Annotated in this window: 29 protein-coding genes; 15 read left to right on the forward strand and 14 right to left on the reverse strand. The window is 69.3% G+C overall.

Annotated elements, in window-relative coordinates; genetic code table 11:
- Positions 1-91: 91 nt before the first annotated feature.
- The 4 genes from nudC to ACWF9G_RS31380 form a co-directional block, all read right to left on the reverse strand.
- Entirely contained in the window at positions 92-985 is an 894-nt protein-coding gene (gene nudC / locus ACWF9G_RS31365; protein WP_379308546.1) for an NAD(+) diphosphatase, read from the reverse strand.
- A 75-nt stretch (positions 986-1,060) separates the two neighbouring features.
- Positions 1,061-2,116 carry a potassium channel family protein gene (locus ACWF9G_RS31370; protein WP_379308542.1) on the reverse strand — a complete coding sequence of 352 codons (1,056 nt, stop codon included), beginning with the start codon at positions 2,114-2,116 and terminating at the stop codon, positions 1,061-1,063.
- Positions 2,117-2,201: 85 nt separating this feature from the next.
- Positions 2,202-5,906, reverse strand: a complete 3,705-nt coding sequence (locus ACWF9G_RS31375; protein ID WP_452519729.1) for an ATP-dependent helicase — start codon at positions 5,904-5,906, stop codon at positions 2,202-2,204.
- The gene (locus tag ACWF9G_RS31380; RefSeq protein WP_452519761.1) at positions 5,903-9,622 is read right to left on the reverse strand and encodes an ATP-dependent helicase; all 3,720 of its coding nucleotides are present in this window, start codon (positions 9,620-9,622) and stop codon (positions 5,903-5,905) included. The genes ACWF9G_RS31375 and ACWF9G_RS31380 overlap by 4 nt, the downstream gene beginning before the upstream one ends.
- A 115-nt stretch (positions 9,623-9,737) precedes the next feature.
- Between ACWF9G_RS31380 and ACWF9G_RS31385 the strand changes: the two genes are divergently transcribed.
- From ACWF9G_RS31385 to ACWF9G_RS31400, 4 genes are all read left to right on the forward strand, one after another.
- Positions 9,738-10,529 carry an alpha/beta fold hydrolase gene (locus ACWF9G_RS31385; protein WP_379308540.1) on the forward strand — a complete coding sequence of 264 codons (792 nt, stop codon included), beginning with the start codon at positions 9,738-9,740 and terminating at the stop codon, positions 10,527-10,529.
- Between the two features lie 3 nt (positions 10,530-10,532).
- Complete coding sequence (locus ACWF9G_RS31390; RefSeq protein ID WP_452519730.1) at positions 10,533-10,823, forward strand: MGMT family protein; 291 nt, start codon at positions 10,533-10,535, stop codon at positions 10,821-10,823.
- A 136-nt stretch (positions 10,824-10,959) separates the two neighbouring features.
- Positions 10,960-12,702, forward strand: a complete 1,743-nt coding sequence (locus tag ACWF9G_RS31395) for an NTP transferase domain-containing protein (RefSeq protein ID WP_452519732.1) — start codon at positions 10,960-10,962, stop codon at positions 12,700-12,702.
- A 26-nt stretch (positions 12,703-12,728) separates the two neighbouring features.
- The gene (locus ACWF9G_RS31400; protein ID WP_452519735.1) at positions 12,729-13,076 is read left to right on the forward strand and encodes a hypothetical protein; all 348 of its coding nucleotides are present in this window, start codon (positions 12,729-12,731) and stop codon (positions 13,074-13,076) included.
- A gap of 50 nt (positions 13,077-13,126) precedes the next feature.
- Here the strand turns inward: ACWF9G_RS31400 and ACWF9G_RS31405 are convergent, their stop codons facing one another.
- From ACWF9G_RS31405 to ACWF9G_RS31420, 4 genes are read right to left on the reverse strand one after another with little or no spacing between them, the layout of a single operon-like run.
- Positions 13,127-15,187, reverse strand: a complete 2,061-nt coding sequence (locus ACWF9G_RS31405) for a dipeptide ABC transporter ATP-binding protein (protein WP_452519736.1) — start codon at positions 15,185-15,187, stop codon at positions 13,127-13,129.
- Positions 15,184-16,047: an ABC transporter permease gene (locus ACWF9G_RS31410; protein WP_452519737.1), complete on the reverse strand. Its 864-nt coding sequence runs from the start codon at positions 16,045-16,047 to the stop codon at positions 15,184-15,186. The genes ACWF9G_RS31405 and ACWF9G_RS31410 overlap by 4 nt, the downstream gene beginning before the upstream one ends.
- Positions 16,044-17,003 carry an ABC transporter permease gene (locus tag ACWF9G_RS31415; RefSeq protein ID WP_452519738.1) on the reverse strand — a complete coding sequence of 320 codons (960 nt, stop codon included), beginning with the start codon at positions 17,001-17,003 and terminating at the stop codon, positions 16,044-16,046. Before ACWF9G_RS31415 ends, ACWF9G_RS31410 begins: the two co-directional genes overlap by 4 nt.
- On the reverse strand, positions 17,000-18,577 hold the full coding sequence (locus tag ACWF9G_RS31420; RefSeq protein WP_452519740.1) for an ABC transporter substrate-binding protein: 1,578 nt from the start codon (positions 18,575-18,577) through the stop codon (positions 17,000-17,002). Before ACWF9G_RS31420 ends, ACWF9G_RS31415 begins: the two co-directional genes overlap by 4 nt.
- Positions 18,578-18,849: 272 nt before the next feature.
- Here ACWF9G_RS31420 and ACWF9G_RS31425 point away from each other — a divergent pair, with 272 nt between their 5' ends.
- The 5 genes from ACWF9G_RS31425 to ACWF9G_RS31445 all read left to right on the forward strand — a co-directional run bounded on the left by ACWF9G_RS31425 (position 18,850) and on the right by ACWF9G_RS31445 (position 25,539).
- On the forward strand, positions 18,850-21,285 hold the full coding sequence (locus tag ACWF9G_RS31425) for an arylsulfatase (protein WP_452519741.1): 2,436 nt from the start codon (positions 18,850-18,852) through the stop codon (positions 21,283-21,285).
- Between the two features lie 151 nt (positions 21,286-21,436).
- Entirely contained in the window at positions 21,437-23,176 is a 1,740-nt protein-coding gene (gene mtnA / locus ACWF9G_RS31430) for an S-methyl-5-thioribose-1-phosphate isomerase (RefSeq protein WP_452519743.1), read from the forward strand.
- A 2-nt stretch (positions 23,177-23,178) separates the two neighbouring features.
- Positions 23,179-23,754 (forward strand): 1,2-dihydroxy-3-keto-5-methylthiopentene dioxygenase, encoded by a 576-nt coding sequence (locus ACWF9G_RS31435; RefSeq protein WP_452519744.1) that lies wholly within the window; start codon positions 23,179-23,181, stop codon positions 23,752-23,754.
- On the forward strand, positions 23,751-24,482 hold the full coding sequence (gene mtnC, locus ACWF9G_RS31440) for an acireductone synthase (RefSeq protein WP_452519746.1): 732 nt from the start codon (positions 23,751-23,753) through the stop codon (positions 24,480-24,482). Before ACWF9G_RS31435 ends, mtnC begins: the two co-directional genes overlap by 4 nt.
- A complete protein-coding gene (locus tag ACWF9G_RS31445; RefSeq protein WP_452519748.1) occupies positions 24,442-25,539 on the forward strand; it encodes a hypothetical protein in 1,098 nt (365 codons plus the stop codon). The genes mtnC and ACWF9G_RS31445 overlap by 41 nt, the downstream gene beginning before the upstream one ends.
- Before the next feature lie 37 nt (positions 25,540-25,576).
- Here ACWF9G_RS31445 and ACWF9G_RS31450 read toward each other — a convergent pair whose 3' ends face one another.
- A complete protein-coding gene (locus ACWF9G_RS31450) occupies positions 25,577-26,476 on the reverse strand; it encodes a hypothetical protein (RefSeq protein ID WP_452519749.1) in 900 nt (299 codons plus the stop codon).
- Positions 26,477-26,697: 221 nt separating this feature from the next.
- Here ACWF9G_RS31450 and ACWF9G_RS31455 point away from each other — a divergent pair, with 221 nt between their 5' ends.
- The gene (locus ACWF9G_RS31455) at positions 26,698-27,531 is read left to right on the forward strand and encodes an alpha/beta fold hydrolase (protein ID WP_379308526.1); all 834 of its coding nucleotides are present in this window, start codon (positions 26,698-26,700) and stop codon (positions 27,529-27,531) included.
- Here ACWF9G_RS31455 and ACWF9G_RS31460 read toward each other — a convergent pair.
- A complete protein-coding gene (locus tag ACWF9G_RS31460) occupies positions 27,528-28,271 on the reverse strand; it encodes a helix-turn-helix transcriptional regulator (RefSeq protein ID WP_379308525.1) in 744 nt (247 codons plus the stop codon). The genes ACWF9G_RS31455 and ACWF9G_RS31460 overlap by 4 nt on opposite strands.
- A 601-nt stretch (positions 28,272-28,872) precedes the next feature.
- Here ACWF9G_RS31460 and ACWF9G_RS31465 point away from each other — a divergent pair.
- The 5 genes from ACWF9G_RS31465 to ACWF9G_RS31485 all read left to right on the forward strand — a co-directional run bounded on the left by ACWF9G_RS31465 (position 28,873) and on the right by ACWF9G_RS31485 (position 37,077).
- Positions 28,873-32,583: a nitrate reductase subunit alpha gene (locus ACWF9G_RS31465; RefSeq protein WP_452519751.1), complete on the forward strand. Its 3,711-nt coding sequence runs from the start codon at positions 28,873-28,875 to the stop codon at positions 32,581-32,583.
- Positions 32,584-32,654: 71 nt separating this feature from the next.
- Positions 32,655-34,349, forward strand: a complete 1,695-nt coding sequence (gene narH, locus ACWF9G_RS31470) for a nitrate reductase subunit beta (protein WP_379308544.1) — start codon at positions 32,655-32,657, stop codon at positions 34,347-34,349.
- On the forward strand, positions 34,346-35,026 hold the full coding sequence (gene narJ / locus ACWF9G_RS31475; protein ID WP_379082109.1) for a nitrate reductase molybdenum cofactor assembly chaperone: 681 nt from the start codon (positions 34,346-34,348) through the stop codon (positions 35,024-35,026). The genes narH and narJ overlap by 4 nt, the downstream gene beginning before the upstream one ends.
- Positions 35,023-35,778 (forward strand): respiratory nitrate reductase subunit gamma, encoded by a 756-nt coding sequence (narI, locus tag ACWF9G_RS31480; RefSeq protein WP_452519753.1) that lies wholly within the window; start codon positions 35,023-35,025, stop codon positions 35,776-35,778. The genes narJ and narI overlap by 4 nt, the downstream gene beginning before the upstream one ends.
- 126 nt (positions 35,779-35,904) lie before the next feature.
- Entirely contained in the window at positions 35,905-37,077 is a 1,173-nt protein-coding gene (locus ACWF9G_RS31485; RefSeq protein ID WP_452519755.1) for an NADH:flavin oxidoreductase, read from the forward strand.
- A 13-nt stretch (positions 37,078-37,090) separates the two neighbouring features.
- On the opposite strand, the gene ACWF9G_RS31490 is transcribed toward ACWF9G_RS31485, so the two are convergent.
- From ACWF9G_RS31490 to ACWF9G_RS31505, 4 genes are all read right to left on the reverse strand, one after another.
- The gene (locus ACWF9G_RS31490; protein ID WP_379308521.1) at positions 37,091-37,438 is read right to left on the reverse strand and encodes a hypothetical protein; all 348 of its coding nucleotides are present in this window, start codon (positions 37,436-37,438) and stop codon (positions 37,091-37,093) included.
- Between the two features lie 90 nt (positions 37,439-37,528).
- Positions 37,529-39,268, reverse strand: a complete 1,740-nt coding sequence (locus ACWF9G_RS31495; protein ID WP_452519757.1) for an N-acyl-D-amino-acid deacylase family protein — start codon at positions 39,266-39,268, stop codon at positions 37,529-37,531.
- An 11-nt stretch (positions 39,269-39,279) separates the two neighbouring features.
- The gene (locus ACWF9G_RS31500) at positions 39,280-40,926 is read right to left on the reverse strand and encodes a class I adenylate-forming enzyme family protein (RefSeq protein WP_452519758.1); all 1,647 of its coding nucleotides are present in this window, start codon (positions 40,924-40,926) and stop codon (positions 39,280-39,282) included.
- Positions 40,927-40,937: 11 nt separating this feature from the next.
- Positions 40,938-41,626 (reverse strand): zinc-binding dehydrogenase (locus tag ACWF9G_RS31505; protein ID WP_452519760.1); only part of this gene is annotated, 689 nt, incomplete at its 5' end.

Here is a 41,626-nt window from a genome sequence, read left to right on the forward strand (position 1 = left end):
GGTGCCGGTGCGTAGGCGACGAAGGAGCAAGCACCGGTACCTGACCGGCGGGACACAAGGGGCCGCGAACTCGAGCGCGCCAGCGCTCCAACTATTCCGCCCAGGATTCGATGATCGTGCGTGCGATCGAGATCGAACCGGGCACCAGCAGCCGCGCGCCGGTGTCCTTCGCCGACCAGTCCCCGATCTGGAGTGCGGCTCGGACTTCGTCGCGGGTGAACCAGTGCGCCTCGGCGATCTCGCCGTCGGAGAACACCAGCTCCTGCTCCGGATCGCCGACCGCGGCGAAGCCGACCATGAGCGAGCGCGGGAACGGCCACGGCTGGCTGCCGAGGTAGGTGACCTCGCGCACGTCGACGCCCACTTCCTCGCGGACCTCACGCTCGACGCAGTGCTCGAGCGACTCGCCCGCTTCCACGAACCCCGCCAGCAGCGAGAACATCGTCGCGGGCCAGGTGTGCTGGCGGGCAAGCAGCACGCGGTCGGCGCCGTCGTGCACCAGGCAGATGATGGCGGGGTCGATGCGCGGGAACTCCTCGACACCGTCCGCGGTGAGCCGGGACCAGCCCGCCCGCGCCAGCGTGGTCGTAGTGCCGTCGCCGCCGTGGAATCCGGCGTGATCGTGCCAGTTCAGCAGTGCGTAGGCCGTGGCGAGCAGGTCGGCGGTGAAGTCGTCGACAGCGCCGAGCGCTCGCAGATCCTTCAGCGTTCCGTCGAGTTCGGGCTCGCGCACGGCCCACAGGTGGCTGCCCTCGACGACGCCGAGGAAGACCGCGCCGGGACCCGGCTGTTCGGCGATCGTGACGGCCGCGTCGAGGACGACACCGGCGCTCTCGACCCGCACCCGCCCGCGCGCGTCGACACGCAGGACCTTCGCTTTACCCCAGCCTTCGCGCAGGGCATCGGGATCGAGCCGGACGTGCTCGGCTCGATCGATGGTGGAACGCGACAGCAGCGGAACGTCTTTCAGTCGGAACGGCACAATGCCGAGCATAGTGGGCGCAGCCCGGCGCAGCCGTCCGAAGACCTGCGCATGGCCGGAGCTACGCCTGGCCGCCGACTACTTCCCGGCGCGCCGGATGTAGAGCAGCTTGTCGCCCGCGTCGAGCGCGTCCACCTCGGGTTCACCCACCCGGATCAGGTCGCCGCCGCGCACCACGCCGAGCACGATGTCGCTGAGGTGCCGCGGCGATCCGCCGATCTCACCCGGTTCGACCTCACGTTCGGCGACCGCGAACCCCTGTTCGGGCGTCAGCAGATCCTCCATCATCTCCACGACGGTGGGCGTCGTGGTGGCGATGCCGAGCAGCCTGCCCGCGGTCTCCGAGGACACGACCACCGAGTCGGCGCCGGACTGGCGCACCAGGTGGGTGTTCTCGGCCTCGCGGATGGCGACGACGATCTTGGCCGTCTTGTTCAGTTCGCGGGCGGTGAGCGTCACCAGCGTGGCCGTGTCGTCGCGATTGGTCGCGACGATGACGGAGGCGGCCCGCTGCACACCGGTCAGCCGCAGTACATCGGATTTGGTGGCCGAGCCGTGCACGGTGACCAGGCCCGCGTTCGCGGCTTGTTCGAGTGCCACGGCGTCGGTGTCGACCACCACGATCTCCGACTGCTGCACCCCGTCGCCGAGCATGGCGTCGATCGCGGTGCGTCCCTTGGTGCCGTAGCCGACGACGACGGTGTGATTGCGCACGGTGTGCCTCCATCGCTGAATCTTGAACGCCTGCCGCGACCGTTCGGTGAGCACGCTGAGGGTGGTGCCGACCAGCACGATCAGGAACAGGATGCGCAGGGGGGTGATGACGATCGTGTTGATCAGTCGCGCCGACGGAGAGAACGGGGAGATGTCGCCGTAGCCGGTCGTCGACAGCGAGACGGTGGCGTAGTACAGCGCGTCGAGGAACGACAGCTCGCCGCCTGCGTTGTCGTTGTAGCCGTCGCGGCCGACATACACCACGATCGCCGCGGTGAACAGCAGGGCGATCGCGAACAGGACGCGGCGGGTGAGCGACCACCACGGACTGGTCTGTGCCGCGGGGATCCGCAACAAACCGACCAGCGCGTAGTCCGGGCTGCTGCTGAGCCCGATCGGGCCGACCTTGTCCCCTAACATCGCCCCCTCCTTTCGCTCGGCCCGGCACCGATTTCGTCAGGCTCCGGCACAAACCGGGAGCCTACTGTGTTCCCGCGCGCCGGGCTCATTCGACATCCGGGGCCGGAGCGGCGTCGCGGATGAGCTGCTCGAGCTCCTGCGGTCCCGCGAGGTCGGCGGGGGCGATGGTGCGGCCGGAACGGACGTAATGGAATGCCGCGCCGACTCGTTGGAGCATCTGGTCCTCGGTGGCGCCGGTGCGGGCGGCCATCAGCCGCGCCCAGGCGAGGCGGTAGACCGCCAGCTGCACGGCGACGGCGGCTTCGTCGGCGGGACCGGGTTCGGCGCCGGTCTTCCAGTCGACCACCAGCCAGCGACCGCCGGGTTCGGCGAACACGGCGTCCATCCGGCCGCGAATGACGGTGCCCGCGATGCTGGTCTCGAACGGCACCTCGACGTCGATCGGGTTGCGGTGCGCCCACGGCGACCGGCGAAACGCGGCCTGCATGGCGGCGAGTTCCTGGTCGGCGCGGCCCAGTTCGGTCGTGCTGTCGGCGGCTCCGGGCAGTTCGTCGAGGCCGAGCAGCTGCTCGGTGCCGAACCAGGACTGCACCCAGGCGTGAAAGGCGGTGCCGCGCCGGGCCATCGGGTTCGGCGGATAGGGCAGCGGGCGGCGCAGGCGGGCCGCCAGCCGGGTGGGGTCGGCACGCAGTTCGACGAGCGCGGTGGCCGGCAGCTGGCCGGGCAGCTCCACCTGTTGTTCGGCGAGTTCGGCGGCGGTGAATTCGGCGAGCAGGGCGTCGACGTCGGTGGCCCAGCCCTCCGGATCGTCCTCGTCGTCCGTCTCGGGATCGGCTGGGCCCGAACGCAACTGTTCGAGCGCCTCGCGGACGAGCGCGGCGCCCTGTTCGATCGGGTCGCGGCGGCCGCCGAGTGGGTCGCGCGGCCACTGGGCGGTGGGCGGATTGTCGGCGAACGGGTTGACGGCGTCGGGCGGCGGCTGGTCGTCCCAGCGGGCGATGGTGGCGACGCCGAAGGCCGCGCTGCCGGTGTCCTCGTTGGCCTGTTTCAGTTCGAGCAGGAAATCCGACGGACCCTTTTGCGCGGTGCCGGTCTCGGGCCAGTAGTAGGCCGAAACCAGCAGTACCCGTTCGGTTCTGGTCAGCGCCACGTAGAACAGCCGTCGTTCCTCGTCGAGCCGGCGACTCTTGAGCGCCTCCTTGTGCCCGGCGATGGCGTGCTCGAGTTCGGCGCGATCCCCCACCCGGCTCAGGTCGAGAACGGGCACGCCCTCGGACGCGTCGGGCTGGGCGCGGTCGCCGCGCAGGGAGGTGGGCAGTTCGGTGAGCGCGCCGAGCCAGGTGCTCAGCGCGGTCGTCGACGGGAACACCGACGCGCTCACGTGCGGCACGGCGACGACCTCCCATTCCAAGCCCTTGGCAGCGTGCACGGTGAGCACCTGCACACGATCGCGCGCGACCTCCACTTCACCAGGCTCCAAACCGTTTTCGACCGACTCGGCGGCGGTGAAGAACGCCAGCAGGCCACTCAGCGACGCCCGCGAGTCGGCCGCGTAGCCGGCCACCACCTCGGCGAAGGCATCGAGGTGCTCACGACCGGCACCACCACCGGCGATGGCACGTCTGGCCTGGGTTTCCACGCCGACGCCGATGGTGCGTTCGACATCGGCGACGAGCTCGACCAGCGGCTGACCGCTGCGTTCACGCAAGGCGGCCAGCTCTTCGCCCAGCGCGAGGATGCGTGCGAATCCAGCGTCCGAATACTGGTCCGGCGCACCGGGATCGGCGATGGCGTCGGCCAGTCCTGCCTGCTCGGTGGGTTCCGGTGCGACCTCACGCAGTGCCGTCGCCAGCCCGGCCGCGTCGGTGATGGCGCTGGACGCGTCGCCGGACAGGCTGCCGATCGACAGCATCCGCGCACGCCGGGCCAGCGCGGCCAGGTCGGCGACGCCGAGCCGCCAGCGCGCACCGGTGAGAATCCGGATCGCGGCGCTTCCGGTGCCTGGTTCGGCGATCAACCGGAGGGTGGCGACGATATCGGCGACCTCCGGTGTCGCCAGTAGTCCACCGAGGCCGACAATTTCGACCGGTAGCCCTTGTTCGCGCAGGGCTTCCGCGATCGGAGCCGCGTCCGCATTGCGCCGGATCAGCACCGCCGAGGTCGGTGGCGGCTGCTCGGCTACCCGCGCCGCCGCCCATTCCCGCGCGATCCGCTCGGCGATCCAGTCACGCTCCTGGGCAACGGTTTCGGTGAGCGCCAGCTCCACAATCCCCGGATGCGCCTCCGGTTTGGCCCGCAACGCGTCGACCGTCGCCCCACCCGCGGCCTTGGCCCGCAGTCGCAGCGGATCGGCAACCAGGTTCGCCAGTGCGAGTGCCTCCGGCGGGTTCCGCCAACTGGTCAGCAGCGGCAGGATCGGTGCGGGGAGACCCGGTGCCGTGGGGAAATCGGTCGCAAAGCGAGGGAGGTTGGCTGCCGAGGCACCACGCCAGCCGTAGATCGACTGCATCGGGTCACCAACCGCTGTCACGGCGAGGGTGTCACCACCCGACGCAGCTTCCGCCGGTTCGCTCGTGCCTGCAACGAATTGCCCAGCGCCTGGTCTGGCCTTGCGGCCAGGTGGCTGCTCATCCGAGACCGCGCCGGCCCCGCGCCCCACCATGCCGCCTTCGGGTGCGCTGCTGAGGTCACCGTCGACAGCACCGTGGGCGCGCCCGCCATCCCGGTCGTCGCCGCGAACTCCGGTGAGCTGGCCGGATTCCGCCGAGTCCAGGTGATCCGCTGGGCCCCACAACATGTCGGCGTCCGGCGTCTGGGCGGTAGACGCACGTCCACGCACGCGCACCGGGCGAGGGCGGTCTTGTCGCACGGCCTCGGCGTTGCCGAACAGGGCCGACAGCAGCACTCGCTGGGCGTGGCCGGTGTCCTGGTATTCGTCGAGCAGGACCAGTTTGAATCTCGCGCGTTCGGCAGCGGCGACCTCCGGGTGGTCGACCGCCAGTTGCGCTGCCAGGGACATCTGCGAACCGAAATCGAGTGCGCCACGGCGATTCAGGGCTTCGGCGAGTTGGCGGACCAGGGGCAGCAGCTCCACCCGCTCCCGTTGCGCATCCACGACGGCGGTCAGCGCCTTGCTCGGCCCGCCGCGCTGTCGCGGCCCGGCGGGCAGCGTGTAGACCAGCTTTTCCAGCTCGGCGTGTGCCTCGGCCAGCTGTTCCGGTTCCACCAGATGCTCGGCGAGCTGCCCGGACAGCGCGAGGACCGCCTCGGTCACCGATACCGGTGTGCGGTCGGTGTCGAGGTCACCGTCCCAGGACCGCACCACCTCGTGCGCGAGCTGCCACAGCTGGGTCTGGGTGAGCAGCGCTGCCGATGGCTCCACCGGCAGCAGCAGGCCGTGCGCGGTGAGCAGTCTGCCCGCGTACGAGTGATAGGTGCTGATCTCGGGTTCGGCGCCGGAGATCAGCGTCCGCAGCGCACCGGTCGGGTCGATCTCGCGGACCAGCGGCGCGCCTGCCAGCCGCGCGAGGCGGGTGCGGATGCGGGAAGTCAGCTGCTGGGCGGCTTTCCGGGTGAAGGTGAGGCCGAGTACCTCGTCGGGCGCCACCAGCTGATTGGCCACCATCCACACCACGCGCGCGGCCATCGTCTCGGTCTTGCCCGCGCCCGCGCCCGCCACGACCAGCGTCGGTCCCGGCGGCGCGGCGATGACGGCCGCCTGTTCGGCGGTCGGTGGCGGCAGGCCGAGCGCGTCGGCCAGCCGTTGCGGGGTGACGCGCACACCGCTCACTCGTCGGTCACCTGCCGTCCGGTGTCCTGCACCGGGCAACTGCCCGCGACGGGACAGTGCCTGCACCCGTCGTTGCGCACGGCCAGGTATCCGGGCCCGCGCGTGGCGCCGGCGGCGTCGTGGATCGTGTCGCGCCAGGTCTCGAGACCTTCGGTGTCCAGTGCGGTCTGAGCGCGTTCGGTGGCGCCGGTCTTGTTGTGCGGCTTGGCGACATAGACCAGCCGCGCGCCACCGGGATCGGCGACCGGCGACCCGTCGGACTCCTCCTCGTTCAGCGCGCCGTGGGCGGCCGCCACCTGGTAGGTGGCCAGCTGGGCATGATCGGCGACGGCCTTCGCGCTGACCGGTGTCTTGCCGGTCTTCACGTCGACGATCACGAACCGGCCCTGCGCATCCCGTTCCAGCCGGTCGATGCGGCCGCGGATCCGCACGGCGCGTTCGTCGTCCGCCCGCGCGGGCAGCACGCAGTCCACCGGCACCTCCACACCGGCCTGGGTGAGCTCGCCGCGGGTGGTGCGCACCCAGGCGAGGAAGGTCTCCAGCATCGCCTCGGTGCGGCGCAGTTCCTGCCGGGAATGCCAGCCGGTGGCCGGGTCGACCGTCTTCCACGCCTGGTCGAGCGCGGCGCGGACCTGCGCCTCCGGCACCTCACCGGCCAGCGCCTGCACCAGCGTGTGCACGAGGTTGCCCTTGACGGCGTGCGGGTTGTCGCCGTCGGTGCCGCCGTGGCGTTCCAGCGCCCAGCGCAGCGGGCAGGTGCGCAGTAGTTCGACCGTCGACGGGGACAGCCCGATCGGGGAATCGTCGTCGTCCCACAGTTCCCGGTCGGAACTGAGGTCGGCGGTGCCGTACCAGTCGCCCGGGTCGGTGCCGGGGACACCGGCGTCGGCGAGCCGGGCCAGCTGATGGGCGGCCCGGTCGCGCCGGTCGGGTGCGGTGGTGGGATCGCAGACCACGCCGCGCAATTCGGCGACGAGCGCGTGCATCACCAGCGCGCGACCGGGATCGGCGACGGGCAGTGCGCCGGGTTCGCCGGTGTCGTCGTCGCCGAGCAGTTCGGTGAGGAACCGCGACGGCACGAGATCCTGGTCCCCTGCGGCGGATTCGACGGCGGTGACCAGCAGCGATCGCCGCGCCCTGCTGCACGCGACGAGCAGCAGCCTGCGTTCCTCGGCGAGGATCGGCGCGGCCCGGCTCGTCGTCGCACCGGGATCCACCCCGGCGACCAGGTCGACGAGGTCCTCGGTGTGCAGCAGGGTGCCCCTGGCGCGCGGATTGGGCCAGATACCCTCCTGCACAGCGGCGACCGCCACCACATCCCATTCCCGCCCGGCCGCGGCGTGCGCGCTGAGCAGCGATACCGCCTCACCCTCGGCGGTCAGCGGCCTGCCCTGCTGCGGAATCTGCTGGTGCAGCAGGTATTCGACGAAACCCTCGATACTGGCCTTGGGCAACCGGTCGACGTAAGCCGCTGCGGCGTCGAACAATTCGACAGCCGCGTCGAGATCGCGATCGGCCTGCATGCCCGCGGCGCCACCCCGGCGGGACTGGCGGAACCAGCGCCGTTCCAGCCGCGAGCTGGTCCACAGGGTCCACAGCACGTCTTCGAGGCCCTGCCCCCTGGCCTGGGTCTCCCTGGCCTTGCGCACGGCGCGCAGCACGCGTTGCAGCGGCGCGGCCTCCACCTCGGTGAGTCCGTCGAGCAGCCGCTCCTCGCCGATGCCGACGATCAGGTCGCGCAGCACTTCGGCCGAGGACTGGTCGATCAGCGGTACCGCGGGCGGTTCCGGTTCCGGCCGTGGCGGACCCATCTCGACCGGCGGTGCGGCGGGCAGGGTTTCGGCGTCGAGGATGTCGATGTCGTCGGGAAGGCGTTCGGCGACGTCCCAGTCGGGTTCGGGGTCGGGACGCAGCGGATCCTCGGGGTCGGGTTCCGGCGGCAGCCATTCGTCATCGATCGGGTTCGGTTCCGGCTCAGGCATTTCCGGCGGCGGTGGCGGCGCCTCGCCCCACAGCAGGAACTGGTCGGCGGCGTCGGCGTACGGGTCGGCGGCGGCCAGCGCCCCGGTGCGTTCCAGATCGAGGACGGTGCGCCGGACACCGCGACGCAACCGGCGCAGTGCGATCTGATCGGCGCCACCGAGCGGTCCGGCGAGCAGATCCATCGCGTCTTCCGGCGAGAACATGGCATCGATCGCGCGGCGCGACCCCGGCCGCGACGGATCACCCGCCAGCAGTACCCGCAGTGCCAGCACCATCCACGCCGCACCGCGCCTGCGCGCGAGCGGCTCGGCCACCGCAGGCCTGCGCACCGGCACACCCGCCGCCAGCAGCGCACGCCGCAGTGGTGCGAGCGACAGCGGCACCGACCGCACGATCACCGCCATCGACGACCACGGAATCCCGTCGGTCAGGTGCGCCCGCCGCAGATGGTCGGCGATGAGCGCGGCCTCCTTGGCCGCTGTCGACAGCACGCGAACCCGCACGCTCGACTCGTCGACCTCGGTCGCACCGCTCTGGTCCTCGAGATCCGGACCGCCGTGCGCGAACAGCTCCGGTATCTCACCACTGATCGCCGAATCCGGCTCCGCGCCTTCGAAGTCGGCAGGCGTCGCGGGTTCCGCCGGTCGCGACTCCTGCCCTGGCAGCACCCGATGACGCGCGCTGCCCGGCAACCGCGCCGCGATCCGGGCGGTCGCGAGGCGGATCGGCGCACCACTGCGATGGTTGTTCCGCAAGATGATTCGCCGCTGCGGCAGCGTGTCGATATCGACCAGGAAGCGCGAATCGGCACCGCGGAAGGTGAACACACTCTGATCCGGGTCACCCGTGATCACCGTGCTCGCACTACCACTGCCGATGGCGCGCACCAGGGTCGCGGCCTGCGGGTCGAGATGCTGGGCGTCGTCGACGAGCAGAGAGCGGGTCCGGTCACGTTCGGCGGCCAGCAGGTTCCGGTCACCGGCCAGCGCGTCGAGCGCCGCCCCGACCAGCTCGGCCGCGTCGAGGGCGGGCGCTGTCGCCTCCGGCGCCGCGACACCGACCGACCACCGCAGCATCGACGCCTCTTCATAGCGCTGGAAGAACCGGCCCGCCGCCACCCAGGCGTCGTTGTCGTGTTCGCGCCCCAGCGCCATCAGGTCTTCGGGGCCGAGCCCGCGTTCGGTGGCCCGCAACATCAGGTCGCGGAGTTGCTCGGCGAATCCGCCCAGCGCCAGCGCGGGTTGCAGCCGCGGCGGCCACAGACCGCGCGCGCCCGCCTCGATGTCGGCGAGGTCGCCGCGCAGCATCTCGCGCAACACCGCGTCCTGTTCGGCGCCGGTGAGCAGCCGGGGCGGCGGATTGCCGTGCAGGTCGGCGTGGCGGCGCAGCACCGAGAACGCGTAGGAGTGCAGCGTCCGCACCATCGGTTCCCTGCTCGCGCCGGGAATGCCGCCCGCGTGCGGGCCGAGCTGGGCGGTGATCGCGTCGCGCAGCGCGGCGGCGGCCTGCTTGGTGTGGGTCAGGACCAGGATCGATGCGGGGTCGGCGCCGTCGGTGATCCGCGCGGTCACCAGGTCGACGAGCAGGGCGGTCTTCCCGGTGCCCGGCCCGCCGAGGACCTGCCACGGCAGCCAGCCCGGACGTGGCGGCGCCGGCTGGGCCTGCTCGGCGAACAGCGCGCGAACAGGGGCGCCCCAAGCCCGCGGCCGGGGCGCCCGCGTCGTCCGGCGCACTAGTCGCACCGAGCTATCCGATCGCACCACGTCGGCTATTGCAACAGACCAGTACGACACGCCAGCACCCCCCTGCCGGACAGACACGCTGCGCGACCGTGCGCGACCGGCCAGAATGGCTGTCGTGTCCTCGCTTCATGTGCACCGTTTCGGCCCCGCCGACGGCCCCGTCGTCCTCGCCCTGCACGGTCTCACCGGCCACGGCAACCGTTGGGAAACCCTCGCCACCGAGCACCTTCCCCGGGCCCGGGTCATCGCCCCCGACCTGCGCGGACACGGCCGATCCAGCTCGCTGCCGCCGTGGGATTTCGAGACGATCGTCGACGACCTCGCCACGCTGCTGCGCGCCGAGACCGACGGCCCGGTCGTCGTGGCCGGACATTCCTTCGGCGGCGCGGCAGGCATCCACCTCGCCCGGCGCCATCCCGAACTGGTGCGCGCGCTGGTCCTGCTCGATCCCGCGATCGGCATCGATCCCAAGCTGATCGAACAGGTCGCGCTCGCCAACCTGGCCTCCCCTGACTACACCGACATCGCCGAGGCCAGGTCGGACAAGCAGCACAGCGCCTGGAGTCCCGACGAGGTGGACCCGGCGGTCCTGGAGCGCGAGCTGGCCGAGCACCTGGTGCCCACCGAGGGCGGCCGGGTCGGCTGGCGGATCTTCCAGCCGGCGATCACCTCCTACTGGGGTCAGCTGGCCCGGCCGTTCGTGCTGCCGCCCGCCGATCTGCCGACCGTGCTCGTGCGGGCGGCGAAGGTGCAGCCGCCGTATGTCACCGGCGAGTTCCTCGCCGCGCTGTCCGCCCACCTCGGCGACCGGCTCACCGTCGAAGTCTGGGACTGCGATCACATGGTCGCCCAGGCGCGACCCGCCGAAGCCGCCGCCTTGATCGCCGCGGCCCTGTAGGCGATGGCGGCCACCACGGAGGAACAGGTCGAACGGGTCCGCGCGCTGGTCGCCGCGATCCCGCCCGGCCGCGTCGCCACCTACGGCGACATCGCCCATGCCGCGGGCCTGTCCTCCGCCCGCACCGTCGGCTGGATCATGCGCACAGACTCCGCCGACCTCCCCTGGCACCGGGTCATCGGCGCTTCCGGTCGCCCCGCCGCCCATCTGGCAGCCCGCCAGCTGCGGCTGCTCGCCGAGGAAGGCGTCCCGATCACCGACGGCCGGGCAGAGCTCCGCACAGCCAGGCTGTGACGCTCGGCCCAGGCACGCCGCAGTATTCGCGAGAACCTCGACCTCATGCGCGGAACTCAGCCGCCGGGCGCCGGGCGCCGGCTTCACGCACGGCTAGCATGACATTTGTGCCGATCCCCCAACGCCGAATCAGCCGATGACCGCCGCCGACGCGATCGTGCTCGCGGGCGGGCGGGCCAGCCGGATGGGCGGTGTCGACAAGCCCGCGATCGTGATCGGCGGCCGGTCGATGCTCGACGCGGCGCTGGACTCGGTGCGCGAGTGCGGCGAGATGGTGGTGGTCGGGCCGCATCGGCCGGAGCTGGCTGCCCGGATTCAGCAGGTCCGTGAGGTGCCGCCGGGTTCGGGGCCGGTCGCGGCGATCGGCACCGGTCTCAGCGCGCTGGGTCCCGATTCGGCGCCCTGGATCGTGGTGCTCGCCGCGGACATGCCGTTCCTCACCGCCGACACCGTGCGCGAATTGCTCCGCCGGGCAGCCGAATCCACCACCGACGCGGTCTTCGCGATCGACAGTTCCGGACGTCCCCAGTATCTCGTCGGCGTCTGGCGGCGCACCGCCCTCGCGGCCGCGCTGGCCGGGCTCGATTCCCTGGTGAACCAGCCGATGAAGGCGATCGTGCCCACCGAGACGACTTTCGTCGAGCTACCCGGCACCGCGGACTGCGACACCGACGAAGAGGTCCACCGCGCCCGCGAGATGATGGCCCACCAACCGACGACCCGGCTCGACCTCACCGAAGCCAGAGCGCGCCTGACCGCCGAGTTGACCCCGTTGGTCGCCTACGAGGCCAACCTGAGCGAGGTCGGCGGCGCGACGCTCGCCGCACCGATCATCGCCGCGGGCGCACTACCCCGCTTCGACGTCTCCGCGATGGACGGCTTCGCCGTGTGCGGCGACGGCCCCTGGCGGCTGCGCCGCGACATCGGCTTCGCGGGCGGTGCCCGGCCGGTCGGCCTGCTGCCCGGTGAGGCTATCCGGATCGCCACCGGTGCGCATGTCCCCGACGGCACCACGTCGGTCCTGCGCGACGAGTTCGCCGCGATCACCGGCGACGAACTCGGCCGCCGCCCCGGCACGGCGCACCGCAGCGACGTCCGCAAGCGCGGCGAGGACCAGATGGTCGGCGACCTCCTCGCCCCCGCGGGCACCCGGGTCACCACCGCGCTCCGCTCGGCGGCCGCCTCGGTAGAGGTCACCTCCGGCCTGGTTCGCGGTCCCGTCCGCGCCCGCATCGTGATGACCGGCGACGAGATCCGCAGCACCGGCCCCCTGCAAACCGGCCAGACCCGCGACTCCATCGGCCCGGTACTCCCCGACATCCTCGCCGGTCTCGGCGTCCACGTCGTCGACCGCGTCCACCTCCGCGACACCGCCCACGGGTTCGACGACATGCTCACCGCCACCGCAGGTTTCGACCTCCTGGTGGTCGTCGGCGCCACCGGCGGCGGGGCGGCCGATCAACTTCGCACCGCGATCGCCCGCGCCGAAGCCCGCATCGTGGTCCCGCGATTGTCCATGCGCCCAGGCGGTTCCACCGTCGTAGCCGAACTCCCGACCGGCCCAACCATTCTCGGTCTCCCCGGCAACCCCTTCGCCGCCATAGCCGTCCTCCTGGCCCTCACCCCCTCGATAGTCGCGGGCCGCACCGCAGCACCCCCGCCCCGCTCTCTCCGCGGCCCCCTGCACAACGCCGCCGACATCGCTGGCCCCATCCAGCGAATCACCCCAGCCCGCCACGCCCCCGAAGGCGGCTACACCGGCGACGTCTCCGTCCGCACCGCCCACCTCGCCGGCCTGATCGACCGCGACGGCCTGGTCATCGTCCCCCCGGAAGCCACCGACGGCACCGTCGTCGAGTTCCTACCGCTACACAATTGAGCCCCATACCGAATCACAAACCGTCGATGACGGGGGAATTTCGCGCAATTCATGCGTTGGCAAATAATGATCGTGGATTAATCGGCGGATATCGACACGCCGCGAATTCCCTGGTCGGAATGCCATTTTTCGCGCACCTCTACCGGAGTGCAATTGCGCTGGTTATCGTAGGCGCGTTAGGCGAAACACTATCCCTCGGAAAGGACCGTGTGGAGATGGCTGACAAGTCTAAGAAAGCGCCTAAGAAAATGCCCAAGCAGATGCCGCGGCAGCAGCAGCAACAGCGGCAGGACCAGATGGGCGATGACTCGCAAGGCATGACGCGAGCAGGCCAGGACGATCGGCGTGAACAGCGCCGCCCCGGCCATCACTGATCTACGTGTGTCGACGAGCCGCCGGTTCCCCTTCCGGCGGCTCGTCCACGTCAGGCCCCGACGCGCTGTAGCGCGGTCGCCGCGGATTCGTCCCGCTGACGGCGAGCCGTCGAAGGATCGGGAGCGGGCACCGCAGCGAGCAGGCGGCGGGTGTACTCCTGGGCCGGTGCGGCGAACACGGCACCTACCTCGCCGGTTTCGACGATCCGGCCCTGCCGCAGCACCACAACCCGGTCGGCGACCTGGTGCACAACGGCCAGATCGTGGCTGATGAACAGGCTGGCGAAGCCGTATTCGGCACGCAGGTCGGCGAAGAGATCGAGCACCTGCGCCTGCACCGACACATCCAGCGCACTGGTCGGCTCATCGGCCACCAGCAGTCGCGGCGCCAGCGCGAGTGCGCGCGCCAAAGCCACCCGCTGACGCTGCCCACCGGACAGTTCTCCCGGCCGCCGCTGTGCGTAATCCCGTGGCAGCCGGACAGATTCGAGCAGATCCCCGACCTTCGCCCGTAACAGCGCACCCGAGGCGGCCCGATGCACCCGCAGCGGTTCCCCGATCGCGTCGGCGACGCTGCGCCGCGGATCGAGCGAGGCGCTCACGTCCTGATGGACCAGCGCGACATTCTTGCGCAACCCACGTATCTCGCGCGGCGACAGTCCGGCCAGCGCAACACCCTGCAACTCGACAGTTCCCGATGACGCGGGCACAAGCCCGAGCGCGGTGCGGCCCAGAGTGCTCTTGCCCGACCCGGATTCACCCACCAGACCCAGCACCTCGCGCGGGCCGAGGGTGAGCGAGACGTCCTGCAGCGCGGGGAAAGCGGCTGCGCCATGGGATCCCGGATACACCACCGAAAGGTCGTCGATGCGCAACACATCGCGATAGTCGGGTTCGGTTGCACCGCCGCCCTTTTCGGCGACGACCGCGGGTTCGCGCAGGATCACTCGACGCAGGATCCGCCGGACAGCCGGTTCCGTCACCCCGGCTTCGTCCCCGGTCGCGTCCTTGGCAGCACCACCGGCGTTGCCGCGGCTCGCCGTTCCAGCGGACTCGGCGATAGCCGATCCGCCCGTATCACCGGCACTGCCGCCATCATCACCCGGAGCGAGCGCGTCACCGTCGGCCCCCACAGCATGCCCGCCGGCTTCGATATCGCCCGCTGCGTGTTCTGCGGCCTCCACATCACCCGAAGGGTGCCCGTCATCGCCCGCCCCGGATATGGCCGCGGGTCCGTCATCAGCACCCCGCGTCGACTCCGGCTCACCGGCCCCACTCGCATGCGGACCAGCCCCGCGCACAGAGACCGCGGGCAGACGTGGCACCGCAGCCAGCAAAGTCCGCGTGTACTCCTCCCCCGGCGCACCGAACAACCCGAACACCGTCTGCTGCTCAACCACCTGCCCAGCCCGCATCACCACGACCCGGTCGGCGATCTCCGCGACCACACCGAGGTTGTGGGTGATGAACAGGATGGCCGTGCCCCGCTCACGCTGCAGTGACCGCAGCAGGTCGAGGATCTCGGCCTGAACGGTCACATCGAGCGCGGTGGTCGGTTCGTCGGCGATGAGCAGCGCGGGGTCGCCGGACAGGGCCAGGGCGATGACGACGCGCTGCTTCTGACCGCCGGAGAGCTGGTGCGGATACCAGTCGAGCCGCTTCTCGGGCTCGGGGATGTCGACGGCGGTGAGCAGTTCGATCGCGCGAGCCCGGGCGGCGCCCTTGTCGGTCGTGCCGTGCGCCCGCAATGCCTGCACGAGCTGGGTGCCGATCTTCTGGACCGGGTTCAGCGCGGTCTGCGGCTCCTGGAACACCATGGCCGCCGTGGTCCCGCGCAGTCCACGCAGCACCGGTTCCGTCGCGTCGACGACTTCCGTGCCCGCGAGAAGGATAGATCCCGCGGCGCGGGCGGTACCGGGCAGGAGACCGAGCACCGATCGCGCGGTGAGCGACTTCCCTGAACCGGATTCCCCGACCAGCGCGACCACCTCACCTCGGCGAACCCGCAGACTCACCCGGTCGACGACGGTCCGCTCGCCGAACCTGACGATCAACTCGTCGATATCGAGCACCGGGTCGTCGGTGCCCGGCCGATCAGCCTGGGTGCTCATGCCACTCTCCTAGCCCGGCCCAATGCCTGGGCGATCAACAGGAATCCGAGGGTCAGCGCGGCGACGACGGTCAGCGGTCCGATCGCCATCCACGGATTGGCGTCGAGGTTGGCGATCGACTCACCGATGAGCGAGCCGAGCGACGGCTCCGGCGGCCGCACCCCGATGCCGATGAAGCTCATCGCCCCCTCGACGAACACCGCCACCGACAGCGACAGCGCGAACTGCACGCCCAGCGGCTCGATCACATGGGGCAGCACATGCTTTCGTAGCGTCCACCAGGTGCCCGCGCCGATCACCTCGGACGCTTCGACGAACGGCTGCTCGCGCACGGCAAGGACGGCGGTGCGGATCTGGCGGCCGAAGATCGGGATCTCGGCGGCGATGATGACGATCACGACCGCGTGCCAGCCGGGCCCGGTGATGGCGGCGAGCGCGATCGCGAAGATCAGCGAGGGGAACGCCAGAATCAGGTCGAAGACCCGCTGGGCGGCCACGTCGGCGATCGGGTGCGTGGTCGCCGCCAGCCCGGCCAGCGAGCCGATCACCGCGCCGACGGGTACCGCGAGCAGCACGATCAGCAGGTTGATGCGGATGCCGGCGAGCACGCGCGCCGCCACGTCCCGATTGAGGTGGTCGGTGCCGAGCCAGTGCTCGGCATTCGGCCCGAGGAGGTTGGCGCCGGGGATCTGGGCGAGCGGGTCGTAGGCGCTCAGCACCCCGGCCGAGACACCGGCCACGGCGACGAGGGTGACCAGCAGGACGCCGGCCAGACCCTGCCCGCTCTGCAAGGCACGCAACGAACCGAACTTGCGCGAATTCTCTTCGGCAACAGTCGGTTTCTCGACGATCGAAGTCATGATCGTCCTCCGACCCGGATCCGCGGATCCAGCCAGGCGTGCGCGATGTCGGTGATCAGCTGGATCACCACGAACACCGCCACCGACAACAGCAGTAGCACCTGCACGAGCGGGTAGTCGCGGCGGCTGATGCCCTGTTCGATGAGCTGGCCGATGCCTGGCCAGACGAACGCGGCCTCCACCAGCACGGCGCCGCCGAGCAGCTGCCCGGTTTGGAGGCCGAGCACGGTCAGCATGGTCGGCAGCGCGTTGCGTAGCGCGCCGCGGGCGACGATCTCGCGATGCGCGACACCGAGCGAACGTGCCGTCAGCACATACGGTTTGGCGAGTTCGGTACGCAGCGACTCGGTGAGGAACCGGGTGAGCGCCGCCGCCACCGGGAGCGCAAGGCAGATGGCGGGCAGCAAGAGGTACTGCACGGCGATGTCGGGCCGGGCGATGAATCCGTCCGGCGGCACACCACCCGCAGGCAGCACCGGGATGGCGACGGCGAAGACGAGCACGAGCAGCGGTCCGACGACGAAGGTCGGCAGCGCGACGGCGACCGTGTTCGCCGCGGCGACAACGGTGTTCAGCCACCGGCTCGGCCACAGCACCGACGCGGTCGAGACAGCCAGACTCACCACCACCGCCAGCAGCAGCGCGGTCACCGTGAGCACCAGGGTGTTGGTGGCGCCCCGCCCGACCAGGTCGCTGATCTGGCCGCCGATGAGATATGAGCGGCCCAGGTCGAGGGTGACCAGGTCGCCGAGCCAGCTCAGGTATTGCACCGGAATCGACCGGTCCAGCCCCAGCTGGTGCCGGATCGCCTCGACCGACTGGGGCGTCGCGTCGTTGCCCGCCAGGATGGTCGCCGGGTCGCCCGGCACCAGACGCAGCAGCAGAAAGATCAGCACCGAGGCGCCGAACAGCACCAGCAGCGCCGAGGGCAGTCGATGCAGCAGGTAGCGGGTCATGACAGGAAGGTGTCGGTGAGCAAGGTTTCGCGGCGCTTGGTCCAGCCGAAACCGTGCACCTTGTTCGAGCTCGCGTACTGCTGGAACCGCACGCCGATCTCGATCAGGAACAGGCCTTCGAGCAGCTGGTCGCTGATCGCGTGGAAGGCGCGCACCGCGTCGGGTCCGGTGCCCTGCGGCAACTGCCATGCCGCATCCGCGGCCGCGGTGTAGGCGGGCGATTCGTAGCGCGAGGCGTTGCGGCGGGCATTGAACGGGTACGCGCTCACCGTCAGCGTCGACGGCACGAACTGCGCCCACGAGTGATCGGTGACCCACAGGCCACGGAACTGCTGGCCGGTGAGCAGCTTGACGAAGGTCGCGGAGTCCACCGGGTCGAGCGTCACCTCGATGCCGACCTCGGCGAGGTTGGCCTGCACGATCTGGGCGATCTCCTCGTGCGCGGTATAGAAGGTCAGCGGCAGCTTCGACGGTGTGGCCGTCTGGGCAAGCAGCTGCTTGGCCTTCCCGATGTCACGGCTGTAGCGGGTGTTGCGCGCCTCGTCGAAGGCGGGCGAGTTCTTCGGCCACGGCACATTGAGCGGGTAGCCCGCGCCACGGAACACCTCGGCGACGATTCGCTCGCGGTCGAGCGCGTACGCGATGGCCTGCCGCACTCGCACATCGGCCAGCGACGGTTCGGTGACATTGACGCCGACATAGGCCTGCAGTTCGGCGCCGTCGAGGTTCTGGACCTGGAATCCGCCTGTCTTGCCGAGGTTTTCGGCATCACGGTAGGCAAGTTCCCTCGCGACGTTGATCTGCCCGGACTTCAGCGCGTTCAACAGCGCCTGCGGATCCGGGATGATCGACACCTCGACCCGGTCGAGATAGGGCCGTTCGGGCACCCGATAGGTGGGATTCCTCTCGAAGACGATCTGCGAATTCGGCACCCGCTGTACGAACTTGAACGGCCCGGTGCCGATGTACTTTTCGCCGCTGCCGAGTTGATCGGCGGTTTCGCTGTCCAGGATCGGAACGGTGTCGAGCAGGTCGAAGATATTGCTGAGCGGGTTCGCGAGCCGCAGCACGATCCGGGTCGGCGAGATGATGTCGAACCCGGTGACGGCGGCCGCGGTGCCGCGCAGCTGCGCGGACCACTTGGCATCGGCGTAGGTGCGGATCGAGAATTCCACGTCCTTGGCGGTGAACGCGCGGCCGCTGTGGAAGGTGACGTCGTCGCGCAGGTCCAGGCTCAGCGAGCGGCCGTCGGCGGCCAGCTGCCACGACTTCGCCAGCAGCGGTTGCGGTTCCAGCTTGTCGTTCGGATAGCGGATCAGCGATTCGTAGACCAGGCCGATGAGCACCGGCGTCGCGGCGGTGTTGGTGAGCAGGTTGGCGGGCACCAGGTCCTCGCGGATGCCCACCTTCAAGGTGCCGCCACGCACCGGCGTGGCACCGTCGCCGCCTGCCTTCTGCTCCGACACGGCCGAGGTGCAGGCCGCCAGCGCCGCGCCGCCGAAGATGGCCGCCGCGGCGATGCCGCCGGCGCGCAGGAAGTTACGGCGGTCGAGGCCGCCGGGGTTAAAGCTCATCGTGGGATTCCTCGAAGACACGTCGACCCGCGGTGCGGGCCGATCGGCGCGCAGGGCAGGGCACACCGTGGGAAGGGGACACATCGGCTCGGTTCGGCCGCGCACGTCAGCAGACGTACGTCAGCCACGCAGGACGCGACACGAACAGCAGCAGGAGGGCTGATTCGTGGGCACGGCAGTGACGCTAACAAGTAGCGCCACGGGGGTCACCGATTCCACGCATCCTGCATATAACACTGGTGACCAGCGGATATGTCACCTTTACTGCCAGGATGCCTGTTCCACCCCACGCTCGCGGTTACGAATCCTTCGGCGGCACAGCCGGTCGCACCTCGGCCGATTCCACACCGGATTGGACCTCGCCGCCGACCGCGCCCGCCGGTGCGCCCAATATCGTCGTCGTCCTCGTCGACGACATGGGTTACAGCGATATCGGCCCGTTCGGTTCCGAGATCGAGACACCGACGCTGGATCGGCTCGCGGCCGGTGGCGTGCGGCTGTCGAACTATCACACGACGCCGTTGTGCTCACCGTCGCGCGCGGCGCTGTTGACCGGGATCAATTCCCACCGTGCGGGTTTCGGCTTCGTCGCCAATGCCGATCCCGGCTATCCCGGGTTGCGGCTGGAGCTGGCCGACGATGTGCTCGCGCTGCCGGAGATCTTGCGCGGCAACGGTTATGCCACCTACGCGGTGGGCAAGTGGCATCTCGTGCGTGATGCCACGATGAATCCGTCGGCGCATCGCGATTCGTGGCCGACGCAGCGCGGATTCGACCGCTACTACGGCTCTTTGGAGGGACTGAACTCCTTCTACTATCCGAACCAGCTGGTCTCGGACAGTTCGGTGGTCGATGTCGAGGAGTATCCGGAGGGCTACTACCTGACCGACGATCTCACCGACACGGCGCTGTCCTACATCAAGGATCTGCGCGCGCACGATGCGACGAAACCGTTCTTCCTGTACTTCGCGCATGTGGCGATGCACGGGCCGCTGCAAGCCAAGACCGAGGACCAGGCCAAATATCGCGGCCGGTATGCCGCGGGCTGGGATGAACTGCGCAGGAAGCGGTTCGCGGCGCAGCTTGCGCAGGGACTCTTCCCGCCGGGCACCGAGCAGAAGCCGCGCAACACCGAACCCGGTTACGAAGCGGCCGAATGGGATTCGCTGTCGGCCGACGAGCAGCGCCGCTACGCCAAGTACATGGAGGTGTACGCGGGCATGGTCGACAGCATCGACCAAAGCCTCGGCCGCATCGTCGACCTGCTCGAGGACCTCGGCGAACTCGACAACACCATCATCGTGTTCACCTCAGACAACGGTGGCACCGCCGAGGGCGGACCGGAGGGCACTCGCTCCTACTTCGCCGAGTTCGCCCATATCGACGACCCCGATTGGGTCGGCGACGTCCCGCACGACGAGGACCTGATCGGTACCGCGAAGCTGGGTGTGCACTACCCGCGGGGCTGGGGTCAGGCCTCCAATACGCCGTTCCGGTTCTACAAGGGTCAGACCTTCGCCGGTGGTGTCCGGGTGCCGCTGGTGGTCTCGTGGCCGAAAGGTCTGCCGCGCACCGAGGCCGATTCGGGGATCCGCCATGAGTACGCGTACGTCACCGATCTCGCTCCGACGCTGCTGGAGCTGGCGGGACTGGATCGGCCGACCGTGCGGAACGGTCTGCCCGCCAAGGACTTCGACGGCGTGTCGGCGGCCGCGCTGCTGCGCGATCCGGCCACGCCGACCCGGCACACCGAGCAGTACTCGGAGATGACCGGTCATCGCGGCTTCTACCGCGACGGGTGGAAGCTGCTGTCGCTGTATGAGGCCGGAGCTGATCTCGATGCACCGAACTGGCAGCTGTTCGATGTGCGAGCGGATCCGACGGAACTCCATGATCTTTCGGATCAGTACCCGGAAAAGGCCGCTGAGCTGGCTGCGGCTTGGGACGAATCCGCCTGGGCCAATACCGTTTTCCCACTGCTGACGCGCGCCGACTTGTTCCGCCGGCGTCCCGAGGAGGCACGGTTCGGCGCACCGGTCCGGTTGCTGCCCGGCACCCCGACTCTGGAGCGCTACCGCTCCCAGCGACTCATCGCCTATCGCGACTTCACGATCACCGCTGATCTGACCGGCCGCCGCCCACAAGCCGGGCCGCACCGGGTAACGCCATCGCTGCGCGCCGGCGGTTCCACATCGCAGCCGATCGGCGACGATGCGTCGACGCCCGACGCAGCAGCGGTGTCTGTATCCGCTGCGGGCTACCAGCCGGGTGACGAGGGCGTGCTTGTGGCTCACGGTGACCCGCTCGGCGGGTACCTGCTCTACATCGAGAACGGTGACGTGGTGCTCGGTGTGAACAGCTACGGCCGCTACGCCTCGGCACAGGCTCCGCTTCCGATCGGGGCGCGGGAGATCACCGTGCGCGCCACGGTCCGGCCGCATCTGCGGTGGGATTTCGTCGTCGAGGCCGACGGGGTCCAGGTCGCCGAACTCACCGATCAGGTGCAGTTGGTCGGCATGGCACCGTGGACCGGCATCTCCGTCGGCGTCGACGCACGCGGACCGGTGTCGTGGGAGCTGCGCGAACGCCGCGGACCGTTCCGCTACACCGGTGGCCTGCGTGCGATCACCTACAGGCCCGGCCCGATCCAGGTCCCGCAGCGCACGATCGATGCGGTGGAGCGGGAGGCCGAGTACGCCGCGGAATGACGGCGCTGAGCGTTCACTCCGCACATTCCTCGCCGCCTGCGCGACCGATCGCGCGAAGAGTGTGCGCTCAGCGCGGGCCCAGGATGCCGAGCCCCGACCAGGTCGGATACCGTTTACGAGCCGGAAAACGCCACGCAGTGAGGACACCCGAATGGACGACAGTTCCCTGATCTGGGACGACGGTGCGCTCGTCACCATCGACCAGCGTGGACTGCCGCACGAGGTGCGCGAGCTGCGGCTTGGCACCGTCGACGAGATCATCGACGCGATCACCACCCTCGCCATCCGTGGGGCGCCGGCGATCGGGATCGCCGGTGCGTTCGGTGTGGTCATCGCGACCAGGGCACAGACGAGCGACCGCGTGGTCGATGTTGCCGCTGTGGAGGCCGAGGCCGATCGGATCGCCGCGGCCAGGCCGACCGCCGTCAATCTGGCCTGGGCTGTCGATCGGGTGCGTGCCCGGATCGCCGACGGTGCCGACGCGGTGCTGGCCGAGACCCTCGACATGCTGGCCGAGGACGGTCGCGTCAACCTCGCCGCCGCCACTCACGCCGCCGACCTGGTGCAACGCCTCTGCGGTGAAGGGCCACTACAACTGCTCACCCACTGCAACACCGGCCGCCTGGCCACCAGCGCGGTCGGCACCGCGATCGGCGCGCTGCGGGTGCTGCACGAACGCGGTGCGGTGGCGGACGTGATCGTCGACGAGACCCGCCCGCTGCTGCAGGGCGCCCGGCTCACCGCGTGGGAGCTGGCCGAGGCGGGCATCCCGCACCGGCTGACCATCGACTCCGCCGCCGCCTGGGCGATGGCCACCGGTCAGGTCGATGCCGTGCTGGTCGGCGCCGACCGGATCACCGCCAACGGCGACGTCGCCAACAAGATCGGCACCTTCGCCCTCGCGCTGGCCGCCCATCATCACGGCATCCCGTTCATCGTGGTCGCCCCGGAGTCCACCCGCGATACCGCGATGGCGACCGGCGCGCAGATCGTGGTCGAACAGCGCGCCGCCGACGAGGTCACCGGCTTCGGCGGTGTGGCGAGCGCGCCGGCCGGGACCGCCGTGTTCAACCCCGCCTTCGACGTGACTCCTACCGACCTCGTGACCGCGGTAGTCACGGAAAACGGTGTGGTCTACCGCAATTCGGACACCTTCGACGCACAGGGCCGGGCGACCGCGCCGACCGGGACGGCCGTCATCACCCCGCTCGACAGCCATAGCCACACCGCCGACACAGCGGACCATCGACAGCCGTCGGCCGAGCAGGGACGCGCGATCGCGGCAACGGCGCGGCAGCTCTACGACCGTGGCTGGATGCCAGGCACCGCAGGCAATATCTCGGTCCGGGCAGGCGACGACGCACTCGTCACCGCCAGCGGCCTGTCCAAAGGTGAACTGACCGAACGGGATACGGTGCTCGTCGGAGTGTCAGATACGGTCACCAGGCCGGGACAGAGCCGTAAACCGTCCGCCGAGACCAGCATTCACACCGCCGTGTACCGCACCCGGACAGCGGGAGCGGTCGTCCACGTGCACTCGCCGTTCGCGACCGCCCTGGCGACCACCGCGGCGCGGCCCGGTGACGCGGTGACCACGCTGCGGATCAGCGGATACGAGCTGCTCAAGGGCTTCGGCCTCGACGACCCGTCCGCGGTGGACGTGCCGGTGTTCCCGAACTGGCCCAATGTCCCGCGCATCGGCGCCGACATCGAGACCTACCTGCGCGACAACCCCACCGCCCCACCGATTCTGTTCATCACCGGGCACGGCATCACCACCTGGGGTGACACTCTTGCTCAGGCGCGTGACCGCGCCGAATGCCTGGAAGCCCTGTGCGAGTTGATCGCCCGCACCGGACGCACCGACGCCACGCCACTCGAGATCGGATAATCATGACCCTGCTGCAAGTGATGGCCGCCGACAACGCGGCCGACGTCCGCGTGCGCACCACCGACACCGCCGAGATCGGCGCCGAGCTGGCGAAGCACGGCATCGCGTTCTCCCGCTGGGACGTTCTCGCCGACGCCGCGAGCACCGACTCCGACACCCTGCTCGCCCACTACGCCCCGCAGGTCGCCGAGCTCAACGCCTCGGGCCGCTACGAGCACATCGACGTGGCTCGCATCCACCCCGACGACGACAACCCGGAGTGGCCCGCCACCGCGGCGGGCGCGCGCGCCAAGTTCCTCGACGAGCACCGCCACGCCGAGGACGAGGTCCGCTTCTTCGCCGCCGGTCGCGGCTGCTTCTACCTGCACATCGGCGACGCGGTGCTGGCGACGGTCTGCGAGGCGGGCGACCTGCTCTCGGTGCCCGCGGGCACCCTGCACTGGTTCGACATGGGCACCCGCCCCGACTTCATCGCCCTCCGCTTCTTCGAGGAGGCCGACGGCTGGATCGGCGACTTCACCGGCGACAAGATCAGCGCGGGCTTCCCCACGCTGGACGAACTGCTCACCGCCCCGTGACCCGCGCCATCGTCCTCGACATCGAGGGCACGACCAGCCCCACCGACTCGGTCCGCAACGACCTCTACGGTTACACCGAGCAGCGCCTGCCCGCCTGGCTGGCCGAGAATGCCTCGGGCACTGCCGAATCCGTGCTCGCGCAGACCCGTGAACTGGCCGGTGAACCCACCGCAGGCACCGACCGGATCGCCGAAATCCTCACCGGCTGGCTGCGTTCCGACGTCAAGGCCGAGCCGCTCAAGGCCGCCCAGGGCGCGATCTGCGCCCAGGGTTTCCGCGCGGGCGCCCTGCACGGACAGTTCTTCGACGACGTGGTGCCCGCACTGTCGGCCTGGCACGAAACCGGGCTCCCGCTCTACGTGTACTCCTCGGGTTCCGAACGCAACCAACGCGATTGGTTCGCCTTCGCCGAGGCGGGTGACCTGTCCGGGCTCATCACCGACCACTTCGACCTCGTCAGCGCGGGCCCGAAACGCGAAGCCGCCTCCTACGATGTCATCGCCGACCGCATCGGCCTCCCGCCGCAGGAGATCCTGTTCCTGTCCGATCACCCGGACGAGCTCGACGCCGCGACCGCAGCGGGCTGGCAGGCGATCGGCGTCCACCGGCCCGGTGAACCCAATCCCGCACGCCCACCTCATCATTGGGTGACTACGTTCACCGAGATAGAAGTCCCGAGCAAGGCTGATGACCGACCCAAGCAGGAACCGCACCCCGGCACCCGATGACGCTCCATTCCGGCACACGGCGCCGATGGTGCCCTTGCCGACCCAACCGGACAGTATTTTCACCGCTGACGCCGACACCATCGCTCGACTCGCGCACCGGGGCGCGCTGCTGACCGTGCGACACCCTGCCAGGATCTTCGTCCCGGCCGCCATCGCGTTGGCGCTCCTCCCACTGGGCGAGATCCACGGCCTGTGGATGCAGGCCGTGCTGACGTTGGCGGTCGTACTCGGCTGGCCGGTCGTCGGCTACCTGACGGCCCGGCGCGGACTGCGCCGAGCATTCGCACCGATCTACGCCCCTGGCGCGGACTGCGCGATTCGGCTCGGACCCGATGCCATGGACATCGTCGATGCCTACAGCTATGCGCGCCTGCCCTACGAGTTCATCGTCTCGATCCGCGAGTCCGGGGCATTCACGCTGCTGGAGACCGTGTGGACACCAGTGTTCGCCCCCCGTGAACTGTTTCCGCCCTCGATCGTCGAGCGACTGCCCGCGCTGTTCGAGAATCGACGGGAGCCGCTGCCCGGCAGCGCTGCTCCACTACCCCCGATACCCACCGTGCCCTCCCCGCACGCGACACTGGTCGCCGACGACGACCTGGGTCGACACCTGCTCTCCGCCACACTGCGCGAACCGTGGACCCGGATTCCTCTCGTCGCGGCTGTCTCGATGTTCGTGGTGACGGTTGTCGCGCTCACCGGCTGGCTGTTCGGACCACGCTGGGCCGGCCTGATCATCGTGATGTGTGTGGTGCTTGCCTGCGTCTCGTTCTACGCCGCGCGCAACCCGGCGCCGGACGACATCCGTGCGCTGAAGTACGCGACGCCGGGTGCGGTCATGGCCACGCAGTTCGGCAGCGACGGGTTCGTGTTCCAGACCGCCACCGCTCTACTCCGTATCCCCTACGCCGACATACGGAGAATCGACATCCGCGACGGGGTCACCATCATGCGCCGATCCAGTCGCGATTCCACCTACGCAATCCCGACTGCCCTTTTCCCCGAACCGGTTCCGACACAGCTGCAGCGACTCGGGGTGCGGGTGGTACGCCACTGAGGTCGGTGCGGCGTGAGCGCTGCGACGGCGGAGGTTCTCAGCTGACCTGCGCTCGCACCGCACCCAGCTTCCCGCGCTGCACGGTGGCGAACACCCGGCGGGCGTGGGCGGCGACCGGGCTGGTCGACCAGGGGGCGAGGGTGGTGGTGAACATCAGTTCGCACCAGGACAGGGCCGGGATCTCGCCCGCGACCAGGGTCGCGATCAAGGAGAGTTCGGTGTCGTGGCCGAGCCAGGACGCGACCAGCCAGGAGGCGTCGAAGCGGCCGAGGAACTCCTCGGTGTCCTCGGGCGGTCCGTGCGGGGTGTCGACGGTCAGGTGGACGACGGCGGCGACGGCGTGGCGCATCTTGGCGTCCATGCCGACCGCGTCGTGCAGCAGCAGGCTCTCCAGTGCCGAGCGCAGTTCCGTCCAAGGGTCTCCAGCGTTGTCCTGCATGACGGGCCTTTCCTGTGGTTCGGTCTGCGGGTCGAGGCCACCGGTGATCGACCGGAGCGCCGGCGCACCGTGCGGTTCGGTGGGGTCGACGAGATCGCCGAGCCGGCCCGTGGTCCAGTCGAGCCTGCCGAAGGCGTGGCACCAGTCCAGCGCCGGATTGTCTTCGGTGACAACGAGATCGAGGGCCAGACCGGCCATCGATGCGGTGCAGGCCAGCGTGACGGCGTCGAGCTCGTCAGCGCTGACCGACAGATGCAGTGTCGCCTCGCCTGCCCCCGCGTCTTCGCGGGCACGGCCTGCCAACCAGATCGCGCGTCCAGCCGCGCTCATGGCCGCGGCGGCGCGGTCACCGTGTGGATGATCGACATCGGCGTCGAGAAAGGGGCCGTACCAGATCGCCCTGCCTTCCGCGCCACACACCGCGAAGGTGTCCGAGAGGCCGTCGCCCGCGGCGGCGAGCCATATGTGTGCGTCGTTTCCGTACTCCGTCACCCTCATCAGTCTCTCCCCAGGAATGTGCTGATCGAGCCGAACGTCGTTCTCCTCCGATCCAATAGCTCATGAACACGGGTGTCCATAGTTTCGGTGGAATACGCACGCCCCCGTGAGGTACATACACTCGCCAGTGAATTCACAGGTCCGGCAGTACACCGAACGGGCGGTAGCAACAATGCCCGGCAACCACACGGAAACGTCGTCCACGCTTGTATCTTTCGAGCATGCCCTACGTGCACTCCGATTCGGTGAACATCCATTTCCGCACCGGCGCCGTCCGCGGTCCCACCGTACTACTCGCCCATGGTTTCCTGATGGACGAATCGATGTTCGACCCGATTCGAACGATATTGGCGCACAACGATATCAACGTCATCGCCTGGGATGCCCGTGGTCACGGCCGCACCGGCTACGGCCGTGACCCGCGCTTCGACTACTGGGATCTGGCCGAGGACGGTTTGCGCGTGCTCGACGCGGTCGGCGTCGAACGTGCCGTCGTCGGCGGAATGAGCCAGGGCGGATATGCCGCCCTGCGCATGGCGCTGCTCGCGCCGGAGCGGGTCGGCGGACTCGCTCTGCTCGATACCGAGGCGGGCGCCTGCACCAGGGCCGACGAAAACTATTACGAAGAATTCTTCGACGAATGGTGCGGCACCGGCGAATTGGTTCCGCTGGCCGAAAAACTCGCTCCGCAATTGATCGGCGGCGACCGCCCGGATGTCTGGCGGTGGTGGATCACCCGCTGGCTCACCCACGACCGCGCGGCGATCCAGTCGGCGGCGCGCTGCCTGATCGACCGCGATTCGGTCCTCGACCGCCTCGGTGAGATCACCGCGCCCGCGCTCGTACTGCGCGGCGAGCACGACCACAACAGCACCGCCGACAAATGCGCGGCGCTGGCGACCGGATTGCCCGGAGCCCGCGGTGTGCGCACGGTGGCCGGGGCGGGTCACGGCTGCGCCCTGACCCATCCCGAGCAGGTCGCCGCCGCACTGATCGAGCTGGTGACCGCGTGCGCGCCGGACCTCACGGCGCCGGTCGCCGTCGCCGGGATCTAGCCGGCGACGGGCGACCCGTCGGGGCCGCGAACGCCCAGGTAGTACTGGATGCGGCCCGGGTAGGCGACGGAATCGAGCCGGAACAGCTGGACGTCGATGGTGTAGTACTCGCCGGTGTCCAGATCGCACAGCCGCATGGCGGTGTGCTCGCGACCGTAGACGGTGTCGCCGTCGTCCCAGATCCGCCGGAAGTCGTGGTACTGCGCCAGTTCGTCGAGCAGGTCCGCGGCCCAGTCACCGCCGCCCTGCTGTCCGATCAGACCGCGCAGCCAGTGCACGGTCAGCGACGACTCCTTCTCCCACTCGACCATGACCTTGCGCGAGAGCGGATTGCCGAAGAACCAGCGCAGGATGTTCACATCCTCGACCAGCCCGGGAAAGGCGCGATGGTAGGACTCGTTGCCCGCCAGCACATTCCAGCGCGTATCGACATAGGCCGCCAGGTTCGGCTCCTGCAGCGCCAGGGTGCGGCGCATCTCGGCATTGATCTCGGCGCGTAGGTCCTCGACCGACGGATTGCCCACGGCGGACAGACCCGCCAGGTCGAGCAGATGCCTGCGCTCGATATCGGTCACCGGCTCGATGCGGTCGAGATAGCGCACGAGCGCCTCGACCACGGCCTGCGTCGGGCGGTCCCGGTCGCCGCTCTCCAGATGGGTGATGTAACTCGAGCTGACACCGGCCGCGAAGGCCAGCTTTTCCCGGGAAATCCGCCGATCGTCGCGTAGGCGCCGCAGCAACCCGCCGAGCGTCGGCGGCCTCGGTGGACCAGCCGGACCGCCGGACGATGTCTTCGGTAGCACCGCAACCCTCCCTGTCTGCACCGCCTCATCCTGGATGAGGTTTCAACATCGAACCAATCGCCGAACGGAAAAGTTGCCGTTTCTTTATATTGACGCGTTAAGCCTCGGGTAGTTACCGACCGGCAACTCCGCGCGACAGGGAGGTGCCCCACCCTCGCGCCGACTCGACGGCCGCGTCGAATTCCGGCATGTTCGCGCAGGCCGTACTGTGCGGGCCGTCACATCTGCCCTGTTCAGCGGGCCTCTCAGGCGTGTAAACAAATGTAAACCGCCCGAGAAGCGGCGGTTTCGGAAGCATCACCGCATACTCCGCGCCATGCTCCCCGCCGACACCGTCGCGGCTGCTCGGAGCCTGTTCACCCTGGTCGGACCCGATTCGCGGGTTAGGCCGCGCGCCGGGTCCATGACCACGAGATTGCGCCGACCTCACAGCTCACCGAGCGTCAAGGGAGGTTGTGAAAAGTTCGTTTTGCCGGAGCAGTACGCCTCTTTACAGTTGCCATCTAACAGCCCGAATGCACAGCTCGAAGGGGGCGTCGTGGTTAATTCGCGCACTCATGGTCCGTCGCCCACCGATATCGGCGACACGTTGCTGAACCTGGGTAAATACTTTCAGCGCGGTGAGGTATCGCCGGACAGCCGGTCGGTCTACAAGGTCGGCGGGCGCGATGCCGACGCGTTCTACCGGGACCGCTGGTCACACGACAAGGTGGTGCGCTCCACGCACGGCGTGAACTGCACCGGTTCGTGCTCCTGGAAGATCTACGTCAAGGACGGCGTGATCACCTGGGAGTCCCAGCAGACCGACTACCCGTCGGTGGGCTCGGACAAGCCGGAGTACGAGCCGCGCGGCTGCCCCCGTGGCGCGTCGTTCTCCTGGTACACCTACTCCCCCGCCCGCGTGCGCTACCCGTATGTGCGCGGCACCCTGCTCGACCTGTACCGCAAGGCCAAGGCCGAGCTCAAGGACCCGGTGCTGGCCTGGGAGTCGGTCGTCGAGGACCCGGTCAAGGCCAAGGCCTACAAGACCGCGCGCGGCAAGGGCGGTTTCGTCCGGGCCGAGTGGTGGGAGGCCGCCGAGATCGCCGCCGCCGCGCACGTCTACACGATCAAGCAGTACGGCCCCGACCGGGTGGCCGGCTTCTCGCCGATCCCGGCGATGTCGATGGTCAGCCATGCCACCGGCGCGCGCTTCGTGTCGCTGATCGGCGGCTACATGCTCTCCTTCTACGACTGGTACGCCGACCTGCCGGTGGCATCGCCGCAGGTCTTCGGTGACCAGACCGACGTGCCGGAGTCGGCCGACTGGTTCGACGCGGGCTATCTGATCATGTGGGGCTCCAACGTCCCGGTGACGCGGACGCCCGACGCGCACTACATGACCGAGGCGCGCTACCGCGGCCAGAAGGTCGTCGTGGTCTCCCCGGACTACGCCGACAACACCAAGTTCGCCGACGAGTGGGTGGCCGCACGCCCCGGCACCGACGCCGCGCTGGCGATGGCCATGGGTCATGTCGTGCTCAAGGAGTTCTTCCTCGAGAAGCAGACTCCGATGTTCCTCGACTACATCAAGTCCTACACCGACCTGCCATACCTGATCTGTCTCGACGAGACGGCGGATCAGGACGGCTCCCTGCCAGGGAAGTTCCTCACCGCCGCCGATCTCGGGCAGACCGGTGAGGGTGTCGAGCACAAGCCCGTGCTGCTGGATCAGGCCGGAAACCCGGTGGTGCCCAACGGTTCGCTGGGCCACCGTTTCGGCGAGGACGGCGCGGGCAAGTGGAACCTCGACCTCGAGGGCGTCGACCCGCTGCTCACCCTGCTCGGCCACTCCACCGACGCGCCGGCCACGATCGCCCTGCCGCGCTTCGACACCGATACCGCCGAGACGATCCTGCGTGGCGTCCCGACGAAAATCGTTGCGGGCAAACGCGTCACGACCGTCTTCGACCTGCTGCTCGCGCAGTACGGCCTCGGCCGCGACGGCCTGCCCGGTGAGTGGGCCAAGGGCTACGACGACGCCGACTCGCCCTACACCCCGGCCTGGCAGGAACGCATCACCGGTGTGCCCGCCGTGCAGGCCGCGCGCATCGGCCGCGAATTCGCCGACAACGCCGAGCGTTCCGGCGGCCGCTCGATGATCCTGATGGGCGCGGGCACCAACCACTGGTTCCACTCCGATCAGATCTACCGCGCCTTCTTCACCCTGACGCTGCTGACCGGCTGCCAGGGCAAGAACGGCGGCGGCTGGGCCCATTACGTCGGCCAGGAGAAGTGCCGTCCCGTCACCGGCTGGGCCACTTTGGCTTCCGCCTCGGACTGGCAGCGCCCGCCGCGTCAGATGCAGGGCACCGTGTTCTGGTACCTGACCAACGACCAGTGGCGCTACGACCCGTTCACCTCCGACTCGTTCGCCTCGCCGCTGGGCAAGGGCAAGTTCGCGGGCCGCACCGCCGCCGACAACATCGCCCTGGCCAGCAGGCTCGGCTGGATGCCGAGCTACCCGACGTTCAACCGCAATCCCCTCGACCTGAGCGACGAGGCCGCGGCGGCGGGCGCTACACCGGCGGAACACGTTGTCTCCCAGCTCAAGTCCGGCGACCTGCGCTTCGCCTGCGAGGACCCCGACGCACCGGAGAACTTTCCCCGCGTGCTCACGGTGTGGCGGGCCAACCTGCTCGGCTCCTCCGGTAAGGGCAACGAGTACTTCCAGAAGCACCTGCTCGGCTGCGGCTCCAACCTGCAGACCACCGACGCCAACGGAGTCCGGCCGCAGGAACTGGAATGGCGCGAGGAAGGCGCCGAGGGCAAGCTGGATCTGCTGCTCGCCCTGGACTTCCGCATGACCAGCACCACCCTGTTCGCCGATATCGTGCTGCCCGCCGCCACCTGGTACGAGAAGCACGACCTGTCCTCCACCGACATGCACCCGTTCGTGCACGCCTTCTCCCCCGCCATCTCCCCGCCGTGGGAGGCCAAGACCGACTTCGACGCGTTCCACCGGATCGCGCGCGGTTTCTCCTGGCTGGCCGAGAAGCACCTCGGCACCCGCAAGGACATCGTCGCGGTGCCGTTGCAGCACGACTCGCCCGACGCGCTGGCGCAGGCCGGCGGCAAGGTGCTGGACTGGAAAGCCGGTGAGTGCGAGCCGATTCCGGGCAAGACCATGCCCAAGATCGTCGAGATCGAGCGCGACTACACCAAGATCGCGGAGAAGCTCGCGGCACTGGGTCCGCTGGTCGACACCCTCGGCGTGACCACCAAGGGCATCACGACCTACCCGGACAAAGAGGTGGAATACCTCGCGGGCAAGAACGGCACCGTCGTCTCCGGCGTCGCCGCCGGGCGCCCCTCGCTGGCCAAGGACACCTTCGCCGCCGAGACCATCCTGGCGCTGTCGGGCACCACCAACGGCCGCCTCGCGGTCGAGGGCTTCCACGAGCTCGAGCGCCGCACCGGCACCAAGCTGGCCGACCTCGCCGCAGAGGCCGAGGGCAAGCAGATCACCTTCGCCGACACCCAGGCCCGTCCGGTCCCGGTGATCACCTCGCCGGAATGGTCGGGCAGTGAGAGCGGCGGGCGCCGGTACTCGCCGTTCACCATCAATGTCGAGCGGCTCAAGCCGTGGCACACCCTCACCGGGCGCCAGCACTTCTACCTCGACCACGACTGGATGATCGAACTCGGCGAGCAGCTGCCGATCTTCCGGCCGCCGCTGGACATGACCGCGCTGTTCGCCGAGCCGAGCATCGGCAATGTGAGCGGCAGCGGCGTCACCGTGCGCTACCTGACCCCGCACTCGAAGTGGTCCATCCACTCCGCCTACCAGGACAACCTGCACATGCTGACGCTCTCGCGCGGCGGTCAGACGATCTGGATGTCGGACCGGGACGCGGCCAAGATCGGTGTCGCCGACAACGATTGGATCGAGGCCGTCAACCGCAACGGCATCGTCGTCGCCCGCGCGATCGTCTCGCACCGCATGCCGGAGGGCACGGTCTTCATGTACCACGCGCAGGACCGCGCCGTTGACGTGCCGCGCATCGAGGGCACCGAGCAGACCACCAAGGAATCCAAGGGCAAGCGCGGCGGTATCCACAACGCGCTCACCCGGGTGCTGATCAAGCCGTCGCATCTGATCGGCGGCTACGCCCAGCAGTCCTTCGCCCTGAACTACCACGGGCCCACCGGAAACCAGCGTGACGAAGTGACCACGATCCGTCGCCGTAACCAGAACGTGGAGTACTGACATGACGCGACGAAGTGACCACGCTGTATCCAATGGCCGCAACCAGAACGTGGAGTACTGACATGCGCGTAATGGCTCAGCTCGCCATGGTCATGAACCTGGACAAGTGCATCGGCTGTCACACCTGCTCGGTGACCTGCAAGCAGGCATGGACCAACCGCGGTGGCACCGAGTACGTCTGGTTCAACAATGTGGAAACCCGTCCTGGACAGGGTTATCCGCGCCAGTACCAGGATCAGGAGAAGTGGAAGGGCGGCTGGACGCTCAACAAGCGTGGCAAGCTGTCGCTCAAGTCGGGCTCGCGGTTCAAGCGCCTGATGAACATCTTCGCCAACCCGGATCTGCCCACGGTCGAGGACTACTACGAGCCGTGGAGCTACGACTACGACAACCTGCTGGCGTCCCCGCCCACCGACACCACGCCGGTCGCGCGGCCGAAGTCGCTGATCACCGGCGAGGACACCAAGGTCACCTGGGGCGCGAACTGGGACGACGACCTCGGTTCGGGTCCCGAAGCGGTCGGCAAGGATCCCTTGCTCGGCAAGCTCGAGGACAAGGTGAAACTGGAGTTCGAAGAGACCTTCATGTTCTACCTGCCGCGCATCTGCGAGCACTGCCTGAACCCGTCGTGTGCCGCGTCGTGCCCGTCGGGCGCGATCTACAAGCGCGAGGAGGACGGCATCGTCCTGGTCGACCAGGACAAGTGCCGTGGCTGGCGCCAGTGCATCACCGGCTGCCCGTACAAGAAGATCTACTTCAACCACAAGACGGGCAAGGCGGAGAAGTGCACCTTCTGCTACCCGCGCGTGGAGGTCGGCATCCCGACCGTGTGCTCGGAGACCTGTGTCGGCCGGCTGCGCTACATCGGCGTGATGCTCTACGACGCCGACGCGGTGCTCGAGGCGGCGTCGGTCACCGATGACAAGGACCTCTACCCGTCCCAGCTGGGTGTGTTCCTCAACCCGCACGACCCGCGGGTGATCGCCGAGGCCGAGAAGGCCGGTATCTCGCCGGAATGGATTCAGGCCGCACAGGATTCGCCGGTCTACAAGCTGATCGTGGACTACCAGCTGGCGCTGCCGCTGCATCCGGAATACCGCACCATGCCGATGGTCTGGTACGTGCCGCCGCTGTCGCCGGTGGTGGACGTGCTCAGCGAGACCGGCCACGACGGCGAGGACGCGGGCAACCTGTTCGGCGCCATCGACGCGCTGCGCATCCCGATCGAATACCTGGCCGAGCTGTTCACCGCAGGCGAGATCGGACCGGTGCGCGCCTCGCTGCAGCGGCTGGCCGGAATGCGGGCGTTCATGCGGTCGGTCAATCTCGGTGAGGAGCCCGAGCCCGGTATCGCGCCGTCGATCGGGCTCGAGCCCGAGGAGATCGAGGCCATGTACCGGCTGCTCGCGATCGCCAAGTACGAGCACCGCTACGTGATCCCCTCCGGCGCGACTTCCCGTGCGCACGAACTGGATTCACTGGCCACGGGGTGCAGCCTCGACACCGACGGCGGACCGGGCATGACCGCGTTCGACCAGGTCGTGGAGAAGTTCTCGCTCGCCGACACCAATCAGGCAGCGCCCGAGGAGAAGTCGGGCCGGATCAACCTGCTCAACTGGGACGGTCGCAGCACCTCCGGGCTCGTGCCGGGCACCGACAAGACTGCCCCCGCAGCGAACGGCAACGGCGCCGCCGCTGGGAGCAACGGCAACGGCAGCAACGGCGCTGCCGTGGCCGACTCCACGGTCAGCGGCGTGGCGCCATGAGTCTGCTCTCGATCCGCAAGCGACCGCAGCCGGTCACCGCCATGGCCGAGCGTGACCGGCGCGTGGTCTGGCGGCTGGCCGCGCTGCTGCTCGACTATCCCGGCGAGAAGACCCTGGCCCTGCTGGACCAGATGTCGGCCGCCGCAGCGGAATTGCCCGCCGAGGTGCGCGCGCACTTCGACGCGGTGCTCGCCTATCTGCGCGACACCCCGTCGATCGAGGTGGCCCAGAGCTACGTCGAGACCTTCGACATGCGCCGCCGCGCGAGCCTGCACCTGACCTTCTATGCCTTCGGCGACACCCGCAAGCGCGGCATGGCGCTGCTGCGGTTCAAGCACGCCTACCGCCAGGCCGGTGTGGAGCTCGGTGACGAGGAACTGCCCGACCACCTGCCGGTGCTGCTGGAATTCGCCGCCACCGTCGACCCGATCGGCGGCGAGCGCCTGCTCGGCGAGCACGTTCCGGTCATGGAGCTGCTGCGACTGTCGCTGGGAGACAACAACTCTCCCTACAGTGGTGTGCTCGCCGCGGTGCTGACCACGCTGCCGCCGGTGACCACCGCCGATCGGCGCCGCATCGCCGAACTCGCCGCGCAGGGCCCGCCCGAGGAGGAAGTCGGGCTGGAACCCTTCGCCATGGACCCCTCGTTGTTCGACGCCACGGAAGGCCGCCGATGAACGCCACCATCCCGCTCCCCGAAGGCCTGTGGCTGATCCTGCCCTACATCGCCGCCACGTCCTTCGTACTCGGCCATGTCTGGCGCTACCGGTTCGACCAGTTCGGCTGGACCACCCGCTCCTCGCAGATCTACGAGTCCAAGCTGCTGCAGCTGGGCAGCCCGCTGTTCCACTTCGGCATGCTCGGGGTGTTCGGCGGCCACGTGATGGGTCTGCTGATCCCCGAGTCGTGGACCGCCGCGATCGGCATCTCCGAGCACGCGTATCACATCCTCGCGGTCGGCGCGGGTTCCGTCGCGGGCCTGATGGTCGTGGCCGGTGTCGCCATCCTGTGCTACCGCCGCCTCGTCATCCCCGCCGTGCGCAAGAACACCAGCCGCAACGACGTCATGATGTACACGCTGCTCACGCTGGCCCTGGTCACCGGCCTGCTCAACACCTGGGGCTCCAACCTGCTGTGGGGCACCTACAACTACCGCACCACCGTCTCCCCCTGGTTCCGCAGCCTGTTCTCGATCAACCCGGAGCCCGGCCTCATGGTCGGCGTCCCGTGGACCTTCCAGCTGCACGGCCTGGTCGTGCTGGCGCTGGTCTTCGCCTGGCCCTACACCCGCCTCGTCCACATGTTCAGCGCCCCGATCGGCTACCTGACCCGCCCGTACATCGTCTACCGGCGCAAGGAAGTCGACACCAAGGACAAGACCCGCTTCGCCAAGGCGTGGGACGCACCGGTCACCCCTGACCGCTGGTAGTTCGCGCGATCTCGCCCTCGACGGCGCCCTCCGATCCGACTCGGTGGGCGCCGTCGTCGTTTCTGTTGTCCACTGAGCGGACCTCCCCCATTGCCGAGCGAACTGTAACGTGTTTCACTTTTGCGCATGAGCGATGTTCTCGCGCCCGCTGTCCTCGGTCCGCTCACCCTGCGGAATCGGGTGATCAAGGCGGCCACGTTCGAAGGGCGGACGCCGGATGCACTGGCGACCGACGAATTGGTCGAGTTCCATCGCGAGGTGGCCGCGGGCGGGGTCGGGATGACGACCGTCGCGTACTGCGCGGTGGCCCCCGGTGGGCGCACCGATCGGCATCAGATCTGGATGCGCGAGGAGGCGGTGCCGGGGTTGCGCCGGCTCACCGATGCCGTGCACGCGGAGGGCGCGGCGGTCAGCGCGCAGCTGGGGCATGCCGGGCCGGTGGCGAACGCGAAGTCCAACCAGGCGCCGGCGCTGGCGCCGAGCCGGATGTTCAATCCGCTCGGGATGCGGTTCACGAAGGTTCCCGACGCACTGGGGATCGCCGAGGTCGTCGCGGCGCACGCCCGGGCGGCGCGATTCGCGCGCGAGTCCGGGTTCGACGCGGTCGAGGTGCACCTCGGGCACAACTATCTGGCGAGCTCGTTCCTGAGCCCGATGCTCAATCGCCGCAAGGACGACTACGGTGGCTCGCTGGTCAATCGGGCGCGGATGGCCAGGGAACTGGTGCGGGCCGTGCGCGACGCGGCCGGTGACACCATGGCGGTGACGGCCAAGCTCACCATGGAAGACGGTGTGCGGGGCGGATTCTCGATCGAGGAGTCGCTCCAGGTCGCGACCTGGCTGCAGGACGACGGTGCGATCGACGCGCTCGAGCTCACCGCGGGCAGTTCGCTGCTCAATCCGATGGCGATCTTCCGTGGCGACGCGCCGCGCAAGAACTTCGCGAAGACCCTGCCGATACCGGTGCGCTGGGGTTTCCAGGTGGTCGGCAAGCAGTTCCTGCGCGAATACCCCTATCGCCCCGCCTATCTCGCGGAGAAGGCCCAGCGATTCCGGCAGGAACTGACCCTGCCGCTGATCCTGCTCGGCGGGATCACCGACCGCCCCACCGCCCAGCAGGCCATCGACGACGGTTTCGACTTCGTCGCCATGGGCCGCGCGCTCCTGCGCGAACCGGACCTGATCCGGCGCTGGCAGACGAACCCCGCCACGACCTCCCTGTGCACCCACTGCAACGAGTGCATGCCCACCATCTACAGCACCACCCGATGCGTCCTGCGCACCGACGCACCCGCCTGAGCCGGTCGGCTGCTCACGGCGAGGCGGGGCCGAGGGCCTTCCGGACGGAGTCGAACCAGGCCTGGGTGTCGACGAGGCCCTTCTCGTTGTCCTTGCGGCCGCCGACGAAGCCGAACAGGTCGGCGGCGAAGCGGCTGAGCACTGTCGCGTCGTTCTCGTCGAGTTCGGTGAGGACCTCGGTGTCGCCGAGCAGGTAGGCGACCACCGCGACCTGGCCAGCGGGCCACTGCGCGCGGTGGTCGTCCCAGCCGTCGGCTCGTACGGCGCGGGCTTTGGCCAGCAGGTCCTCGCGCAGCGCGTCACGATCGGCGTCGCTGGGACGGCGCGGCTTGCCCCAGGTGATCCGTTTCGCGTCCGACATGTCGAATCCTCTCGCTGGCGTGACCTGGACTTGCCACGACTGTCCCAGATCGCGATGCCCGCACCGCCCACCGCCCCGCCCGACAGGCGATTATCCGGCGCGCAGGAACCGGCCGGTGCGCTCGGCGCCGAGCAGGGGATCCTCGACTCCCGCGCCGAACACGTACCGCCCGCCGACGAACACCGCTGTGACGGTCTCGTCGTTGCGGTTGACCATGCGCGGGAGATTGTCGAACTCCGGAATCGGGTTCTCCGCGTAGGCGTCGAGGGTGTCGTCGAGGTGGGCCGGGTCGATGACGACGGCGTCGGCACGGTCACCGACACGCAGGTGACCGGCGTCGATGCCGTACCAGTCGGCGAGTTCACCGGTGATCCGGTGCACCGCGTGCTCGATCGTCATGAACGGGGTACCGGCGCGTTCGGCGTCGGCGACCCGCCGCAGCAGGCGCAGGCCGAAGTTGTAGAAGGCCATGTTGCGCAGGTGCGCACCGGCATCGGAGAAGCCGAGCTGGACGCCGGGATCGGCGGCGAGGACGTTGAGCACCTCGGGCCGATGGTTGGAGATGGTGGTGCGCCAGCGCAGTTTCGCGCCGTGCTCGACGACCAGGTCGAGGAAGGCGTCGACCGGGTGCAGACCGCCCCGGTCGAGGCCGACCTGGCCGAAGGTCTTGCCGATCACGGTGGGGTCGGGGCATGCGACGATGTCGGCGTCGAAGAAGTCGCGGTGCCACACGCGCGGGCCGTACTTCTGGTCGTAGTCCTTGCGGAACGCGCGCCGGTACCGCTCGTCCTGCATGAGGTGACGCTGCTCGTCGATGTGGTTCGCCAGGTGCAGAGCCGCGGCGCCGGAACCGAATTCCTCGAAGATCGGCAGGTCGATGCCGTCGGAGTAGACCTCGAACGGCACCGGCAGATGCTGCCAGCGGAAATCGCCCCGCAGGGCGTTGACGGCGCGGGCAAGCAGCGGAAATACCTTGGCCACACCGGGAATCGCCTTGATGTCGGCCGCGGAGAGCAGACTCACCTTGAGCGGCTCGCGCCACAGGCCGATGCTGCTCGCCGCCATCGCGATCATCGTGTCGGCCCGGTTGACGTCGGGCCCGCCCTGGAGCGCGCGACCGCGCGTGCGCAGGATCGTGGTGAGCGTGCGGCGTTCGGCCCTGGTCGAATACGTCGACGGCAGGGTGCGGGACCGGCACAGCTCACCGTCGAGCTTGTCGAACAGCAGCCGCTGCGAGGACATGCCGACGAACCCGGCGTCGAGCGCCTCCGTGAGTTTGCCCGCCATCGCGGCGAGTTCGGCCGCTGTGGGCGCGACGTCCTTGCGGGTGGCCCGGTCCAGGCCCATCACCGCGGACCTGATGTCGGAGTGCCCGATGAAGCAGGCCACGTTGGGACCAAGTGGCAGCGCGTCCAGCGCGGCGGCGTACTCGGCCGCGGAGTGCCAGCTCTTGGTCTGCTCGATCGCGCGAACGACGTGGGCGCGGGGAATCGCCTCGACGCGACCGAACAGGTCACCGGCGATCTCCCCGTCGACATGCACGGTCGACAGCGAGCAGGAACCGAGCAGCACGGTCGTGACGCCGTGGCGCACCGATTCCGACAGCGACGGGTCGAGCAGTACCTCGACGTCGTAGTGGGTGTGGATGTCGACCATGCCCGGCACGACCCATTTGCCCGTGGCATCGACGACCCGGGGGCAGCCGGTCTCGTCGAGCGGTGTCGCCGAGATCTCGGCGACCTTGCCGTCCTTGATGCCGAGATGACGAATCGCGGAGGGCGCGCCGGTGCCGTCGAACCACCGGCCGCCTTTGATGATGCTGTCGAACATTTTTCAACCCCTTACAGCGCGAGATCGCGCCGCGTGACCTTCCCTGTCGCGTTGCGCGGCAGGGCGTCTGATGTGATCCGCCAGCGGGCGGGCACCTTGAAGTACGCGAGCCGGGCAGCGACGAAGGCCCGCAGTTCCTCGGGGTCCACCGTGCCCGGCTCGGCGACCACCACGGCCGCCACTTCCTGGCCGAGGTCGGGATGCGCGACCCCGAACACCGCGCATTCGGCGACCGCGGGGTGCTCGCACAGCACGTTCTCGATCTCGGTGGGGTACACGTTCTCCCCGCCGCGCAGGATCAGGTCGGTGCGCCTGCCCGACACAGTGAGCCTGCCGTCTCGCATCGTGCCGAAATCGCCGGAGCGCAACCAGCGTTCGTCGTCGATGGCGGACTTGGTGGCCGCCTCGTCGTTCCAGTAGCCGAGCATGACGTAGGGGCTGCGGATGCAGATCTCGCCTTCCTCGCCGTCCGGGACCGCGTTGCCATCGGCGTCGCGGATCTCCACTGCCACACCGAAGATCGGCTTGCCGACCGAGGCGTCGTCGGCCACCAGGTCCAGCGGGGTGGCGACCGTCGCCGCGGTACCGCTCTCGGTGAGTCCGTAGCTGGTGGTCAGGGCGAACTGCAGGGACGGGATCTTCGCGCGCAGGCTGGCCAGCAACGCGGGCGAGGACGGCGCGGAGTTGAGGGAGAGTGCGGCCAGCGAGGACAGATCATGCTGCGCGACATCGTGTTCCAGCAGGCGGGCGGCCATGGTCGGCACCGCGGCCCAGTTGGTGACCCGCTCGCGCTCGACCAGGCTCAGCACCCGGCCGACCTCGAACGCGCCGTGCGGGAACACCGCGGCGGCGCCGGTCAGCAGTCGCGGGACGACGAGGTTGTGCAGGCTGGCGATGTGGAACAGCGGCGCGGTGACCAGGTACCGGCGATCGCTCGGCGCGTCGCTGGGCGGCTGACCGGCGAACGCGGCGAGCATGGCGTCGGTGAAACGGTGATAGTCGCTGATCGCCACCATGTTCCGCTGCGAATGCACAACGCCCTTCGGCCTGCCGCTGGTCCCGCTGGTGTAGAGGATGACGGCCGGGTCGTCTTCGTCGACCGGCGTCGCGGGGATCTCGCCGCCGCCGAACTCGGCGATCAGTGCGGGCAGCTCCGTCTCCATGGTGAGCACCGGGATGTCGGTGCCGGGCACCAGCGCGGCCCTTTTCGCGTCCGCGATCAGCACGGTGGGCGTGGTGTGGTCGAGTCCGTAGGCGATCTCCGGCGGCGCCCACCAGGCGTTGTAGCCGACCGGGATCGCGCCGAGGCACTGCGCGGCCCAGAACGCGATCACCCAGTCCGGGCCGTTGGCGGCCAGGATGCCGACGCGGTCGCCCTTGCCGACGCCGTGGCGGCGGGCCAGCGCGGTGGCCAGCGCGCCCGCGGCCGCGGCGTGTTCGGCGAAGGAGATCCGGCGGTCCTCGGTGACGAGGTAGTCGCGCTCACCCCAGGTCAGCGAGTGTTCGAGGAGTTCACGCAGGCTGCGGCGGCGCTGCGCCAGCACCGGGATCGGCACGCCGAGCACGGGTTCGACGGTCAGCTCGAACGGCGCGCCGGGCGCGGTGAGCCCCGCGGCGACCTTCGCCACGAATTCCTGCGGGTCTACGGCTTCGGACATGGTGTTCTCCATCAGGGAATCAGGACGGCGCGGCCACGGATCGCGCCGGAGTCGAGTCGGTCGAAGGCGGTGCGGGCGTCGGCGAGGTCGAAGCGTTCGATCTCGGCGCGCACCTTGCCCGCGGCGGCCAGGGCCACCGCGTCGAGCAGGTCGGTTCTGGTGCCGCCGTAGGACTTGCGCACCGTGGCGCCCCACGGCAGGCCGGGTCCACCCGCCGGACCGGAGTCGATGCCGGGCACGCCGCCCGCCAGTCCGACCATCCGGTAGGCGCCGTTGGGCGCGACTGTTTCGACGGCGAGTTTCGTAGTGGCGTCGGCGCCGACGAAGTCGAATACCGCCTCGGCGCCGCGGCCGCCGGTGAGTTCGAGGATGGTGGCCGCGGTGTCGTCACCGGCGCGCAGCGCGATATCGGCGCCACAGGCGGTGGCGAGGGCCAGCTTGTCGGCGTCCACGTCGACGGCGATGACCCGGGTCTCCGTCATCGCCTTCAGCAGTTGCACCGCCACGTGCCCCAGGCCGCCGATGCCGATGGCGACCGCGGTGGCGCCCGGCCACAGCTGATCCAGCGTGCCGCGGATGGCGTGCATCGGGGTGAGCGCCGCGTCGGCCAGCGGCGCGGCCTGCGCGAAGTCCATGTCGCCGATGGGTACGAAGGAGCGCGCGGGAATCCGGACGTATTCGGCCATGCCGCCGTCCGGGC

Source organism: Nocardia sp. NPDC055029 (genome assembly GCF_053608525.1).

Excerpts from the sequence above, each read along its gene's own strand:
- ACWF9G_RS31445 (WP_452519748.1), top strand. The coding sequence starts at position 24,442 with ATGACCGACCCAAGCAGGAACCGCACCCCGGCACCCGATGACGCTCCA.
- ACWF9G_RS31405 (WP_452519736.1), bottom strand. The coding sequence starts at position 15,187 with ATGAGCACCCAGGCTGATCGGCCGGGCACCGACGACCCGGTGCTCGAT.
- ACWF9G_RS31455 (WP_379308526.1), top strand. The coding sequence starts at position 26,698 with ATGCCCTACGTGCACTCCGATTCGGTGAACATCCATTTCCGCACCGGC.
- ACWF9G_RS31415 (WP_452519738.1), bottom strand. The coding sequence starts at position 17,003 with ATGACCCGCTACCTGCTGCATCGACTGCCCTCGGCGCTGCTGGTGCTG.
- ACWF9G_RS31490 (WP_379308521.1), bottom strand. The coding sequence starts at position 37,438 with ATGTCGGACGCGAAACGGATCACCTGGGGCAAGCCGCGCCGTCCCAGC.
- ACWF9G_RS31400 (WP_452519735.1), top strand. The coding sequence starts at position 12,729 with ATGACGGGGGAATTTCGCGCAATTCATGCGTTGGCAAATAATGATCGT.
- ACWF9G_RS31485 (WP_452519755.1), top strand. The coding sequence starts at position 35,905 with ATGAGCGATGTTCTCGCGCCCGCTGTCCTCGGTCCGCTCACCCTGCGG.
- ACWF9G_RS31370 (WP_379308542.1), bottom strand. The coding sequence starts at position 2,116 with ATGTTAGGGGACAAGGTCGGCCCGATCGGGCTCAGCAGCAGCCCGGAC.
- ACWF9G_RS31495 (WP_452519757.1), bottom strand. The coding sequence starts at position 39,268 with ATGTTCGACAGCATCATCAAAGGCGGCCGGTGGTTCGACGGCACCGGC.
- ACWF9G_RS31420 (WP_452519740.1), bottom strand. The coding sequence starts at position 18,577 with ATGAGCTTTAACCCCGGCGGCCTCGACCGCCGTAACTTCCTGCGCGCC.
- narJ (WP_379082109.1), top strand. The coding sequence starts at position 34,346 with ATGAGTCTGCTCTCGATCCGCAAGCGACCGCAGCCGGTCACCGCCATG.
- ACWF9G_RS31395 (WP_452519732.1), top strand. The coding sequence starts at position 10,960 with ATGACCGCCGCCGACGCGATCGTGCTCGCGGGCGGGCGGGCCAGCCGG.
- ACWF9G_RS31500 (WP_452519758.1), bottom strand. The coding sequence starts at position 40,926 with ATGTCCGAAGCCGTAGACCCGCAGGAATTCGTGGCGAAGGTCGCCGCG.
- ACWF9G_RS31390 (WP_452519730.1), top strand. The coding sequence starts at position 10,533 with ATGGCGGCCACCACGGAGGAACAGGTCGAACGGGTCCGCGCGCTGGTC.
- narI (WP_452519753.1), top strand. The coding sequence starts at position 35,023 with ATGAACGCCACCATCCCGCTCCCCGAAGGCCTGTGGCTGATCCTGCCC.
- ACWF9G_RS31435 (WP_452519744.1), top strand. The coding sequence starts at position 23,179 with ATGACCCTGCTGCAAGTGATGGCCGCCGACAACGCGGCCGACGTCCGC.
- mtnA (WP_452519743.1), top strand. The coding sequence starts at position 21,437 with ATGGACGACAGTTCCCTGATCTGGGACGACGGTGCGCTCGTCACCATC.
- ACWF9G_RS31450 (WP_452519749.1), bottom strand. The coding sequence starts at position 26,476 with ATGAGGGTGACGGAGTACGGAAACGACGCACACATATGGCTCGCCGCC.
- ACWF9G_RS31410 (WP_452519737.1), bottom strand. The coding sequence starts at position 16,047 with ATGACTTCGATCGTCGAGAAACCGACTGTTGCCGAAGAGAATTCGCGC.
- ACWF9G_RS31385 (WP_379308540.1), top strand. The coding sequence starts at position 9,738 with ATGGCTGTCGTGTCCTCGCTTCATGTGCACCGTTTCGGCCCCGCCGAC.
- narH (WP_379308544.1), top strand. The coding sequence starts at position 32,655 with ATGGCTCAGCTCGCCATGGTCATGAACCTGGACAAGTGCATCGGCTGT.
- ACWF9G_RS31425 (WP_452519741.1), top strand. The coding sequence starts at position 18,850 with ATGCCTGTTCCACCCCACGCTCGCGGTTACGAATCCTTCGGCGGCACA.